This window comes from Pseudomonas sp. EMN2, from assembly GCF_009650555.1.
GTDB classification, from domain to species: domain Bacteria; phylum Pseudomonadota; class Gammaproteobacteria; order Pseudomonadales; family Pseudomonadaceae; genus Aquipseudomonas; species Aquipseudomonas sichuanensis.
The window spans coordinates 1-55,233 of sequence record NZ_VZZR01000057.1 but is presented as its reverse complement, the minus strand read 5'-3'; the positions used below and the strand labels follow the sequence as shown (position 1 = coordinate 55,233).

The window sequence follows — 55,233 nt, the reverse complement described above, 5'->3', positions numbered from 1 at the left end:
CACACGGTTGAACAGTGGCCGGTCGATCGAGTCGCGCAGCTCGGCATAGGCCTTGAAGCTGATGCCGGTGACGAACAGGTTGGGGTCGAAGCTCGGCTGGCTGACCATCGCCAGCACCTCGCCGGTGCGCGGGTCGAGCGCCACGATCGCGCCACGCCGCCCACCCAGCGCCTGCTCGGCCGCTTCCTGCAGCTTGATGTCGAGGCTCAGCACGATGTCCTTGCCCGGCTTGGGGTCGGTGCGCTTGAGCACCCGCAGCACCCGGCCGCGGGCATTGGTCTCGACTTCCTCGTAGCCCACCTGGCCGTGCAGGTCATCTTCGTAGAAACGCTCGATGCCGGTCTTGCCGATGTGGTGGGTGCCGCTGTAGTTCACCGGGTCGAGGGTCTTGAGCTCTTTCTCGTTGATCCGCCCCACATAACCCACCGAATGGGCAAAGTGCGCACCCTGCGGGTAGTGACGCACCAACTGCGCCGCCACCTCGACACCGGGCAGGCGGAACTGGTTGACCGCGATACGGGCGATCTGTTCTTCGTTGAGCTCGAACAGGATCGGCACCGGTTCGAATGGCCGGCGCCCCTGCTTCATGCGTTTCTCGAACAGGGCACGGTCATCCGGGGTGAGCTCCAGCACCTCGACGATCACATCCAGCACTTCCTGCCACTTGCCAGGGTTGCCGGAGCGTTCGCGGGTCATCACCAGGCTGAAGCTGGGCCGGTTGTCGGCGACGATCACCCCGTTGCGGTCGAAGATCAGCCCGCGGGTCGGCGGGATCGGCTGCACATGCACCCGGTTGTTCTCCGACAGCGTCGAGTGGTAGTCGAACTGGATGACCTGCAGGAAGTACAACCGGGCGATCAACACGCAGACGAGCAGCACCACCGCCACGGCGCCTACGACGACGCGGTTGCGCACCAGGCGGGCGTCTTTCTCGTGGTCCTTGAGGCGGATCTGCTGCGGCATCGGCGGGCTTACAGGTTCATTTGTGGTACGGATGCCCGGACAGCACGGTCCAGGCGCGATAGATCTGCTCGCCGATCAGTATCCTTACCAACGGGTGCGGCAACGTCAGCGGCGACAGCGACCAACGCTGCTCGCTGCGTGCGCAGACCTCCGGCGCCAGCCCTTCCGGGCCGCCCACCATCAGGTTGACCGTACGCGCATCCAGGCGCCAACGGTCCAGCTCGCCCGCCAACTGCTCGGTACTCCACGGCTTGCCATGGACCTCCAGCGTGACGATGCGTTCCCCGGGCTGCACCTTGCTCAGCATCGCCTCGCCCTCCTGACGGATCAGGCGGGCGACATCGGCGTTCTTGCCGCGGGTATTCAGCGGGATTTCCACCAGCTCGAGCGCAAGCTCCGGGGGCAGGCGCTTGGCATATTCATGCCAGCCTTCCTCGACCCACTTGGGCATGCGCGAGCCGACCGCGATCAGACGCAGACGCACGACGCTTCCTTATTCCCGGTCTTTGAGCTTGTCGGAATACTCGTGCGCGTGCTCCGGGCTGTGGTGCTTGCCATCGTTGGCACGGCTCTGCTCGGCGCCCAGCCACAGGCGCTCCAGGTCGTAGAACTGGCGCGCGGCGGCGGTCATCATGTGCACGATGACGTCGTTCAGGTCCAGCAGCACCCAGTCGCTGTCGCCCTTGCCTTCTTCGCCCAGTGGCTGAGCGCCCTTGGCCTTGACCGCTTCACGGACCTTTTCCAGCATCGCGTTGATCTGGCGATTGGAGGTACCGGTGGCGATGATCATGAAGTCGGTCAGGCTGTGCTTTTCACGCACGTCGATAACCTGGATGTCCTGGGCCTTGACGTCTTCCAGCGCGGCCTTGGTCAGCGCGACCAGCTCTTCGCCACTGATGCCATTGATTTTCTGCTTGGTCATATAAAACTCGTTCAACTCATTGAATGAGGCGCCCGTGGGCGCCGTCAGTTGGACGCACGATACAGATCGTGCGCCTCGATGTAGGCCAGTACTGCGTCCGGCACCAGGAACCGCGCCGACTTGCCGCTGGCCAGCAGCTGTCGGATCTGCGTGGCGGACACCGCGAGCGGCGTCTGCCAGACGAACGAAATGTGCCCCGCCGGGCCGGACATGGCGGTGGGGTCGTTCTGTGAGCGCGCCGCCAGCAGGTTGCGCAGCTCGTCAGGGGGTTCGACATCAGCATCCGGGCGTTGCAGCACCAGGATGTGACAGTGTTGCAACAACTCTTCCCAGCGGTGCCAGCTGGGCAGGCCGCAGAACGCGTCCCAGCCCATGATCAGGAACAACTGGTCGTGCTCGTTCAGCTCGGCACGCACCGATTCGAGGGTGTCGATGGTGTACGACGGTTTGTCACGCGCCAGCTCGCGGGCGTCCACGCTCAGGCAGCCGACACCCTGCACGGCGCTGCGCACCATGGCCAACCGGTCCTGCGCCGCCACTTGCGGCGTATCGCGGTGCGGCGGGCGGGCATTGGGCAGCAGGCGCAGCTCGTCCAGGTGCATGAACTCGGCCACTTCCAGCGCACTGCGCAGGTGACCGATATGCACCGGGTCGAAGGTACCGCCGAGCATGCCGACGCGCCGCACTGCCACCGCCTTGCTCAACTCAGCAGGACTCCTGGCCGCGCAGCTGGCCGTCGCCGATCACCACGTACTTCTCGCAGGTCAGGCCTTCCAGGCCGACCGGGCCGCGGGCATGCAGCTTGTCGGTGGAAATGCCGATCTCCGCGCCCAGGCCGTACTCGAAGCCGTCGGCGAAGCAGGTCGGGGTGTTGAGCATCACCGACGCCGAGTCGACCTCGGCGATGAAGCGCCGGGCCTGGCCCTGGTGTTCGGTGATGATCGAATCGGTGTGGTGCGAACCGTAGTGGTTGATGTGCTCGATGGCCTGGTCCAGGCCGTCGACCACACGGATCGACAGGATCGCGTCGAGGTATTCGGTGTGCCAGTCGTCTTCAGTGGCCGGCTGGCTGTCGATGATCGCCTGGGTACGCGGGCAACCGCGCAGCTCGACGCCTTTTTCCTGGAAGCGGCGGGCCATCTCCGGCAGGAAGCGCTCGGCCACGCGCTGGTCGACCAGCAGGGTTTCCATGGCGCCGCAGATGCCGTAGCGGTAGGTCTTGGCGTTGAAAGCAACGCGCCAGGCCTTGTCCAGGTCGGCGTGTTCGTCGACGAAGACATGGCAGATACCGTCCAGGTGCTTGATCACCGGCACCCGCGCGTCGCGGCTGATGCGTTCGATCAGGCCACGGCCGCCGCGCGGCACGATCACATCGACGAACTCGGGCATGCTGATCAGCGCGCCCACGGCGGCGCGGTCGGTGGTCTCGACCACTTGCACCACCGCTGGCGGCAGGCCGGCCTCGGCCATGCCACGCTGGATGCAGGTGGCAATGGCGCGGTTGGAATGGATGGCTTCGGAGCCGCCGCGCAGGATGGTGGCGTTGCCCGACTTGAGGCATAGGCTGGCGGCGTCGATGGTCACGTTGGGGCGCGATTCGTAGATGATCCCGATCACCCCCAGCGGCACGCGCATCTTGCCGACCTGGATGCCCGACGGGCGGTAGCTCATGTCGCGCATGGCGCCGACCGGGTCCGGCAGGCTGGCCACCTGGCGCAGGCCGGTGATCATGCCGTCGATACGCGCCGGAGTGAGTGCCAGGCGGTCGAGCAGTGCGGGCTCCAGGCCATTGGCACGGCCGTTGGCAAGGTCCTGTTCATTGGCTGCGGTGAGCGCGTCGCGGGCGGCGTCCAGCGCGTCGGCGGCGGCCTGCAGGGCGCGGTTCTTCTGCGCGGTGCTGGCACGGCCGATGACCCGCGAGGCCTCACGGGCGGCGTGACCCAGGCGGGTCATGTAGTCAAGAACGGACTCAGTCATGGGCTCGGTGTCTTGGCGAAAGGGGAAATCGGCTGATTATAACTGGCGCGCTTCGGTACGCCCAGCGGTGGGTGGCGGATGGTAGAAAATGGTGGGCGTCGAGGTGTAGGAAAGATGTAACCGCCCGTATCGGAATTTTCTCACATCCATCGCGGGGCAAGCCCGCTCCCACGCGTTCACCGGGTATCGGGCGTCTGCGTGGGAGCGGGCTTGCCCCGCGATGGGACCACACCGATTCAGCCTCGATTAAGCCATTCATTGCTATCATCCGCGCCTTTACCGCCACGAACCGTCCGCATGCCCGAACACGCCCCCTGCCCGGCCCGCGCCCTGCCCGACAGCTTTTTCAACCGCGATGCCCAGACCCTCGCCCGCGACCTGCTCGGCAAGGTGATCCGCCACCGTCACGGCAATCTCTGGCTGGCGGCGCGGATCATCGAGACCGAGGCCTACTACCTCACCGACAAAGGCAGCCACGCGTCCCTGGGCTATACCGAAAAGCGCAAGGCGCTGTTCCTCGATGGCGGGCACATCTACATGTACTACGCCCGCGGCGGCGATTCGTTGAACTTCAGCGCCCACGGCCCGGGCAACGCGGTGCTGATCAAGTCCGCCTACCCTTGGGTCGACGCGCTGTCCGACGAAAACAGCCTGGCGCAGATGCAACTGAACAACCCCGACGCCAGCGGCAACCTGCGCCCGCCTGAGCGCCTGTGCAACGGCCAGACCCTGCTGTGCCGGGCCATGGGCCTCAAGGTGCCGCACTGGGACGCCCAGCGCTTCGACCCCGAACGGCTGTACGTCGAGGACTGCGGTATCCGCGTGCCCCGGGTGCTGCAGGCCGCCCGACTGGGGATCCCCCAGGGCCGTGACGAGCACCTGCCCTATCGGTTCGTCGACGCCGAATACGCCCGCCACTGCACGCGCAACCCACTGCGCCGCGGCCAGGTCGAAGGCCAAGACTTCTTCATTCTCGAACAAGGAAACTGACCCATGGGCCAATGGCTCGACAGCCTGACCACCTGGCTTGGCGCCAACCCGCAATGGCTGGGCCTGGCGATCTTCGTGGTGGCCTGCGTGGAATGCCTGGCGATCGCCGGCATCATCGTGCCCGGCACCGTGCTGCTGTTCGCGGTCGCCGTGCTGGCCGGCAGCGGCGCTTTCAGCCTGGGCGAAACCCTGTTGCTGGGTTTCCTCGGCGGCCTGCTGGGTGATGCCATTTCCTATGCCGTGGGCAAGTATTTCCACCAGAACATCCGCCGCCTGCCGCTGCTGCGCAGCCACCCGGAATGGATCGGCAGCGCCGAGGCCTACTTCCAGCGCTACGGCATCGCCAGCCTGCTGGTGGGCCGCTTCATCGGCCCGCTGCGGCCGATGCTGCCGATGGTCGCGGGCATGTTCGACATGCCGCTGCCGCGCTTCATCGCCGTCAGCCTGGTGGCCGGTGCCGGCTGGTCGGTGGCCTACCTGCTGCCTGGCTGGGCCACCGGCGCCGCCATGCGCCTGCCGCTGCCCGAAGGGTTCTGGCTGGATGCCGGGATCATCGTCGGCACCCTGGCGGTGTTTATTGGCCTGAGCCTGAACTGCAGCATCCGCGACCAGCGCCACGCTACCCGCCTGGTCGCCGCGCTCAGCGGTGTGGCGGTGGCCGCCCTGTTCGTCGGCTGGCCGTACCTGAGCGAGTTCGACCAAGGGGTGATGACCCTGGTGCAGGAACACCGCAGCCAGGCACTCGACGGCGCAGTGGTGATGATCACCCGCCTGGGCGATTTCCGTACCCAGTTCTTCCTCGGCGGCCTGCTGACCGGGCTGTTGCTGCTGGCCCGGCAGTGGCGCCATGCACTGTTCGCCGGCTCGGTACTGATCGGCACGGCAATCGCCAATGGCACGCTGAAATGGCTGTTCGCCCGGGCCCGCCCGGAGGTGCTGAGCGACCCGCTGACCAGCTACAGCATGCCCAGCGGCCACAGTTCGGCGGCGTTCGCCTTCTTCCTGGTGCTGGCGGTACTGGCCGGGCGCGGGCAACCGCCGCGCATGCGCCTGACCTGGGTGATGCTGGGCTGCCTGCCGGCCCTGGCGATCGCCCTGTCGCGGGTGTACCTGGGTGCGCACTGGCCGACCGACATCCTGGCCGGGGCGCTGTTGGCGTGTTGCGTGTGTGCGCTGGGCCTGACGCTGGTGCAGTACCGCCAGCCGCTCACGGCTTTGTCGCAACGGGTGTGGTGGCTGGTGCTGCCGGCGTGCGCCGCGCTGCTGGCGTTCTTTGTGCTGCATGCATTGCCGAAGGCGTTGCTGCGTTATCAGTATTGAGGACCGCTGCACTGGCCTCTTCGCGGCTAAAGCCGCTCCCACAGGGTCTGCGCATAACCTGTGGGAGCGGCTTTAGCCGCGAAGGGGCCAATAAAGCATTCAGGCGAACAACTCGCCCTGGATCCGCTCCAGCAGCGCCTGGATCGCCTCCAGCCGTTGCTGCGGCGAATCGATCGCCAGCAAATCGAGCTTGTCCTCTTCCATGAAAGGCAACAGATAGGCGAGCTGGTTGCCCAGCGACTGCCGCCCATCCACGTCACGCGGCATATCCAGCGCCTCGACCATCGGGTGCTCGCCCAGCGCCAGCAGCAGCGCCAGCAGGTCATCGTCCTGCTCCACCAGCGGGCTGTCGGCCAGTTCCGGTAGCCAGTGGACTTCGCCGACCAGCAATTGGTCCTTCTGCACCTCGGTCTGCTCGACACTGAAGCGCCGTACACCTTCGACGCGAATCCCCAGCAGGCCGTTGTCCTGCTGCACGAAATCGCGGATCAGCGCCTCACAACCAATCGATGCCACCGCCGGCGGAGCCTTGCCCACCTGCTCGCCCTCGAGGATGCACACCACACCAAAGCCTGCGCCTTGCTTCATGCAGCGGCCGATCATGTCCAGGTAGCGCGCCTCGAAGATCTGCAGGTCGAGCAGGCAACCGGGGAACAGCACGGTATTGAGGGGAAACAGCGGTAAGGTCATCTCAAGTCCTCATGCCACCAGGCTGACCGCCAACGGCAGGAACACCGCCGTGGCCACCCCCATCAGGCTCATCGCCAGCGCGGCGAAGGCGCCGCATTCATCACTTTCCTGCAGGGCCACCGAGGTCCCCACCGCGTGGGCGGTTACGCCAAGGGCCATGCCCCGGGCCTCGGGGCTGAGCACACCGAAGCGGGTCAACAGCGCCGGGCCGAAGATCGCCCCGATAACCCCGGTGATCAGCACGAACACCGCCGCCAGCGCCGCCACGCCACCAATCTGTTCGGCCACCAGCATGGCAATCGGCGAGGTGACCGACTTGGGCGCCATGGTCATCAGGATCATGTGCTCGGCGCCGAACCACCAGCCCAGCGCCAGGCAGGCCAGCGTGGCGAACAAGCCTCCGATTACCAGCGTAGTAAATGTCGGCCAGAACAGTTGACGGATGCGTCGCAGGTTCAGGTAGAGCGGCACCGCCAGGGCCACGGTAGCCGGCCCCAGCAACGTCCCCATGATCTCGGTGCTCTTGCGGTACTCGGCGTAGTCGATCCCGCACACCAGCAGCACGCCGATCACCACCAGCATCGACACCAGTACCGGCTGCAGGAAGATCCAACGGGTCTTTTCATAGGCCGCCAGCACCAGTTGGTAGGCGGCCAGGGTGATACCGATGCCGAACAACGGATGATGGATCACCGCGTCGAGCGCGCCGTGCCAGTCGAGGATCATGGCAGCTCCTCGCGCTTGCCCTGGCGGTGGATCAGCTTCTGCATCAGCACGCCAACGAACACCAGGGTCACCAGGCAGGAGATCAGCAAGGCGCCGACGATGGCCCAGAAGTCGGCGGCGATGTCCTTGGCGTAGACCATCACCCCCACGGCCGGTGGCACCAAGAGCAACGGCAGGTAGCGCAGCAGGCTGCTGGCGGCCTCGTTGAGCGGCTTGCCCACTTCACCGCGCGCCATCAGGAAGGCCAGCAGCAGCAACAGGCCGATGATCGGCCCGGGCAGGATAGGCAGGCACAGATGATTGATCGCCGTCCCCAGCAGCTGGAACAGCACCAGCCAGGTCAACCCACGCAACAGCATAAAGACCTCCTGAAAGCAGGCGGCCATTATAAGCACGCCAAGCACGCGGCTATAAGGCGAAATTCGGCGAAAAAGGCATAACTTGACTGCAACGGCTGGCCGTGCTGATCTTGCACCTTCGTACCAAATGACAACCTGGAGAGTCGCGATGCCCTATGTACCGGTTACAGAGCTTTCGCAGTACGTTGGTAAGGAACTGGGACGTTCCGCCTGGCTGAAGATCGATCAGCAACGCATCAACCTGTTCGCCGAGGCCACCGGCGATTTCCAGTTCATCCATGTCGACCCGGTCAAGGCGGCGAAGACCCCGTTCGGCACCACCATCGCCCATGGTTTCCTCACCCTGTCGCTGATCCCCAAGCTGATGGAGGACCTGCTGGTGCTGCCCGAAGGCCTGAAGATGGTGATCAACTATGGCCTGGACAGCGTGCGCTTCATCCAGCCGGTCAAAGTCGACAGCAATGTGCGGTTGAAGGTGGACCTGACCGACGCCATCGAGAAGAAGCCCGGCCAGTGGCTGCTCAAGGCCACCGTCACCCTCGAGATCGAAGGTGAAGAGAAACCGGCCTACATTGCCGAGCCGCTGTCGCTCTGCTTCGTCTGAAGGGCTGACTGAACACCTGTGGGAGCGGCTTGACCCGCTCCCACAAGCGCCCCAATTCACCCTTTCACGTATTGTGCGGCATACTCCATGCATCGTTCGGCCCGGAACCCGCCATGCGCCCCCTGCTACCCCTGACCCTGATCCTGCTGCTCGCCGCCTGCGGCGATGGCGAACCCCTGTCGCCACCTGACGCCCGCCTGCCAGATGGCGGCCGCTACCGGGGCCAGGTGGTCAACGGCCTGTTGCAGGGCGAGGGGCGCATCGACTACCCCAATGGCAGTTGGTACGCCGGCACCTTCAAGGATGGCCAGTGGCATGGCCAGGGCGAATGGCACGGCAGCAACGGCGAGGTCTACCGTGGCCAGTTCGCCGCCGGGCTGTTCCAGGGCCTGGGCGACCTCACCACCCCGGGCAGCCACTACGCCGGCACCTTCAAGCACGGCCGCCGCGACGGCGAAGGCACCCTCAAGCAACATGACCAGACCTACCGCGGCCAGTTCAAGGACGACCAGTACGACGGTGCCGGCCAGCTCGACCTGGCCGACGGCAGCCGTTACCAAGGCCTGTTCGCCAAAGGCAAGCCCAATGGCGCCGGGGTGCGCAGCGATGCCAGCGGCAACCAGTACAGCGGCCATTTCATCGACGGCCAACTGCAGGGCGCCGGCACCTACGACAGCGCCGACGGTGAGCAGTACATCGGTGAATTCAAGGACAACCATCTCGAAGGCCGAGGGCGCTACGAGAATGTCGACGGCGATGTGTGGATCGGCGACTTCAAGGATGGCTCGCTGGTGGGCCAGGGCGAACTGCTGGGCAGCGACGGCAGCCGCTACAAAGGGGCATTTCGTGACTGGCGCTTCAACGGCAACGGCAGCCTGCAGCTGGCCGATGGCAGCCAGTACCTCGGCGGCTTCGCCGACGACGCCTACCAGGGCCACGGCCGCCTGACCCACCCCGACGGCCGGGTCGAGGCTGGCTACTGGAGCAACGGCGTGCGCGTGCGCGACGAGAACAGCAAGCTGCTGCCCGACCCGCTCGATCTTGCCCTGCTCAACCAGGGCAAGCTGCTGGACGATGCCCTGAGCAAGGTGCCGCGCTCGCTGCCACCCGTGCAGCTGTACAGCCTGGTGGTGGCCGGCGATGGTCAGCAAAGCGTGTTCATGCGCGAGGCCGACTACGTCAGCAACATGCTCAAGGTGCGCTTCGGCGCCCATGGCCAGGTTACCCTGGTCAACCACCGCGATCATATGGCCGACCGCCCCATGGCCACCCGCGAGAACCTCACCCGCGCAGCCCGGGTGATCGCCGAGCGCAGCGGCCCGGAAGACCTGGTGTTCGTCTACCTGACCAGCCACGGCAGCCATGATCACCAGCTGGTGCTCGACCAGCCGCGCCTGCAACTGGCCGACCTGACCGCCGACGAGCTGGCCAGCGCCCTCGCCCCCCTCAAGGACCGCGACAAGGTCATCGTCGTCTCCGCCTGCTACTCCGGTGGCTACATCGCCCCGCTCAAGGACGACCGGACCTTGATCATGACCGCCGCCCGCCCCGACCGGGTATCGTTCGGCTGCTCGGAAGAGGCCGACTTCACCTATTTCGGCGATGCCCTGTTCGCCCAGGCCCTGAACCAGACCGACGACCTGAAACAGGCCTTTGAACTGGCGCGCCAGAGTGTTGCCGAACGGGAGAGAAGGGAAGGTTTCGAAGCCTCCGAGCCGCAGCTCTGGGCGCCGCCGGCCGTGGTCACGCACTGGCAGCGCCTGCGCCGGCAACAGGCCGAACAAGCCTTGCGCAATGGCACACAGCCAGTACCTGGCGAACAGGCAAAAACACCTGGCACCCACTAAGCTGTGTGTAACAAGGGAGAGACATCATGTACTTGACGCCTCAGCATGTCCTGCTTGCCGGTGCCACGGGTCTGACGGGTGAACACCTGCTCGACCGCCTGCTCAACGAGCCCACCATAAGCCGCGTGCTGGCGCCGACTCGCCGGCCGCTGGCCGAGCACCCGCACCTGGAAAACCCGGTGGGTGACCCGGCCGTGTTTCTCCCGCAACTGGCCGGCCGTGTCGATATTGCCTTCTGCTGCCTGGGCACCACGCTCAAGCAGGCCGGCTCGGAAAACGCCTTCCGTGCGGTCGACCTGGACATGGTCGTGGCCTTCAGCAAGCGCGCCCGCGAGATGGGTGCACGCCACCTGCTGGTGATCAGCGCGCTGGGGGCCGACCCGAAGTCATCGATCTTCTACAACCGGGTCAAGGGCGAAATGGAAGAGGCGCTCAAGGGTCAGGACTGGCCGCAGCTGACCATCGTGCGGCCTTCGCTGTTGCTGGGTGAGCGCATGGAGCCAAGGCTTGGGGAAATGGTCGCGGCGCCGTTCTCCCGGCTGATCCCGGGCAAGTATCGTGGGATCGAGGCCTGTACGCTGGCCCGGGCGCTGTGGCGCCTGGCGCTGGAAGAAGAGGACGGGATTCGGGTGGTCGAGTCGGACGAACTGCGCAAGCTGGGCAAGAAGTGATCGCCCATCAGTAAGCAATCGCGGGGCAAGCCCGCTCCCACGGTGGTCCATTTCGTGGGAGCGGGCTTGCCCCGCGATGTTTCTAAAGCCCGCCCGTGGCGTTGAAGCCAACCCCCGCCGCCGTCAGCAACGACAACGGCAACAGCAAGGTATCGAGCAACGCGCTCCCCGGCAGGTCCAGCCCCGGATAAGCCGGCGCCAGCGCACCGAAGCGATCTTGCGGGCAACAGCCGCCATTCATCACATACAGGTCCAGCCGCGTCCCGGCATACACCACCGGGGCGCCCGGCTTGTTCGCGTCCAGCGTGCGCACCGTGGCGCAACCGCCAAGCTGGGCCAGCACCAGCAACCCGAGCAAAACCCGCCTCAATCGTCGACCCCGTGGTGATGCTCACCCCAGCGCGGCAGCATGTCCTGGGGAATGTTCAGCAGGTTGAGAATGCGCGCCACGACGAAATCGACCAGGTCGTCGATGGTCTGCGGCTGATGGTAGAAGCCCGGCGCCGCCGGCAGGATCACCGCGCCCATCTGCGAAAGCTTGAGCATGTTCTCCAGGTGGATGGTGGAGAACGGTGCTTCACGCGGCACCAGGATCAACTGGCGTCGCTCCTTGAGGGTGACGTCGGCAGCACGTTCGATCAGGTTGTTGCAGGCGCCGGTGGCAATCGCCGAGAGCGTGCCGGTGGAACAGGGCACCACCACCATCGCCGCCGGCGCGCCGGAGCCCGAAGCCACCGGTGACATCCAGTCTTCCTTGCCATACACCCGGATCTGCCCATCGGCGGCGCCGGTGTACTCGGTGAGGAAGGCCTGCATTGCCTGGGGCTTGGCCGGCAACAGCACATCGGTCTCGGTGGCCATCACCAGTTGCGCAGCCTTGGAGATGAGAAAGTGCACCTCGCGGTCCTCACGCACCAGGCAGTCGAGCAGGCGCAGGCCATACTGCGCCCCGGAGGCGCCGGTCATGGCCAGGGTGATGCGTTGCGGCCCGTTCACTTCAGCGCCTCGGCCAGCTTGCCATGCAGGCCGCCGAAACCGCCGTTGCTCATGATCACCACATGGGTGCCCGGGCGGGCCTGGCCCTTGACGCGTTCGATGATTGCCTCGAGGCTGTCGGCGACCACACTGGGCACCTTGCACAGGGCCGCCGTGGCGGCGAGGTCCCAACCCAGGTTGGCCGGGGCATACCAGATCACCTGGTCGGCATCGTTGACGCTTTCCGGCAAGCCATCGCGGTGCGCGCCGAGCTTCATGGAGTTGGAGCGCGGCTCGATCACCGCAATCACCGGCGCCTCGCCGACGCGCTTGCGCAGGCCGTCGAGGGTGGTGGCGATGGCGGTCGGGTGGTGGGCGAAGTCGTCGTAGATGGTCACGCCCTGCACTTCGGCGACCTTCTCCATGCGCCGCTTCACGCTCTTGAACGCACTGAGGCCGTCGATGGCCATGGCCGGCACCACACCGACATGGCGGGCGGCGGCCAGGGTGGCCAGGGCGTTGGCGACGTTGTGCTGGCCGGTCATTTCCCAGTCCACCACGCCTTGCACCTCACCGTCGAACAGCACTTCGAAGCGCGAGCCATCGGCGCTGAGCAGGCGTGCCTGCCATTGGCCACCTTCGCCGGTGGTCTGCACCGGGGTCCAGCAGCCCATGCCGATCACCCGCTCCAGGGCCTGCTCGGTGGTCGGGTGGATCACCAGGCCTTCGCTCGGGATGGTGCGCACCAAGTGGTGGAACTGCCGCTCGATGGACGCAAGGTCCGGGAAGATGTCTGCGTGATCGAACTCAAGGTTATTGAGGATCGCGGTGCGCGGGTGGTAGTGGACGAACTTCGAGCGCTTGTCGAAGAACGCGCTGTCGTATTCGTCGGCCTCGACCACGAAGAACGGCGTATCGCCCAGGCGGGCGGATACCGAGAAGTTCTGCGGCACGCCACCGATCAAAAAGCCCGGGCTCATGCCGGCGTGTTCGAGCACCCAGGCCAGCATGCTGCTGGTGGTGGTCTTGCCGTGGGTACCCGCCACTGCCAGCACCCAACGGCCCTGCAGCACATGGTCCGCCAGCCACTGCGGGCCGGACACATAAGGCAGGCCTTTGTTCAGCACGTACTCCACCGCCGGGTTGCCCCGCGACATGGCGTTGCCGATCACCACCAGGTCTGGGGCCGGCTCCAGTTGTGCAGGGTCATAGCCCTGGGTGAGCTCGATGCCCTGGGCTTCGAGCTGGGTGCTCATGGGCGGATAGACGTTGGCGTCCGAGCCGGTGACGCGATGGCCAAGTGCCTTGGCCAGCACCGCCAGCGAGCCCATGAAAGTGCCGCAAATACCGAGAATATGAATGTGCATGGTCGACCTCGCAAAACGTCGACGCAGGGTAGCCCAGGGCGCGGGAAATCGCACCCGCTGTTTCGCTCAACCAGCCCTGGCGATGCCGTGTTTGCGCAGTTTCCGATACAGGGTGTTGCGGCTGATCCCCAGGTGCTCGGCGACATGGGTCATGTGCCAGCGGTTGGCTTCCAGTACTGCCAGCAATGCATCGCGTTCGGCATTCTCAAGCCGGGCATGACCATCGTGGGAGCGGGCTTGCCCCGCGATGGCGTCCGACCGGGCAACATCGAAAGTCCTGCCGACACCATCGCGGGGCAAGCCCGCTCCCACGCGCACAACTGCGGGCAGATCCTGGTACTCGACCCGTCCCTCTTCGCACAACGCCACCAGCGTGCGCAGCACATTGCGCATCTGCCGCACGTTACCCGGCCAGGCGAAATCGAGCAGCGCCTGACGCGCCGCAGGCTCGATAGCCAGCGACTGCCCTTCGGCCTCCTGACGCAGCAAAAAATCCAGCAACTGGCCTTTGTCGCTGCGCTCACGCACCGCCGGCAAAGCCACCTCAAGTCCATTGAGGCGGTAATAGAGGTCTTCGCGGAATGTGCCTTGTTGCACCCGCTCCAGCAAATCACGGTGAGTGGCACTGACGATTCGCACATCCACCGCCTGCGGCTCACCACCAATCGGCACCACCTGACGCTCTTCCAGCACCCGCAGCAACCGGGTCTGCAACGCCAGCGGCATGTCGCCGATCTCGTCGAGCAACAGGGTGCCGCCATCGGCCTGCAACAGCTTGCCGCGCATGCCTTCCTTGCGCGCCCCGGTGAAACTGCCGCCGCGATAGCCGAACAGCTCGCTCTCGATCAGGCTCTCCGGGATCGACGCGCAGTTGATCGCCACAAAGGGCTTGTGCCGGCGGGCACTGGCCTGGTGCACGGCCTGGGCGAACGCCTCCTTGCCACAACCGGTCTCACCGCGCAGCAGCAGTGGCACATCCCGCTCGAAGACCCGCACCGCCCGGCGAAAGTCATGCTGCAACGCCGGGTCGAGCAGGCAGATGCCTGGCTCGACGGCCTGGCGTGCCTGGGGCAATGCCGCCGGCACCGACCACACAGGTTTACGCGCCTGGCCACGCAGGCTGGCGAACACCTGCCGGCCATCGCGGGTATGCAGTGGCCACGCCGTGCTGCCCTGCGCCGTGGCGCGGCTGAACAGTTCGTCATGGCTGCAGGCAAAGAACCGATCAACCGGCTTGCCCAGCACCCCACCGCGAATACTGCCCAGCAGGTTCAGCGCGCTCTGGTTGGCAGCGCAGATCAGCCCGTCGCCGTCGAACGCCAGCAAGCCCTCGCTGAACAAGCCGACCGACTCGGCCTGCAGATGGAAACGCAGCAGCCATTGCTGCTCGAAGTGGCGCAGGAAGTAGCAGCTCTCGATCATCTTCGCCGAAAGGTTGACCAGCGCCATGGTGTGGAACTGGCTCTGGCGCGATACGTCCGGCCGCGCTGACGACACGTCGAGCACCGCCAGCAATTCACCGTGGGGGTCGAACACCGGGCTGGCCGAGCAGGTCAGGCCGGTATGACGGCCACGAAAGTGCTCGCCCTGGTGGATGGTCAGGGCCTGGCGCTCGACCAGGCAGGTGCCGATGCCGTTGGTGCCCTCGCGCGCTTCGCTCCAGTCGGCACCGAGCCACAACCCGGCACGCTCGAAAATGCGCCGCTCGCTGGGTGCGGTCACGCAGTTGAGGATCACCCCACGAGCATCGGTGAGCAGCACTGCATGCCCGCTGCCCGACAGCTGCTGGTGCAGGCTGTTCATCTCGTTGTCGGCGATCTGCAGCACCTGCTGCAGGCGCTCGCGGCTTTCGAGCAGGCGGCCGTGTTCGAGCACCACCGGGGCCTGGGCGCGCGCGGGGTCGAGGTGGTAGTCCTCCAGGCAACGCAGCCAGGAGCGGGCGATGGAGGGGTCGCTGCCCGGCCCACTGGCCTGGCCATGGGCGACAGTCAGCACTTGCTGGGCGTGGCGGCTGAACGGGTTGCTCTGCATTTGTTGTTGTTCTCCGCAGATAGAGAGCGTTGCGCCAGCATCCTCCAGGCACGGACGCTTTGCAATGCTGGCTGACCACCGAGTCACCGCCTGTGCCATGAACGGTACAAAGTGTCACCCAGCCCGTGCCAGCCTTGGTACAGAGCCGTGCCGACCCGCGTGGAAAAATGACCCAAGTCTTTGATCTACAAGGGCCTGCCAGCACTGGCCCGACCTTTGCTCTACGCTTGGTAACTCCGCAACAATCACAAAGACCAGGAGACACACCATGCGTTACGCACATCCCGGTACCGAGGGCGCCAAGGTCAACTTCAAGACCCGCTATGGCAACTACATCGGTGGTGAGTTCGTTCCTCCGGTAAAGGGTGAGTACTTCACCAACACCTCGCCGGTGAACGGCCAGCCGATCGCCGAGTTTCCTCGTTCCACTGCCGAAGACATCGACAAGGCCCTCGACGCCGCCCACGCCGCCGCCGACGCCTGGGGCCGCACCTCAGTGCAGGACCGCTCCAACGTGCTGCTGAAGATCGCCGATCGCATCGAGCAGAACCTCGAACTGCTGGCCATCACCGAAACCTGGGACAACGGCAAGCCGATCCGCGAAACCCTCAACGCCGACATCCCGCTGGCCGTCGACCACTTCCGCTACTTCGCCGGCTGCATCCGCGCCCAGGAAGGCGGCGCCGCCGAGATCAACGAGAACACCGTGGCCTACCACATCCACGAGCCACTGGGCGTGGTCGGGCAGATCATCCCGTGGAACTTCCCGCTGCTGATGGCCGCCTGGAAGCTCGCCCCGGCCCTGGCCGCCGGCAACTGCGTGGTGCTCAAGCCCGCCGAACAGACCCCGCTGGGCATCACCGTGCTGCTGGAACTGATCGGCGACCTGCTGCCCAAAGGCGTGCTCAACGTGGTGCAAGGCTATGGCCGCGAGGCCGGTGAAGCGCTGGCCACCAGCAAGCGCATCGCCAAGATCGCCTTCACCGGCTCCACCCCGGTCGGCTCGCACATCATGAAGTGCGCGGCCGAGAACATCATCCCGTCCACCGTCGAGCTGGGTGGCAAGTCGCCGAACGTGTACTTCGAAGACATCATGCAGGCCGAGCCGAGCTTCATCGACAAGGCCGCCGAAGGCATGGTGCTGGCGTTCTTCAACCAGGGCGAAGTGTGCACCTGCCCGTCGCGCGCGCTGGTACAGGAGTCGATCTACCCGCAGTTCATGGAAGTGGTGATGAAGAAGGTGCTGCAGATCAAGCGCGGCGACCCGCTGGACACCGACACCATGGTCGGCGCCCAGGCCTCGCAGCAGCAGTTCGACAAGATCCAGTCCTACCTGAAGATCGCCCAGGAAGAAGGCGCCGAGCTGCTGACCGGCGGCAAGGTGGAGCAACTCGAAGGTTCGCTGGCCACCGGTTACTACATCCAGCCGACCCTGCTCAAGGGCAACAACAAGATGCGCGTGTTCCAGGAAGAAATCTTCGGCCCGGTGGTCAGCGTCACCACCTTCAAGGACGAAGCCGAAGCCCTGGCCATTGCCAACGACACCGAGTTCGGCCTCGGCGCCGGTGTGTGGACCCGCGACATCAACCGCGCCTACCGCATGGGCCGTGGCATCAAGGCCGGCCGTGTGTGGACCAACTGCTACCACCTGTACCCGGCGCATGCCGCGTTCGGTGGCTACAAGAAGTCCGGCGTCGGTCGTGAAACCCACAAGATGATGCTCGACCACTACCAGCAGACCAAGAACCTGCTGGTGAGCTACGACATCAACCCGCTGGGCTTCTTCTAAAACAGTGCATTGGGGCTGCTGCGCAGCCCATCGCGGGGCAAGCCCGCTCCCACGCCGACCTCACACGGCAGTCGTGGGAGCGGGCTTGCCCCGCGATGGCCCGCAAAACGGCCCCAACCGCTCTGGCTCGCTTCCTGCAACACAAATCACCAAGGCCCGGAACCCTTCCGGCCACCAAGAAAAACAACAGGTGAATCCATGCCAAGCGATCATTCCGCCGGCGCGCCGGCAAGCTCCTCCGTCGACTTCGAAAAGGTCAATTCCGAGTATTTCCAGCAACGTGAACTGAAAAAAGGCGCCGCAGGCTGGGTCCTGCTGGTGGGCCTGGGCGTGGCCTACGTGATTTCCGGCGACTACGCCGGCTGGAACTTCGGCCTGGCCCAGGGCGGCTGGGGCGGCATGTTCCTCGCCACCTTGCTGATGGCCACCATGTACCTGTGCATGTGCTTCTCGCTAGCCGAGCTGTCCTCGATGATCCCCACCGCCGGTGGCGGCTACGGCTTCGCCCGCAGCGCATTCGGGCCCTGGGGCGGCTTCCTTACCGGCACGGCGATCCTCATCGAGTACGCCATCGCCCCCGCGGCCATCGCCGTGTTCATCGGTGCCTACTGCCAGTCGTTGTTCGGCATCGGCGGCTGGATGATCTACCTGGCGTTCTACATCATCTTCATCGGCATCCACATCTTCGGGGTGGGCGAGGCGCTGAAACTGATGTTCATCATCACCGCCGTCGCCGCCATCGCCCTGGCGGTGTTCCTGATCGGCATGGTGCCCCATTTCGATGCAGCCAACCTGTTCGACATCGCCAAGACCGACGCTGTCGGTGCCAGCAGCTTCCTGCCGTTCGGCTATGTCGGCGTGTGGGCCGCGATCCCCTATGCGATCTGGTTCTTCCTCGCCGTCGAAGGCGTGCCCCTGGCCGCCGAAGAAACCAAGAACCCGAAACGCGACCTGCCGCGCGGCCTGATCGGCGCCATGCTGGTGCTGCTGGCCTTCGCCCTGCTGATCCTGGTGGTCGGCCCCGGCGGCGCAGGCGCCGACGCCCTCAAGGCCTCGGGCAACCCGCTGGTCGAGGCGCTGGCCAAAGCCTACGGCGGCTCCACCTGGATGGGCGGCTTCGTCAACCTGGTCGGCCTGGCTGGCCTGATCGCCAGCTTCTTCTCGATCATCTACGCCTATTCGCGGCAGATCTTCGCCCTGTCCCGCGCCGGCTACCTGCCGCGCAAACTGTCGCAGACCAACAAGAGCAAGGCCCCGGTACTGGCCCTGGTGATCCCCGGGATCATTGGCTTCGCCCTGTCGCTGACCGGCCAGGGCGACCTGCTGATCCTGGTGGCGGTATTCGGCGCTACGCTGTCCTATGTGCTGATGATGGCCGCGCACATCACCCTGCGTATCCGTCGCCCGAAAATGGAGCGCCCGTATCGCACCCCCGGTGGCATCTTCACTTCGGGCGTGGCCTTGGTGCTGGCCTGCATCGCCGTGGTCGCCGGCTTCCTGGTCGACCCACGGGTGGTGATTGGCGCCGCGGTGATCTATGCGGTGCTGATTGCCTACTTTGCGTTCTACAGCCGCCACCACCTGGTGGCCGGCACGCCGGAAGAGGAATTCGCCGCGATCCAGAAGGCCGAAGAGGCCTTGCACTGATCGTCGACCCGCGCCGCAGGCCAGCCCTGCGGCGCCCTGGAGATTCTGTATGGCAAGTTTCGTACACACGGTGGGCAACCAGCTCTACCGTTTCGACAGCCTCAAAGAGGTCATGGCCAAGGCCAGCCCGGCACGCTCGGGCGACTACCTGGCCGGGGTGGCCGCCAGCAACGATGGCGAACGGGTCGCCGCGCAGATGGCCCTGGCCAATATCCCGCTCAAGCACTTCCTCAGCGAAGCGCTGATCCCCTACGAAGACGATGAAATCACCCGGCTGATCATCGACAGCCATGACCCGCAGGCTTTCGCCCCGGTCAGCCACCTGACCGTCGGCGGCCTGCGCGACTGGCTGCTCGGCGAGCAGGCCGACGAACACAGCCTGCGCGCCCTGGCCCCAGGCCTGACGCCGGAAATGGCAGCGGCCGTGTCGAAGATCATGCGGGTGCAGGACCTGGTGCTGGTGGCGCAGAAGATCCGCGTGGTCACCGCCTTCCGCGGCACCATGGGCCTGCCTGGGCGGCTGTCCACGCGGCTGCAACCCAACCACCCCACCGACGAACCCGCCGGGATCGCCGCCAGCATCCTCGACGGCCTGCTGTACGGCAACGGCGATGCCATGATCGGCATCAACCCGGCCACCGACAGCATCGCCTCGATCTGCGACCTGCTGGTGATGCTCGACAACATCATCCAGCGCTACCAGATCCCCACCCAGTCCTGCGTGCTGACCCACGTCACCACCAGCATCGAGGCGATCAACCGTGGCGTGCCGCTGGACCTGGTGTTCCAGTCGATCGCCGGCACCGAAGCGGCGAATGCCGGCTTCGGCATCAACCTCAACGTGCTGCAGGAAGGCTACGAGGCCGGGCTGTCGCTCAAGCGCGGCACCCTCGGGCAAAACCTGATGTACTTCGAAACCGGCCAGGGCAGCGCCCTGTCGGCCAACGCCCACCACGGCGTCGACCAGCAAACCTGCGAAACCCGCGCCTATGCCGTGGCCCGGCATTTCAAGCCGTTCCTGGTCAACACCGTGGTCGGCTTCATCGGCCCGGAGTACCTCTACAACGGCAAGCAGATCATCCGCGCCGGCCTCGAGGACCACTTCTGCGGCAAGCTGCTGGGCGTGCCGATGGGCTGCGACATCTGCTACACCAACCATGCCGAAGCCGACCAGGACGACATGGACACCCTGCTCACCCTGCTGGGCGTGGCCGGGATCAACTTCATCATGGGCATCCCCGGCTCCGACGACATCATGCTCAACTACCAGACCACCTCGTTCCACGATGCGCTGTATGCACGGCAAACCCTCGGCCTCAAACCCGGGCCGGAATTCGAAGCGTGGCTCGAACGCACCGGCATCTTCACCCAGGCCGATGGCCGTGTGCGCTTCGGCGACAACCTGCCGCCGGCCTTCCGCCACGCGCTCGCGCAACTGGCCTAGGAGCGCCCATGGACCGACATACCCCTACCGAGCAAAACCCCTGGCTGGCCCTGCGCAACCTCACCCCGGCACGCATCGCCCTGGGCCGTACCGGCATCAGCCTACCGACCAGCGCGCAACTGGACTTCCAGTACGCCCACGCCCAGGCCCGCGATGCCGTGCACCTGCCCTTCGACCATGCCGGCCTGCGCCAGCAGCTCAGTGAGCGTGGCCGCGACAGCCTGCTGTTGCACAGCGCCGCCAGCGACCGCCACCAGTACCTGCAGCGCCCCGACCTTGGCCGGCGCCTGCACGCGGACTCTGCCCAGCAACTGCGTGATCACGCCCAGGCCAACCCGGCGGGCGTCGACCTGGCCATCGTCGTCGCCGACGGCCTGTCGGCCCTGGCCGTGCATCGCCATACCCTGCCCTTCCTCAGCCGCTTCGAGGAGCAGGCCGCCGCCGACGGCTGGACCAGCGCCCCGGTGGTGCTGGTGGAGCAGGGCCGGGTGGCGGTGGCCGATGAAGTGGGTGAGCTGCTCAAGGCCCGCATGACCGTGATGCTGATCGGCGAGCGCCCGGGGCTAAGCTCCCCCGACAGCCTCGGGCTGTACTTCACCTACGCGCCCAAGGTCGGTTTGACCGACGCCTACCGCAACTGCATTTCCAACGTGCGCCTGGAGGGCCTGAGCTATGGCATGGCCGCCCATCGCCTGCTCTACCTGATGCGCGAAGCCTGCAAGCGCCAGCTTTCAGGGGTGAATCTCAAGGACGAAGCCGAGGTCCACAGCATTGAAAGTGACCATTCGGGCAAAAAAAACGGAAACTTCCTGCTCGGGGAAGGGTAAAAAACATGTCACGGAAGGCGGATTGCACTTGTAGGCTGCTTTAGGCAGCATGCAGATGACTGCTGGCAATCCGCCGTATCCCCCAAAATGGACACTGAGGCCCGCACATGCGAATCATCAAGGCTACCCTGGAGCACCTCGACCTGCTCACGCCGTTGTTTGTGAAGTACCGTGAGTTCTATGGCCAGCTGCCTTATCCGGACAGTTCCCGCAGCTTCCTGGAAAAGCGCCTCAAGCGCGGCGAATCGATCATCTACCTCGCCCTGCCCGTTGACGACGACAGCAAACTGCTGGGGTTCTGCCAGCTCTATCCGAGCTTCTCGTCGCTGTCGCTCAAACGTGTGTGGATCCTCAACGACATCTACGTCGCCGAAGACTCGCGACGCATGCTGGTAGCCGACCACCTGATGCGCGAAGCCAAGAAGATGGCCAAGGAGTCGAACGCCGTGCGCATGCGCGTGTCCACCAGCAGCGACAACGAGGTGGCGCGCAAGACCTACGAGTCCATGGGTTTTCGCAAGGACACCGAGTTCGAGAACTACATCCTGCCGATCACCCAGGATTGATCGCAAGCGCTGCGCGAGGCTGCTCTCACGGATCTGCACAGATGTAGTTGGTGTGGCAGAGGCCTGTGGGAGCGGCTTCAGCCGCGAACACCGGCGCAGCCGGTGCCATGCATCGCGTCGCTAGCTTCGCGGCTAAAGCCGCTCCCACAGGTTATGCATGCTGTCGTAACGCTCCGCTACAAACTCTCCGGGCACAATCGGCGCTTCGCCGTATAATCCTCGTCCAGTCATGTGTGAAAAGTTACCTTTCCCCAGGTGAATCTGCCCACGCCCAAGACGCTGTCCGTCATCGCGCGCCCGTGGAAGCGGGTCTTGAACTCAGGTGCTGTACATGGATTTCAACCCGCTGGACCTCATCCTGCATCTCGATGCCTACCTCGATCTGCTGGTCACCAACTACGGCCCCTGGATCTACGCCATCCTGTTTGCCGTGATCTTCTGCGAAACCGGCCTGGTGGTGATGCCTTTCCTGCCGGGTGACTCGCTGTTGTTCATCGCCGGTGCCGTGGCCGCAGGCGGCGGCATGGACCCGGTGCTGCTGGCCGGCCTGCTGATGGCGGCGGCGATCCTCGGCGACAGCACCAACTATGTGATCGGGCGCACGGCTGGTGAACGGCTGTTCAGCAACCCCAGCTCGAAGATCTTCCGCCAGGACTACCTGCAGCGGACCCACGACTTCTATGCCCGCCATGGCGGCAAGACCGTCACCCTCGCCCGCTTCCTGCCGATCCTGCGTACCTTCGCGCCGTTCGTCGCCGGTATTGCCCACATGCACTACCCGCGCTTCCTGGCCTTCAGCATCACCGGCTCGCTGCTGTGGGTGGGCGGCCTGGTCACGCTGGGCTACTTCTTCGGCAATGTGCCGTTCATCAAGCAACACCTGTCGCTGATGGTGGTGGCCATCATCATCCTGTCGCTGGTGCCGATGCTCCTCGGTCTGCTGCGCGGCCGCCTGGGCCGCACCGCCAAGGCCCACTGACGCGAATGTGGTCATTCAGCGCCTGGCGGCGCCAGCGCACCCTGGCCCGCTACCCGGTCGATGAGCAACTGTGGCAGGCCATCCGCCAGCGCCTGCCAATGCTCGACGGCATCAGCGACGACGAAGACCGCTGGCTGCGCGAGGCTTGCGTGCTGTTCCTGCACGACAAGCACCTGACCGCCCTGCCCGGGGTCGAACTGGATGACCAGCAGCGTCTGTTCCTCGCCGCCCAGGCCCAGCTTCCACTGCTGCACCTGGGCGAGCTGAACTGGTACCAGGGGTTCCATGAGCTAATCCTCTACCCCGACGACTTCCTCAGCCCCCAGCGCCATCGCGACAGCAGCGGCGTGGAACACGTGTGGGACGCCGAGCACAGTGGCGAAGCCTGGCAGCAGGGCCCGGTGATCCTGGCCTGGCCGGGGGTGCTGGCCAGCGGCGGCTGGGAAGCCTACAACCTGGTGATCCACGAACTGGCGCACAAGCTCGACATGCTCAATGGCGACGCCAACGGCCTGCCACCGCTGCACAGCGGCATGCAGGTCGAAGACTGGGCCAACGCCATGCAGCATGCCTACGACGACCTGAACCGTCAGCTCGACGCCAACCCCGACGCCGAGACCGCCATCGACCCCTACGCGGCAGAGAATCCAGCGGAGTTCTTCGCCGTCAGCAGCGAGTACTTCTTCAGCGCCCCCGACCTGCTGCATGCCGCTTATCCAAAGGTCTACCTTCAGCTGTCGCTGTTCTACCGCCAGGACCCGCTGGCCCGTCTGGCACGCCTGCAGGCCGAGCATCCGGACTACCGCGAAAACCACGCCTGACAGCCCCGCACATCAGGCCGGGCGTGGCATGCCCAGTCGGAATGTGCCTATAATCGCGCCACTTTTTTTGATCAAACACGGGGGCATAGCCCAATGAGCTACAGCAAGATCCCGGCTGGCAAAGACCTGCCGAACGACATCTACGTCGCTATCGAGATCCCGGCCAACCACGCGCCGATCAAGTACGAAATCGACAAGGACAGCGACACCCTGTTCGTCGACCGCTTCATGGCCACCCCGATGTTCTACCCGGCCAACTACGGTTTCATCCCCAACACCCTGGCTGACGACGGTGATCCGCTGGACGTGCTGGTCGTCACCCCGTACCCGGTTGCTCCAGGCTCGGTCATCCGCGCCCGCCCGGTCGGCGTGCTGAACATGACCGACGACGGCGGCGGCGACGCCAAGGTCATCGCCGTCCCGCACGACAAGCTGTCCCAGCTGTACGTTGACGTGAAGGAATACACCGACCTGCCAGCCCTGCTGATCCAGCAGATCGAGCACTTCTTCGCCAACTACAAGGATCTGGAGAAGGGCAAGTGGGTCAAGATCGAAGGCTGGGAAGGCGCCGACGCCGCCCGCGCCGCGATCACCAAGTCGGTTGCTGCCTACAAAGGCTGAAGCTGACGCATGAAAAAGCCCTGCCTCGGCAGGGCTTTTTTGTGGGCGATGGAAAATTCCTACCTACTCCTAGGCAAATGCCTGCGAACCGTAATAATTCCCACAGATCGCCTCCACATCGAGTTCATTTCCACACAGTAATCAGGGCGATAGACTCGCCAACATGAACTCATCCGGTGATCGCCTCAAAGCCCTCCTGCTGGAGTGCAACCTGACCCCTTCCGACTTTGCTGCCCAGCGCAATGTCACGCCCCAACACATCAACAACTGGTTCAAGCGTGGCGTGCCGCAAGCCCGGCTCGACGAAATCGCCGACCTGTTCTGTGTGTACCCGCGCTGGCTACGTAGCGGCGAAGGCCCCAAACATCCCGACCCTCTCGCGCCTGCCCGCCCTGCCCTTGCCCCCACGCAAGCCCCTGCCCCGCTGCTGGCGCTGGGCGCGCAAAGCGTGCGACTACCCTTGCACCAGTTGCAGCAGGGTAGCCTGAGTGCCACACCCGAGCTGTTCCAGCCGATCCCCCGCCAAGCCCTCGACAGCGTGGGCGTTGCCGCGCACGACGCCTTCTGTATCGGCATGCCGGCCAGCAACATGGCGCCGCTATTGCCCCAGGGCACGCTCCTGGCCATCGACTCCAGCTTTACCCGGGTGATCGAAGGCGAATACTACGCACTGCTGCACAACGGCCGGTTGCGCGTGCACCGACTCACCCAAGGCAACAACGGCACCTTGTGCCTGCACAGCCACGACCGTCTCAACCACCCGGTGGAGCGCTTCACCGCCCAGCAGCGCAGAACGCAGAAGCTGGTAGTCCTCGGCTGGGTGTTCTGGTGGTCCTGCCTGCGCCCGGCGCGGCCATGCTGAAACACTTCGCACCATTTTTTGCTGGGCATCCCCGGTGAGCCCTAGTATGCTACGCGCCACATCACGCCCCCTGATGGTGCAAGCCGCATTGCAGAGGGCCTGGCGACGCCTCACACAGCCGTCCGCCATCTTTTTCAGGCCATGTTGCCAACCGTTTAAGGCGATTGCGGCTTATCAAAAATGAGCCAAGATCGTCCCCGAGAAGCCGGCCACAAGCCGGCTTTTTAATGCCTGCACATTCCCTGCACATCCCCACCGGGCATCGCCTGGGTTCTGTTGTGCGTCTTGCGCGCCCATCGGGCCACTGGGCAACGCTCAGGGGTGCAAATACTTGAGCACATACAAGGACAGTTCACGGAACACGTCGGCCGGGATCCGCTCACTCAACGCCTGGGCCTTGCCCAGCGTTGCGCAGCAGACCTTGAGCATGTTGGCGCGCACCTGATCATCGATCATGCCGGTATGCACCAGCTGGAAGAACTGCGGATAGGTACTGGGCACCTGATCCAGGGACCCGCGGCGAATCTCGAACAGCCCCTCAATGTGGGGTGGCTGGAAGTACGTTTCACCGGCCTCTGCCGCCTGCGGCACCAGCTGCAACGCCGGGGAGCAGACGCTGCGGCACAACAACCTGCTCTCCCGGTCGGTTTCCATGCCGCGTTGATACAAGCTGATCTGCGAGCCAGGGCTCACCAGGCAGGCGGTCTCGAAGGCATCGATGATCCTTGCGGCATTGGCTTGTGACGCCTCGATCTTGCTGAGGGAAACGAAGCGTTCGAGCTGGTCCTCAGCCACGCTCTTTACCCCGCGCTCCAGAGTGTTCCAGTGACCGAATTCCTTCTGGCAGGCGATCAGGTGCAGCTCCAACTGGTAGCCCGCCTGTTGCGCCAGGGCCGGCACATCGGCGAAGGCCACGTCGTCCAGCGCGGTCTCCATGATGATGTCGTAGTGGTTGGCCAGCGCATGCTTGAAGAGCTTGCCGCCCAACTGCCAGATGAACTGCTCGGTGTGAGCGTAGACATGCCGGCCACCGTCGGCCTTCATCTGCTCGTACTGTGGATGCAGTTTGCGATAAGCCGGGTCGTAGAGACTGACGTAGTCGTCATAGCGCTTGCTCGCCAGCAGCGAGTTGTTGAGCAGATAGGTCTTGCCCGAGCCTTCGGCGCCGGCGACGACCAGCATTCTCGGCGCCGGGTTGCCCTGGGCGTCGGTCCGTCGTTTGCGGCTGAACAGACTGGATTCGAGGGTTTCGAAAGCGGTTGCGACGTCTTCGGCGGTAAAGGTATGGAGCTGGGACATGCTGGTCATTCCTGTTGACTGCCCGGGAATGGGCGAGCCAACAAGGTAAAACCCGTTCAGGCGAAGCCTGCGGTAGATAACGCTGCCGTTATCGCATCCCCTGGTCGCAACTTCAGCCTTTCACACACACCACCTGGCGCAGGGTATGCACCACCTCGACCAGCTCGCGCTGGGCTTGCATGACCGCGTCGATATCCTTGTAGGCCATCGGGATCTCGTCGATCACATCCTTGTCCTTGCGGCACTCGACATGGGCCGTGGCGCGCCGCTGGTCATCGACGCTGAAGCGGCTCTTGGCCTTGGTGCGGCTCATCAATCGGCCTGCACCATGGCTGCACGAGCAGAACGACTCCTCGTTGCCCAGGCCGCGCACGATGAAGCTCTTGGCACCCATGGAACCCGGGATGATGCCCAGCTGCCCCTTCTGCGCCGACACCGCCCCTTTGCGCGTCACCAGCACTTCACGACCGAAGTGCTGTTCCTTCTGCACATAGTTGTGGTGGCAGTTGACCGCCTCGAGGCTGGCCTCGAACGGTTTGCCCAGCACCTTGCGGGTGGCCGCCACCACCGCCTGCATCATCAGCTCGCGGTTGTGCCGGGCGAAATCCTGGGCCCACTCCACCGCCTCCACGTAGTCGGCGAAATGCCGGCTGCCCTCCTCGAAATAGGCCAGGTCCTTGTCCGGCAGATTGGCCAGGTGCTGGCGCATGTCGGCCTGGGCCAACTCGATGAACAGGTTGCCGATGGCATTGCCGACGCCGCGCGAGCCACTGTGCAACATGAACCAGACCCGGTCAGCTTCGTCCAGGCAGACTTCGATGAAGTGGTTGCCACCGCCCAGGGTGCCCAGGTGCTGGCGGTTATTGGTCTTTTCCAGCCGAGGGTACTTGTCGGTGATGGCCTTGAAGCGCCCGGCCAGGCCTTGCCACTGCTGGTCGGCCTGCCTGGGCACGTCGTCCCAGGCGCCCTGGTCGCGGCGGCCAAAGGTCTTGCCGTGGGGCACGGCCTGCTCGATGGCCGTACGCAGGCCGTGCAGGTTGTCCGGCAGGTCACGGGCATGCAGCGAGGTCCGCGCGGCGATCATGCCGCAGCCGATGTCCACCCCCACCGCCGCCGGTATGATCGCACCCAGCGTGGGGATCACGCTGCCGATGGTCGAGCCCTTGCCCAGGTGCACGTCCGGCATCACCGCCAGGTGCTTGAAGATGAACGGCATCTGCGCCGTGTTGAGCAACTGTTTACGGGCCTCGTCTTCCACCGGCACGCCGTCGGTCCACAGTTTGATCGGCTTGCCGCCGGCGCCTTGCAAGGTGTCCATGTCGTCGATTCCGCAGAGCTTTTGCCGCCATGATACCGCCGAAGGTCGTAGACCGGCCGCTTGCCAGCAGGGTGGCACAGTGCTGTATGCTTGCCCGGTCTTCAGGGCGGGGTGAAAGTCCCCACCGGCGGTAAATCGAAAGATGAGCCCGCGAGCGCCCCGGCCATGCCGGGGGTCAGCAGATCTGGTGCGACTCCAGAGCCGACGGTCATAGTCCGGATGAAAGAAGGCGTCAGGCAGGGGCCATCCGGGCGCCCCTGCGCGCGCATTTTGTTCGCCCCGAGACGTTCATCGATCATTCACGAGGAGCGTTTCATGTCCACCTTGCTCAACAAGCAATTCCCCAACGTCACTGCCGCCGTCGCCGCCTTCCAGGCCGGGCGCCCGGTGCTGCTGCTCGACGACGACGACCGCGAGGACGAAGCCGATATCGTCGCCGCCGCCGAGAACCTTTCGCTGCAGACCATGGCCATGATGATCCGCGACTGCAGCGGCATCGTCTGCCTGTGCCTGGACGAAGCCACCGTCGACGCCTTGCAACTGGCACCGATGGTGCCGAACAACCAGGCCCGCCACGGTACCGGTTTCACCGTCACCATCGAGGCGGCCGAGGGCGTGAGCACCGGCGTTTCGGCCCAGGATCGCATCACCACCATCGAGGCGGCGTTGCGCTCCACCGCGCAGCAGCGGCATATCGTCAGCCCCGGCCACGTGTTCCCGCTGCGCGCCCGCGACGGCGGCGTGCTGACCCGCCGCGGCCACACCGAAGGCTCGGTGGATCTGGCGCGCTTGGCCGGCCTGCGCCCGGCGGCGGTGCTGTGTGAGCTGATGAACCCCGATGGCAGCATGGCCCGGGGTGAGCAAGTGGCGGTGTATGCCCGGCAGTACAACCTGCCGGTGCTGACCATCGAGGAATTGGCGCGCTATCGCGAAGCCATGCTGGCGCTCGAGGCCGAGCCGGCCTGATAGCCGCATCGCGGGGCAAGCCCGCTCCCACGATACCCTGTGGGAGCGGGCTTGCCCCGCGATGGGCCTGAAACTCAACGCAACCCCAACGGCCCCTTCAAGTACGCATACAACCCCGCCGCACTCTTGCGATAGCCGTCAGCCGTCAGGTGCACCAGGTCTGGCCGCGCCAGCCCATTGGCCTGCCAACCGGCAATCGAGCACGGCCCGCCCATGAACGCCTGCCAGTCCCAGAACAGCGCCTTGTGCCGCTGTGCCAACTGCTTCTGAATGCGGATCACCGCCGCCAGCGGCTGTGGTTGACGCGCCGCGCAACTCCCCGCCTTGCGCCGCTTGATCGAGTCCGGCGGACCGACCAGCAGGATCGCCGCTTGCGGCAGATCCTTGCGCAGGCTGCGCAGCGTGGTTTCCAGCTGCGACTGGTACAGCCCCAGGTCGAGGGTGTCGTCGAATGCCTCGTTGGTGCCATAGGCCAGGATCACCAGGTCCGGCCGCACGGCCTTGAGGCTGTCCAGCCAACCCGGCTGCCACTTGTCCACCACCTCCTGGCGGGCACCATTGATGCCGAGCGCCGAGTAGATCACCCCGGCATTCTTCTGCCCCTGCAGGTACCAGCCGCCCAACGCGATGCTGCTGCCGCCCTCGACGCTCAGTTGCACCGGCAGGCCGAGATTGGCGAAGACCGGGCTGAAGCGCCACTGGCCGTTGCTGATGGCAAGCGGGCGGCGCTGGCCGCCGTTGGCCAGCAGCGTGGCATTGCCGGTGGACTGGTACAACGCCGAGACCTTGTAGCGCTGGCGGTCTTCATCGCGCGCCTGCAACAGCACGCTGGAGCGGTTGGCCTGCGGCAGCGACAGGTAACCGCCAAGCGGGAACTGACTGCTCTGCTGGTTGCGTGCCGACACCAGTTGCCACTGGCGCGCCTCGCTCTTGATGATCACCCGGTCATTGCGGATGCCCGGCACCGACGAGGCCGGCACCAGGCCGATACCGCCATCGCCGTATTGCGCCTGCAACAGGCGGCGCAGCTCACCGCTAAACAGGTCGGCGGCGGTGTGCGAGTCGCCCAGCTGGACGATGCCAACCGGCGTGCGGCCGGCATTGCGCAACTTGCCGGCGAGCAGGCCGACATTGCCGTCCTGGCGCACCACGGGCGCGGCTGCCGGCCGTGCGGCGGGCTGGGTGGCCACGCTGTTGGCGCCGGTACTGCACGCGGGTACGGCGCTGATCAGCAGGGCCACGCCCAGCAAGTGATGCCATTGGCGCATCTTAGTGTCCTGTAACGGTCAGGCCCGGCAAGCTGATCAGCGACAGTACCTGTGCGGCGATCATCTTCTGGCCCGTGATGGTGAAATGAATGCCGTCATCGACCCGCACCTTGACCCGCTTGCCCTCGGGCGTCAGCACCGTCGCGGCAAACCCGTCGTCGGCATAGCCGAGGATCGGGTTGGCCGACACATAGTGCTGGCCGAACAGCGCAGTCTGCTGCTGGTACAGGCCGCTCAGGTAGCCCATGGCCGTGGACAGCCGCGGCTTCTCCATGTTCGGCGGCCCGACCCACAGCACCTGCACGTTGTGCACGCGGGCCTGGTCGAGGATCGAGTCGATACGTGCACGATAGGCCACTTCCCACTCCGGCGACTTGAAGCGCAGGAACGGCTTGCCCTTGCCCTGGGGCATGTCCCAGGGGTCGTTGGGGCCGAGGAACACCACCATCAGGCGGATGTTCGGCTCGTGGGCGAGGGTCTCGGCCACGGTTTTCGGCCAGTTGAAGAAGCCCGGGTAGGCCAGGCCGGTGCTCTGCTTGCTGAGGTTGACCGTGCGGATCTGGTAGCGCTTGCGCAGGCTGTTGGCCAGGTGCGGGGCCACGCCCTGCATCAGCGAGTCGCCCACCAGCAGTACGTCGTCGCCGGCGGCCAGGGAAACCACGGTTCCAGGTTGCAGCAAGTCCGGGGCCGCTGGCGCCGGTGGTGTTGCAACAGCCACCTGTGGCTGCGGGGCATGCTCCGGCGGGGCCACCGGCTTGGCCACTGGCGCCGCCGGCAAGGGTTGGGCCAGCGCCGCCGGTGTTTCCAGGTTGACCGTAACCACCGGTATCGGTGCGGGCAGCACCTCGGGCACTGGCCCTGCGACCTGCTGCTGCGCCGCTTGCAGTTGCTCGATGAGGCTGTCGCGGCCCTGCTCCAGCGCCGCCGTCAGCTGCGCCCCGAAGCGCCAGGCCGGCAGCGGGCCGAGCAACGGGATCTCGCAGCTCTGGTGGTATTTCTGCTGGCAGTACAGCCTGATCGAGTCCTGGTTCAGCCAGAACAACAAGGCGGTAGTGACCACGATCGCGTACAACGCACGGGCCGCACCCATCTGCACCTGAAACAGCTGTTTGCTATCAGAAGCTTGCATAGATGAACCCCGGCACACCCGATTGCGACGCGAAAATCACCAGCGACACGCCGATCCCCAAGGGCACCGGGTACAACTGCCAGGGCAGCCGCTGGCTGGCGGCAAAGCCCTTGCGCAGCACTGCCAGCCACTGTGGATAAGTGGCGATGTACAGCACGCAGGCCAGCAGCATCAGGCCGGTGGCGCTGTTGAGCCCGGCCAGGCTCAGCTGGGCGATGTCACCGAGCATCTCCACGGCGCCGTCCAGCGTCGGGCTGCGGAAGAAGATCCAGGCAAAGGCCACGTAGTGGAAGGTCATCAGGCGTGCCAGCAGGCCAGCGCCCGGCATCTGCGCGAAGCCCGGCAGCAGCTGGCTGAACAGCTTGGAGAGGGCCAGGCCAACCCCGTGCAGCGCACCCCACAGAATGAAGTTGATGCTGGCGCCATGCCACAGCCCGGACACCAGCATCGCCAGCAGCATGTTCAGGTTGCCGCGCCACACGCCCTTGCGGTTGCCGCCCAGAGGGATATAGACGTAGTCACGGATGAAGCGCGACAGGCTGATGTGCCAGCGCCCCCAGAATTCCTTGAGATTGTGCGCGGCATAAGGTGCGTTGAAGTTCTCCGGCAGGCGGAACCCCAACAGCAGGGCGATGCCGGTGACCAGGTTGGTGTAGCCGCTGAAGTTGAAGTAGATCAGCAGGCTGTAGCCGTACACGCTCAACAGCACCTGCTCGGGGGTGAAGCTGCCCGGGGTTTCGAACACCGGGTCGACCCACTCGCTGCCCAGCCAGGCGCTGAGGAAGAACAGCTTGACCACCGCCAGCGCGATCAGCCCCAGCGCCCGTTGCGGCTCCAGTACCTGGCGCAGGCCCTGCGGGCGGATCTGCGGCAGCATGTGTAGCGCACGGTTGACCGGGCCGGCCACCAGGCTTGGGAAGAACGCCAGGTACAGGGCCAGGTCCAGCGGTGTGGCCGGCGCCAGTTCGCGACGGTTGATCGATACCAGATAGCTGACCGAATGGAAGGTGTAGAACGACAGGCCGATAGGCACCAGCAATTCCAGCAACGGCAGCGACACGTCCAGCCCGGCCGCCGCCAACGCGGCTTGCACGCCTTCGACGAAGAAGACCTGGTACTTGAACAGGTAGAAGCAGCCCAGCACCAGGGTCAGCAGCAGCACGCCGCAGAACCGCCGCCCGGGGTAGCGCCCGGCCAGCAGCCCAAGCAGGTACACCAGTGCGCTGTAGCCCAGCAGGATGTAAAGCGAGTTCAGGCTGAAGCTCGCCACCAGGCCATAGCTTGCCGCCAGAAGCAGGAGGTTCTGTAGCCGTGCACTCCAGCACAGGCTCCAGTAGACAATGAAGAACAGCGTGAAGCAGAGGCCGAATTCGATCGAAAGGAAGCTCACAACGTAGTCCGTTACGTGACATCAAAGGGGGGCGCCAGCCCGCGGGCCAGAGGGCGCGGAGTATGGCAGAGGGCCAACCCCCTCACAATCTGAAAGCAACAGGATTTGCAAGCCATCTGCGCCCGTTCAAATGCAACAAGATAAGACCAAAGCCTTGCTGATTTGCTCCCCCTGCCCCGCTCTGCTAGTGTCGCGCCGTTCTGAATACCACCGAGACAGTCGCCATGGCCCGCAAAAAAGCCTCCATCGATTTCGAACAGTCCCTCGCCGACCTGCAAGCCCTGGTCGAGCGCCTGGAGAACGGCGAATTGTCGCTGGAAGAGTCGCTGGCCGCCTTCGAGCAAGGCATCGCCCTGACCCGTGACTGCCAGGGCGCCCTGGCCCAGGCCGAGCAAAAGGTGCAGATCCTGCTGGAGCGTGACGGCGAGCTGGCTGCCCAGCCGTTCGACGCGGAGCCAGAGGCATGATCGCCGGTTACCAGGCCAGCGCCCAGGTACGGGTCGACGCCGCACTCGAGACGCTGTTCAAGGCCCCCTCCAAGGAACTCGAGCGCCTGTACGCCGCCATGCGCTACAGCGTGATGAACGGTGGCAAGCGCGTGCGCCCGCTGCTCGCCTACGCCGCCTGCGAGGCCCTGGGCGTGCCGGCCGAACAGGCCAACGGCGCGGCCTGCGCGGTGGAACTGATCCACGCCTACTCGCTGGTGCATGACGACCTGCCGGCCATGGACGACGACGACCTGCGTCGCGGCCAGCCGACCACCCACAAAGCCTTCGACGAAGCCTGCGCCATCCTCGCCGGCGACGGCCTGCAAAGCCTGGCGTTCAGCGCCCTGCTCGACCCGGCGCTGAGCCCGCAGGCCGACAGCATCCGCCTGCAGATGGTCCAGGCCCTGGCCAAGGCCGCAGGCCCCGCCGGCATGGTCGGCGGCCAGGCCATCGACCTTGGCTCGGTGGGCGTCAAGCTCGACCAGCAGGCCCTGGAATACATGCACCGGCACAAGACCGGCGCGCTGATCGAAGCCAGCGTGCGCCTCGGCGCCCTGGCCAGCGCCCGCGCCGAACAGGCCCAGCTCGACGCCCTGCAGACTTATGCACAGGCCATCGGCCTGGCCTTCCAGGTGCAGGACGACATCCTCGATGTGGAGAGCGATACCGCCACCCTGGGCAAACGCCAGGGCGCCGACATCGCCCGCGACAAACCGACCTACCCGGCGCTGCTCGGGCTGGACGCGGCCAAGGCCTATGCCCTGGAGCTGCGCGACCAGGCGCTGGGCGCCCTCGCCGGCTTCGGCGACAGCGCCGAGCCGCTGCGGGCACTGGCCCGCTATATCGTCGAACGCCGCCATTAAACCTTGACGCCTATCCCTGTGGGAGCGGGTTTACCCGCGAATGCGGCGGTTGATGCAACATCGCATTCGCGGGTAAACCCGCTCCCACAGAGGGCGTAGGCCCCCGCTTGAATGGGCAGCTTTTCCCACAATGGGGTAAACTGCCGCGTCTTCAAACCTATAACGACTCGCCTGATGCCCACGACGTTTCAAGAGATCCCCCGCGAACGCCCGGTCACGCCGTTGCTCGACCGCGCCGACACGCCTGCCGGCCTGCGCCGGCTGGCCGAAGCCGACCTCGAGCCTTTGGCCGACGAGCTGCGCCAGGAACTGCTCTATACCGTGGGGCAGACCGGCGGGCATTTCGGTGCCGGCCTGGGCGTCATCGAGCTGACCATCGCCCTGCACTACGTCTTCGACACCCCGGATGACCGGCTGGTGTGGGACGTCGGTCACCAGGCCTACCCGCACAAGATCCTCACCGGCCGGCGCAACCGCATGTTGTCGCTGCGCCAGAAGGACGGCATCGCCGCCTTCCCGCGCCGTAGCGAGAGCGAGTACGACACCTTTGGCGTCGGTCACTCCAGCACCTCGATCAGCGCCGCGCTGGGCATGGCCATTGCCGCCCGCCTGCAGAACGATCCGCGCAAATCCATCGCGGTGATCGGCGACGGCGCACTGACCGCCGGCATGGCCTTCGAAGCGCTGAACCACGCGCAGGAAGTGAATGCCGACATGCTGGTCATTCTCAATGACAACGACATGTCGATCTCGCGCAACGTCGGCGGGCTGTCCAACTACCTGGCCAAGATTCTCTCCAGCCGCACCTACGCCAGCATGCGCGAAGGCAGCAAGAAAGTGCTGTCGCGCCTGCCCGGCGCCTGGGAAATCGCCCGCCGCACCGAGGAATACGCCAAGGGCATGCTGGTGCCCGGCACCCTGTTCGAAGAGCTGGGCTGGAACTACATCGGCCCGATCGACGGCCACGACCTGCCGACCATGATCGCCACCCTGCGCAACATGCGTGACCTCAAGGGCCCGCAGTTCCTGCATGTGGTGACCAAAAAGGGCAAGGGCTTCGCCCCGGCCGAGGTCGACCCGATCGGCTACCACGCCATCACCAAACTGGAGCCGGCCAACAAGCCGGTCGCGCCGAAGAAACCGAGCGGGCCGAAGTACTCCGCCGTGTTCGGCCAGTGGCTGTGCGACATGGCCGCCGCCGACAACCGCCTGGTGGGTATCACCCCGGCGATGAAGGAAGGCTCGGACCTGGTCGACTTCAGCGAACGCTACCCCGAGCGCTACTTCGACGTGGCGATTGCCGAACAGCACGCGGTCACCCTGGCCGCCGGCATGGCCTGCGAAGGCGCCAAGCCGGTGGTGGCGATCTACTCCACCTTCCTGCAGCGCGGCTATGACCAGCTGATCCACGACGTGGCGGTGCAGGACCTCGACGTGCTGTTCGCCATCGACCGCGCCGGCCTTGTCGGCGAGGACGGCCCGACCCACGCCGGGGCCTACGACCTGTCGTACCTGCGTTGCATCCCCGGCATGCTGGTGATGACCCCAAGCGACGAGAACGAGCTGCGCAAGATGCTCAGCACCGGCCACCACTACAAGGGCCCGGCGGCTGTGCGCTACCCGCGTGGCACCGGCCCGAACGCGCCGATCAGCGGCGACCTCGAGCCGCTGGAGATCGGCAAGGGCGTGGTTCGCCGCCGGGGCAGCAAGGTCGCCCTGCTGGTGTTCGGCGTGCAACTCACCGAGGCCCTGCAGGTGGCCGAGCAGATCGACGCCACCGTGGTCGACATGCGCTTCGTCAAACCGCTGGACGAGGCCCTGGTGCTGGAAATGGCCGCCGGCCATGAGCTGCTGGTGACCATCGAAGAGAACGCCATCATGGGCGGTGCCGGCGCCGCCGTGGGTGAGTTCCTCGCCCGCGAAGCGGTGGTCAAGCCGCTGCTGCACCTGGGCCTGCCGGACATCTATGTCGAGCACGCCAAGCCGGCGCAGATGCTCGCCGAGTGCGGGCTGGATGCCGCCGGGATCGAGGCTGCCGTCAAAGCCCGAATGGCCAAGCTCGGCTTGTAAGGACCTATCGCGGGGCAAGCCCGCTCCCACCAGTGATCGTGGGAGCGGGCTTGCCCCGCGATTGCAATTGAACTGCCCATGAAGATCTCTACCCTTTCCCTGCTCTGCCTCCCCGCCGCCGCCCTGGCCGCCGAACCCTCCCGCGACGACGCCCTCAAGCTCCCCGACGTACTGATCAGCGCCAGCCGCCAGGTCGAATCGCGCAGCGCCACCAGCGCCGCCAACACGGTGTTCACCCGCAGCGACATCGACCGCCTGCAACCCACCAGCGTCAGCGACCTGCTCGCTCGCGTGCCCGGTGTGCAAGTGGCACCAACCGGTGGCCGCGGCAGCCTGCCCGGCATCTTCATCCGTGGCACCAAGGCTGCGCAGACCTTGGTGCTGGTCGATGGCGTGCGCATCGCCAACGCCACCTCCGGCGACAGCGGCCTGCAGTTTCTCGACGTCGAGCAGATAGAACGGGTGGAAGTGCTGCGCGGCTCGCGTTCGGCGGTGTACGGCAGCGACGCCATCGGCGGGGTGATCCAGATCTTCACCCGCCGTGGCGACGGCCAGGGCCTGCAGCCGCGCCTGCGCCTGGCGGCCGGCAGCAACCAGGCCTGGCAGCGCAGCCTGGGCCTGTCCGGCGGCGATGGCGACACCCGTTTCAACCTGGGCGCCAGCCTGGACGAGACCGCCGGGATCGATTCGACCGGCCCGTCATTCGCCAGCGACGGCGACCATGACGCCTACCGCAACCGCTCGCTGAACCTGAGCCTGAGCCATGTGTTCAACGAACGCTTCGAAGCCGGGCTGAACCTGCTCGACAGCCGTGGGCGCAGCGAATACGACAACCCGTTCGGCCGCTTTGACCCGGTCACCTTCAAGAGCTTCGGCCAGAAGCCCTACACCGACTTCACCGTCAGCAGCCTCGGCACCTACCTGGACGCCCAGCTCAACGACGCCTGGCATTCGCGCCTCGAGCTGGGCCACAGCGAGAACCGCGACGACAAGCGCGACAAGCTCAGCGACGAGCGCCAGGTGTTCAACACCTACCGCGACCAGGTCACCTGGCAGAACGATTTCACCCTGGATGAGCGCAACAACCTGCTGCTCGGCGGCGACTGGTATGAGGACCGGGTGCATGCCAGCACCGACTTCGACGAGGACAGTCGCTGGAACCGCGCCATCTTTGCCCAGCACCGCTTCGCCGGTGAGTGGTACTCCACCGAACTGGGGCTGCGCCGCGACCAGAACCAGCAGTTCGGCGGCCAGACCACCTGGAGCGCAAGCCTCACCCTGCCGGTCAACGCCAGCAACGACCTGCTGCTGTCCTACAGCGAGGGGTTCCGTGCGCCGACCTTCAACGACCTGTACTACCCGCAGTACAGCAACCCGAACCTGGACCCCGAACGTTCGAAGAGCTACGAGCTGCAATGGCGTAGCCAGCTGACCGCCGACAGCCGCCTGGAAGCCTCGCTGTACCGCACCGACCTGCGCGACGCGATCATCTTCGGCGCCGACTCGATCCCGCGCAACGTGGCCTCGGCCCGCATCAACGGCTTCGAGCTGGGGCTGCAGCAGCAGTGGGGCGAGTGGCGCAGCCAGCTCGGCCTGGCCCTGATCGACCCGCGCGACCGTGACAGCGGCCACACCCTGGCCCGCCGCGCCCGGCGCACGCTAAGCCTGGACCTTGATCGGCAGTTCGAGCGTTTCAGCCTGGGCGGCAGCTGGCAGGCCGTCAGCAGCAGCTACGACGACGAGGCCAACCGCAATACCCTGGGTGGCTACGGCCTGCTCGGCCTGCGTGGCGGCTGGACGGCGACGGATGAGGTGAAGCTGGAACTCAAGCTCGACAACCTGCTGGACAAACAGTACAGCCGTGCCTTGTACAGCTTCGATGGCAGCCAGTACGGCTATCGCGAAGAGGGTCGCACTTGGCTGTTCAGCGTCACTTGGACACCGGCGCTGTAGCGTCCAGCAAGGCACACAAGCGCGCCGTGGCCTCGATCATCTGCCCGCTGGGCCGCTCCAGGCCCTTGTCCGGCACCACCAGCAAGCGGTCATCCTGTACGGCACTGAGCTTCGGCCAGCTACGCCAACTGGCCAGTTGCGCCTGGTCGCCGGCAAGGATCACCTGTGGGTCGCGCAACAGCACCGACTCCACACTGACCTGTGGCGCCGGTTGCGGCAGGTCATCGAACACATTGCGCGCCCCGCAGACCCGCAACGCATCGCTGACCACCTGCCGCCCGCCCAAGGTGTACAGGGGCTTGTCCCACACCTGGTAGAACACCCGCAACGGCGTCGCGCGCCGGTAGCGTTCGCGCAGGCCGTGCAGTCGCTCACGCAGGCTGGCCGCATACACGCGCCCCTGCTCGTCGCGCCCCAGTCGCTGGGCGATGGCTTCGATCTGGGTGATCAACTGGTCGAGGTCGCCGGGCTCGGCGCTGAAGGTGGCGATGCCCAGCCGCCGCAGCTGGTCGCGCTGCGCAGGCGCGACGCTGCCGGGCCAGAGCAGCAGCAGGTCGGGTTTGAGGCTGAGCAGCCGCTCCATGTCCAGTTGCCCGTGGCGCCCCACCGAAGGCAGGCCCTGCAGCGATGCCGGGCGTTCACCGCCATCGAGCAGGCCGACCAGCAGGTCCTGTGCCTGCAGCTCGACGACGATCTCGGTCATCGACGGCGCCAGGCTGACCACCCGCGGCGCGGCCTCGGCCAGGGCGCCGAAGCTCAACAGTGCAAGCAGGACGAGCAGCGCCCGCATCAGCCGAGCTGGCGCGGAATGCGGTAGAGGTACAACAGCACCACGGTGGAAATCGCCAGGAGGATCTGCGGCACCGCTTCCAGGCCGACCAGCACCGACAAGGCGGCGACCCAGGCTGGGAAACAGGCATACAGCATGGCCAGGCGCCGCACCCGCGCCAGCTCGATCCAGGCGGCCGGCTCCTCGGCACTGCCGAGCACCTTGTCGGTGGCGATCAGCGTGCGCTTGTAGGCGCCGAAGCGCGGCAGGCTGAGGAACATGGTGGCTGCACCGGCAATGAACAGCGGCATGGCCAGCACCGGGATCAGCGCCTCGCCGCCACCGAAAGCCCAGGCCATCACCGGCAGCGGCACCAGGCCGACCGCCAGGTACTGCCACCAGGCCAGCGCCAGGCGCCGTTTCACCTCGCCACGGGTCACGCCTGCGGCACCTCGCCCTGGTGCTTGTTGCCCATCATGTGGCCCAGCTTGTCGGCCTTGGTGGCCAGGTACAGGCGGTTGTGCGGGTTGTGGCCGGTGTGCAGCGGCACGCGCTCGGCGACCTTGATGTGCATGTCGGTCAGGGCTTTGACCTTGCGCGGGTTGTTGGTCATCAAACGCAGCGCACTGACGCCCAGGTGCTCGAGCATCGGCAGGCACATGGCATAGTCACGCTGGTCGGCGGCGAAGCCCAGGCGCTCGTTGGCCTCGACGGTGTCGGCGCCGCCGTCCTGCAGCTCGTAGGCGCGGATCTTGTTCAACAGGCCGATGCCACGGCCTTCCTGGCGCAGGTACAGCAGCACGCCACGGCCTTCGCGGGCGATGGCCTGCAGCGCGGCGTCCAGCTGTGAACCGCAGTCGCAACGCTGGCTGAACAGCGCATCGCCGGTCAGGCACTCGGAGTGCAGCCGCCCCAACACCGGCTCGCCGTCGGCGATGTCACCCAGGCTGAGCACCACATGCTCACGGCCGGTGGCTTCGTCGAGGAAACCATGCATGGTGAAAATCGCGTAGGGGGTCGGGAGTTTGCAAGCGGCGACAAAGACGACGGGCACGTTGTGCTCCTGGGAAGTAGGAAATTTCAGTTGGGCCGATTGTATCAGCAGCCCGGCGCAGGTGCGCAGGCTGAATCTCGCCGCTTAAGATCGAAAAGTTCGATGCTTATGGGGAGCGCGCGCGGCATACACCTGAGAACAACTGCCCTGCTGATTATCCGGACGCTGGTGAGAACCCTGTGGGAGCGGCTTTAGCCGCGAAGCAGGCAACGCAGTGGATGGCACCGGCTTCGCCGGTGTTCGCGGCTAAAGCCGCTCCCACAGAGTCCGTGCCACCAGCCGCCCTTAATGCGGCTGGCTGTCCGGGCTGAACGGACACGGCTGCTTCCAGCGCTCGAAGATCGGCTTCAACTCGCCGCTGCGCACCAGCTCGGCCATGCGCTTGTCGAACAGCGCACTCAGGGCCTTGCCCTGCTCGCTACGGGTAAAGGCCAGGTACAGCGGCAGCTCGGCGACGTGGGTGCTGCGAAAACGCTCGGGGTGTGGCGACTGCCCGAGCACGTAGTCGACTTCGGTCTGCGCATCGATATAGAAGTCCACCCGATCATGCTCGAGCATCGGCAGGATGCCCTCGCGGCGCTGGACCTCACGGAAGTTGTGGACGTTGGGCAGGTAGCTGGCGTAGTCATAGCCGCGCACCCAGGCCAGGCGATACTGGCCGACATTGTCGGGGGTGGGGACGGGTTTGCCGGCCAGGCCCAGGGCATAGATGTGGTCCATGTCGAAGTGCCAGCGCGGGTAGAGGTTGTCGTCGTTCTCTTCCTTGTACGAGCCGACCCAGGCATCGGCCTCGCCACGCCTGACCAGGCCTACCGCACGGCTGTACGGCGCGCTCTGGGTGACGACCTTGACCCCTGCCGGCTCGAACACCTTGCGCAGCACGTCCCAGGCCACCCCGCTGCCGTCGGCGTTGGTGTAGTCGAGCCATTCCTCGCTGACCAGGCGCACCTGTGCGGGCGTGTCGCGGGCCATGGCGGCCGGGGCGACGAGCAGCATCAATGCCAGTACAACAGTCCTAACGCCCATCACCACACTCCTGTGTTTCAGGCCACCGCCCACACCAGAACCTGCATGCCCAGCCAGGCAAATACACCGGCCAGGATATCGTCGAGCATGATCCCGAACCCGCCATGCACATGCCGGTCGACCCAGCGGATCGGCCACGGCTTGAGGATGTCGAAGAAGCGGAACATCAGGAACCCTGCAAGCAGCCACTGCCAGCCTTCCGGCACCAGCCACAGGGTGATCCACATGCCGACGATCTCGTCCCAGACAATGCCTTCATGATCGTGGACGCGCAAGTCATTGGCCACTTTGCCGCACAACCACACACCGAACAGCATGCTGATGCCCAGCAACAGCCAGTAGCCCCAGTCGGGCAGCATCTGCCACAGCGGAATGAACGGCAGCGCCACCAGCGAGCCCCAGGTCCCGGGGGCCTTGGGCAAGGTGCCGGAGCCGAAGCCAAAGGCGATGAAGTGCCACGGGTTGCGCCAGACCGAAGGCGGAACGAACTCCGCAGGCACCTGGTTGGGGTGGTCGGTCACGGTGTCTCCCTGAAATGTTGATAGCCCCGCTGCTGCGGGGTGATGTCCCGGCCCTGCGGGTCACGCAGGGTCACGCCCTGGCCTTGCAGCACATGGCCGATCACGTGCACGCCGCTGCCCAGGGCCGCGAGGGCCGCCTCAGGCACGGTGAACGCCAGCACGTAGTCGTCGCCACCGGTGAGCGCCGCGTGCAGCGCCCCCTCATGGCCGAGCAAAGCCTGCAAAGCGGGAGACACTGGCACCTGCGCCAGGTTCACCTGCAATGCCACGCCGGACGCCTTGGCGATGTGCCCGCAATCGGCCAGCAGGCCGTCGGAGATATCCAGCGCCGAGGTGGCCAGGCCACGCAAGCGCTCGCCCAGCTGCAGTTGCGGCAGCGGCGACCAATAGTGCTCAAGCAGCGGCCCGGCCACCGCGTCGCTGGCCTCGCGCTCGCCCAGCACCAACGGCAGCGCCCCGGCCGCATTGCCGAGCTCACCGCCGACACACAACAGGTCGCCCGGGCGCGCGCCGCTGCGGCGCAGCGCCTGGCCGGCCGGCACCCGGCCGAACACGGTCACGGTGATGCTCAACGGACCACGGGTGGTGTCGCCGCCGATCAGGCTGATACCGCAACGCCGGGCCATGCGCCCGAGGCCGTCGGCGAAGCCTTCGAGCCAGTCGGGGCCGACCTGGGGCAAGGTGAGCGCGAGGGTGAAGCCGATCGCCGTGGCGCCCATGGCCGCCAGGTCGCTGACCGCCACGGCCAGCGAACGCTGGCCGAGCAGCAAGGGGTCGCAGACTGCGGGGAAATGCACACCGGCCACGAGGGTGTCGGTGGAGATCGCCAGCTGCTCGCCGGCGGGAATGTCCAGCAAGGCGCAGTCGTCGCCGATGCCCAGGGCCACGCCTTCGCCGCCCTGCGCACAGGGCGCGGCGGCGAAGTAATGGCTGATCAGCTCGAACTCACCCATGGCCGGCAGGCGCGCACTCAGCGCTTGTTCGCCTTGACTTCCGCCTCACGCAGACGCGGAGCCAGCTTGTCCAGCACGCCGTTGACGAACTTGTGGCCGTCGGTGGCGCCGAACACTTTCGCCAGTTCCACACCTTCGTTGATCACCACGCGGTACGGTACGTCGGCGCGCATGATCAGCTCCCAGGTGGACAGGCGCAGCACCGCCAGTTCAACCGGGTCGAGCTCTTCGAGCGGGGTGTCCAGGCAAGGCTTGAGCGCTTCGTCGATTTCGCTCTTCTTCGCCGGGACCCCGTGCAGGATCTCGCGGAAGTAGGCGCCGTCGATGTCGGTGAAATCGTTGTCGACCCGGAACTGCGCTTCGACCTCGTTCAGCGAATGCTTGGCCATGTGCCACTGGTAGAGGGCCTGGGTGGCGAGCTTGCGGGCTTCGCGACGCTTGGCGCTCTTCGAGGGCTTGCCGGCATCCGCAGGTTTCGGATCGCGCGGGTTGAAACGATCGCTTTCGTCGCTAATCACTTGGCCTCCAACTGCGCCAGCAGGCTGACCATTTCCAGAGCGGACAGGGCAGCTTCAGCACCTTTGTTGCCGGCCTTGGTGCCGGAACGCTCGATGGCCTGCTCGATGGAGTCGACGGTCAGCACGCCGAAGGCCACCGGAACACCGAACTCCATGGACACCTGGGCCAGGCCCTTGGTGCATTCGCCCGCCACGTATTCGAAGTGCGGGGTGCCGCCACGGATCACGGCGCCCAGGGCGATGATCGCGTCGTAGTTGCCTTGCTGGGCGACTTTCTGTGCTACCAGCGGGATTTCAAACGCGCCTGGGGCACGGATGATGGTGATGTCGCTTTCGCTGACGCCGTGGCGTACCAGGGCATCGACTGCACCGCTTACCAGGCTTTCGACGACGAAGCTGTTGAAGCGGCCAACCACCAAAGCATAGCGACCTTTGGGGGCGATGAAGGTACCTTCGATGGTCTTCAGGGTCATTCTTGAGTTCTCATCTTCAAGAGCGAGGCCGCGCTGTGGCGGCCTCGGGAGGGTTTTGACTCGAGTTGCAAGGCGATCAAGCCGCCTCAAGTCACTCGGAGGGCACGTATTCTACAACTTCCAGATCGAATCCGGATATCGCATTGAACTTCATTGGCGAACTCATCAGGCGCATCTTGCGCACACCGAGGTCGCGCAGGATCTGCGAGCCGGCGCCAACCGTGCTGTAGGTGGTCGGTGCCTTGGGTTGCGCATCCCCCGCGCTTTCGCGGATGTGCGCCAGCAGCACGTCGCCATCCAGCGGGTGGCCCAGCAGCAGCACCACGCCGCTGCCGGCTTCGGCCACGGCGGACATGGCCGCGCGCAGGCTCCAGCGGCCCGGCTGCTTGACCATCAGCAGGTCGCGCAGTGGGTCCATGTTGTGCACCCGCACCAGGGTTGGCTCTTCGGCGCAGATCTTGCCCAGGGTGAGGGCCATGTGCACGTCGCCTTCCACCGCGTCACGGTAGGTGACCAGGTTGAACTCACCCAGCTCGCTCTCGATCGGCTGCTCGGAAACCCGCTGCACGGTGCGCTCGTGGATCATGCGGTAGTGGATCAGGTCGGCGATGGTGCCGATCTTCAGGCCGTGCTCGGCGGCGAACACTTCCAGCTCGGCGCGGCGCGACATGGTGCCGTCGTCGTTCATCACTTCGCAGATCACCCCGCTCGGCTCGAAACCGGCCATGCGCGCCAGGTCGCAGGCGGCTTCGGTGTGGCCGGCGCGGGCCAGGGTGCCACCGGGCTGGGCCATCAGCGGGAAGATGTGGCCAGGGCTGACGATGTCTTCGGCCTTGGCGTCCTTGGCCGCTGCGGCCTGCACGGTGCGCGCGCGGTCGGCGGCGGAGATGCCGGTGGTGACACCCTCGGCGGCCTCGATCGACACGGTGAACTTGGTGCCGAAACCGGAACCGTTGCGCGGCGCCATCAGCGGCAGCTTCAGGGTTTCGCAGCGCTCGCGGGTCATCGGCATGCAGATCAGGCCACGGGCGTGCTTGGCCATGAAGTTGATGTGCTCAGGCAGGCAGCATTCGGCTGCCATGATGATGTCGCCTTCGTTCTCGCGGTCTTCGTCATCCATGAGGATGACCATTTTGCCCTGGCGGATGTCTTCAACCAGTTCTTCGATGCTGTTGAGCGCCACGCGGCACCCCCTTCTCAATCAGGATTTCAAGAAGCCGTTGGCGGCCAGGAAGCTTTCGGTGATGCCACTGCCCTTGCTCGGCTCGGCGGCCTTGTCGCCCAGCAGCAGACGCTCCAGGTAACGGGCCAGCAGGTCGACCTCAAGGTTCACCCGACGCCCTGCGCGGTAGTCGGCCATGATGGTTTCGGACAGGGTGTGCGGGACGATGGTCAGCTCGAACTCGGCGCCATCGACTTCGTTGACCGTCAGGCTGGTGCCGTCGACGGTGATCGAGCCCTTGTGGGCGATGTACTTGGCCAGCTCTTTGGGTGCGCGCACGCGGAACTGGATGGCGCGGGCGTTATCGGCGCGCGAGACGATCTCGCCGACGCCGTCGACGTGGCCGCTGACCAGGTGGCCGCCCAGACGAGTGGTGGGCGTGAGGGCCTTTTCCAGGTTGACCCGGCTGCCGGTCTTCAAATCGACCATGGCGGTGCGCTTGAGGGTTTCGACGCTGACGTCGGCCCAGAAGCCGTCGCCGGGCAGTTCGACGGCGGTCAGGCACACACCGTTGACGGCGATGCTGTCGCCGAGCTTGACGTCGCCCAGGTCGAGCTTGCCGGTTTCTACATAAACGCGCACGTCACCACCCTTGGGGGTCATGCTGCGGATGGTGCCGATGGATTCGATGATGCCGGTGAACATGCTGTTCTCCTCAAAGACAGGCTGCGCGGGGCAAGCCCGGCATTATACGCCGGGGGCCGGCAGGGGGATGGCTGTGACTCGCCAGTCATCGCCGACTGCGCGCATTTCGGTGATCTTCAGCCGCGGCGCCTCGCTCATCTGCGCCAGCGGCCAGTCCAGCAGCGGGCGGGCAGTGGAGCCAAGGAAGGTGCCGGCGACGAACAGCTGGTACTCATCGACCAGACCCTGGCGGGCGAAGGCACCGACCAGGCCGGCACCGGCCTCCAGCAGGATTTCGTTGATGCCACGCCCGGCCAGGATGCGCAGCAGCGCCGGCAGGTCGACCTGGCCGTCGCTGCCGGGCAGGTTGAGCAGTTCGTGGCCAGCGGCGGCATAGCGCGGATCATCACCGGCGGCGGTAATCACCAACGCCGGGCCGGCCTGGAAGAATGGCGCGTCCAGTGGCAGGCGCAGGCGGCCGTCGATCAATACCCGCAGCGGCGGGCGCGACAAGGCCAGGGCCGTGAGTTCGGCGTCCAGGCCCAGCTGTTCAGCGCGTACGGTCATCCGCGCCTGGTCCTGCAGCACGCTGGCGGCGCTGGTCAGCACCACGCTTGAGCGAGCCCGCAGGCGCTGCACCGCCGAGCGGGCGGCGGGGCCGGTGATCCACTGGCTTTCGCCGCTGGCCATGGCGGTGCGGCCGTCCAGGCTCATCGCCAGCTTGGCGCGCACGAACGGCAGGCCGTGCTCCATGCGCTTGAGGAAACCGGGGTTGAGGGCACGGGCTTCGGCTTCGAGCACACCACTGGCCACTTCGATCCCGGCCTCCTGCAGGCGGCGCAGGCCATTGCCGGCCACTTGCGGGTTGGGGTCCTGCATGGCCGCCACCACCCGCGCCACACCAGCCTTGACCAGCGCCTCGGCGCACGGCGGCGTGCGGCCATGGTGGCTGCACGGCTCGAGGGTGACGTAGGCACAGGCACCTCGGGCGCGCTCGCCGGCCTGGCGCAGGGCGTGGACTTCAGCATGGGGCTCGCCGGCGCGCACGTGCCAGCCTTCGCCGACCACCTCGCCATCGCGCACGATCACGCAGCCTACGCGTGGGTTGGGGTGGGTGGTGTAGAGGCCCTTGCGGGCCAGTTCCACGGCCCGGGCCATGAAGTGGGCGTCGAGAATGGCGGCTTGGCTGGTCATGCTTACTCTTTGGCTGGCTCGCGGGCCAGGCGGTCAATTTCTTCGCGGAACTCGTCGAGGTCCTGGAAACGCCGGTAGACCGAGGCAAAACGGATGTAGGCGACTTCGTCGAGCTTGCGCAGCTCGGCCATCACCAGCTCACCAACCACCAATGACTTCACTTCACGCTCGCCGGTGGCGCGCAGGCGGCTCTTGATATGCGCCAGCGCCGCTTCCAGGCGCTCGACGCTGACCGGGCGCTTCTCCAGCGCACGCTGCATGCCGGCGCGCAGTTTGTCTTCATCGAAGGGCTGACGCGTGCCGTCCTGCTTGATCAGCCGTGGCAGGACCAGCTCGGCGGTTTCGAAGGTGGTGAAACGCTCGCCGCAGGCGACGCATTCGCGACGGCGACGCACCTGTTCGCCCTCGGCGACCAGGCGCGAGTCGATGACCTTGGTGTCGTTGGCACCGCAAAACGGACAGTGCATGGTGGCAGGCAACAAAAAAAGGGAGGGCCATGGTAGCGCATTGCACTGGCAAGACAAGCTACCATCCATGCAAATCTGCCCGCCAAGGATTACACCATGCCCTATCGAGCGCTCGTCGTGCTGTGCGCCGCCGCCCTGCTCGCCGCTTGCGGCAGCGACCGACCAAAGCCTGAGCAGGCACCAAAGCCCGTGCCGGCCAAGGTGGCGAAAAAAGCCCAGCCGCTCGGCCCGCTGCCGGCCTACCAGCGCGAGTTGAGCGGCACGCTGATGGAGATCCCCGCCGGCGCCGACGTCGAACTGGCACTGCTGGTCATCGACGACCGTGGCCGCCCGCAACAACTGCTGGCCAGCAGCACCCTGACCGGCACCGGCCAGGCCCTGCCCTACCAGTTGCGCTTCAACCCCGAAACCTTCCCCGCCGGCGCCCGCGTGGAGCTGCGTGGCCGTGCCAGCCAGTCCGGCCAGTTGATCATGCACCTGCCACCGGTGCGCATCGCCCAGGCCGAAACCCAGGCCACTGGCCCGCTGCGTTTCGAAAAGGCCCCGTAAATGGCACCGCACGCCCTGCAACAGGCCCTGAGCGGCCTGATCGGCGAAGCGCGCCTGGTGGTCAGCGAGCTGCCTGGATGCGCGCTGCAACTCTGGCTGATCGACGACCAGAACATGGACCGTGAATTCAGCAGCGAGGAAACCCGGCGCATCCTCGAAGAACCGCCCTACTGGAGCTTCTGCTGGGCCAGCGGCCTGGCCATGGCGCGCTACCTGGCCGAGCGCCCGGAGTGGGTGCGCGGCAAGCGCGTGCTGGACTTCGGCGCCGGCTCCGGCATTGCCGCTATCGCCGCGGTCCGGGCGGGCGCGCTCGAGGTGGTGGCCTGCGACCTCGACCCGCTGGCCCTCGACGCCTGCCGCGCCAACGCCGCGCTCAATGGCGTGACGCTGAACTACAGCAGCGACTTCTTCGCCGAGGCCGACCGCTTCGACCTGATCCTGGTCGCCGATGTGCTGTATGACCGCGCCAACCTGCCGTTGCTCGACCAGTTCCTCAGCCGTGGCCGCCAGGCGCTGGTGGCCGATTCGCGCGTGCGCGACTTCAGCCACCCGCTCTACCGCCCGCTGGGCGTACTCGACGCACTGACCTTGCCGGACCTGGCCGAGCCCCACGAATTCCGCCGGGTCAGCCTGTACCACGCGAGTCGCGAGCCTTTATAGTGGTGCCATCCACGGATTTGCGAGAGTCGCGATGAGCCAGGAAACACCTTTTATCTTCGATGCCACCGATGCCACCTTCCAGCAACTGGTCATCGAGAACTCCTTCCACAAACCTGTCCTGGTCGACTTCTGGGCCGAATGGTGCGCGCCGTGCAAGGCACTGATGCCGCTGCTGGCGAAGATCACCGAGGGCTACCAGGGCGAGCTGCTGCTGGCCAAGATCAACTGCGACGTCGAGCAGCAGGTGGTGGCCCAGTTCGGTATCCGCAGCCTGCCGACCGTGGTGCTGTTCAAGGACGGCCAGCCGGTCGACGGCTTTGCCGGCGCCCAACCCGAGTCGGCCATCCGCACCATGCTCGAGCCCCATGTGCAGATGCCCGCGCCGCCAACCGCCGCGCCACTGGAGCAGGCCAAGGCGCTGTTCGCCGAGAGCCGTTTCAGCGAGGCCGAAGCGCTGCTGCAGGTGCTGCTGGGTGAAGACAACAGCAACGCCGAGGCGCTGATCCTGTACGCCCGCTGCCTGGCCGAACGCGGTGAGTTGGGCGAGGCGCAGGTGGTGCTGGACGCGGTGAAAACCGATGAGCACAAAGCCGCCCTGGCAGGTGCCAAGGCCCAGTTGACCTTCCTGCGCCAGGCCGCCAGCCTGCCGGAAGCCGCCGAGCTGAAAAGCCGTCTGGCGCAGAACCCGCAGGATGACGAGGCCAGTTACCAGCTGTGCATCCAGCAACTGGCGCGCCAGCAGTACGAAGCGGCGCTGGACGGGCTGCTCAAGCTGTTCCAGCGCAACCGTGGCTACGAGAACGGCTTGCCACAGAAGGCGCTGCTGCAGGTGTTCGAGCTGCTGGGCAGCGATCATCCGCTGGTGGGGGTGTACCGCCGCAAGCTGTCGTCGGCGATGTTCTGATCCTCAAATGCAATCGCGGGGCAAGCCCGCTCCCACGTGTCCATGGCGTGGGAGCGGGCTTGCCTCGCGATGCATATGCTCACCCCCACCCTGAACCCGTGGGAGCGGGCTTGCCCCGCGATGCTTGCGCTCACCCCACCCAGTGATACACCGGCGCATCCACGCCGCTTTCCACCTTCACCTCACTGCTGTGCCGCAGGCGCACCAGCAGGCGCTTGCCCGCCGCCGTGCTGCCCGTGAGCCCTTCCAGGCGGTCGAGCAACTCGGGCCCGCTCATCTGCCCGGCCTGGCGCAACACATCACGCGCGGCCACCCACTGCCCATCATCCTGGCGCGGCACCGGGCTGGCACTCACCGGTGCGTTTTCAACCACTGCAGGCTGCTCCAGCCGACGCCCCAACTGCGCCCACTCTTCCGGCGCCAGCTCAATGGTCAAGTCCACCGGCCATTCACCGATCTGTCCACGAATTCTCACGCTGCCTTCCTCGTACCAGGGCTCAATGCCGTCATGCTCCCACGAACATGAAACCTGTGCCAGGCAGGCTGGCGAGGCGCAGAAAAATTGTTATAACATTACCAAATCATTCAAAGCCGCCCCTGGAGCCGTTCATGCGTCGTCTGCTGCTCGCCCTGCCCTTTGCCCTGCTGCCCCTGGCCGTGGCCCATGCCCACGACGAACATGACCACGACCACGGCACCCTCGCCGCCCACGAGCATGGTGTGGCCAAGCTCAACGTGGTGCTCGACGGCAACACTCTGGAGCTGGAACTGGACAGCCCGGCCATGAACCTGGTCGGCTTCGAGCACGCCGCCAACACCGATGCCGACAAAGCCAAGGTCGCCGCCGCGCGCCAGCAGCTGGAACAACCGTTGAAGCTGTTCGGCCTGGCCCAGGCGGCCGGCTGCACGGATGAAGCCCAAGAGCTGGAAAGCCCCCTGTTTGGCGACGCCGCCCATGCCGACGACGATGGCGACGCGCACGAACATGAGCACGGCCACCAGCACGCCGATGTGAACGCCCACTACCAGTTCACCTGCGCCACCCCGGCCAAGCTTGCCCAGCTCGACCTTGGCCCGCTGTTCAAGACCTTCCCGCAGACCCAGAAGGTCAACGTGCAACTGATCGGCCCCAACGGCCAGAAAGGCGTCGAGGCCACCGCGGCCAAGGCCGTGGTCGCGTTCTGAATGAGCCAGGCGCTGATCGAGCTGCATGACCTGGTGTTCGCCTGGCCCGGCCAGGCGCCGCTGCTGGACATCCGCGAATTCCGCCTGGAAGCCGGCGAGGCGCTGTTCCTCAAGGGCCCCAGCGGCAGCGGCAAGACCACCCTGCTCGGCCTGCTGGGCGGGGTGAACCGCCCGGGCCAGGGGCGCATCCAGTTGCTGGGCCAGGACTTGGCCAGCTTGAGCCAGGGCGCCCGCGACCGTTTTCGGGTCGATCACACCGGGTACATCTTCCAGCAGTTCAACCTGCTGCCGTTCCTGTCGGTGCGCGAGAACGTCGAGTTGCCCTGCCGCTTCTCCAAGTCCCGTGCCGAACGCGCCAGTCAGCGCCATGGCAGCGTCGACCAGGCCGCCGCGCACCTGCTGGCGCACCTGGGCCTCGACGCCCCCGAGCTGCTGACGCGCCGCGCCGGCAGCCTGTCGATCGGCCAGCAGCAGCGCGTCGCCGCCGCCCGGGCGCTGATTGGCCAGCCCGAACTGGTGATCGCCGACGAACCCACCTCGGCGCTCGATGCCGACACCCGTGAAGCCTTTATCCGCCTGCTGTTCGACGAATGCCGCGCGGCCGGCTCAAGCCTGCTGTTCGTCAGCCATGACCAGAGCCTGGCACCGCTGTTCGACCGCCACCTGTCCCTGGCCGAACTCAACCGCGCCGCCACGCCCCGGGAGGCCTGATGTACCTGCTCCGCCTTGCCCTGGCCAGCCTGGCCAACCGCCGTTTCACCGCCCTGCTCACCGCCTTCGCCATCGCCCTGTCGGTGTGCCTGCTGCTGGCCGTCGAGCGGGTGCGCACCGAAGCCCGCGCCAGCTTCGCCAGCACCATCAGCGGCACCGACCTGATCGTCGGCGCCCGTTCGGGCTCGGTGAACCTGCTGCTGTATTCGGTGTTCCGCATCGGCAACGCCACCAACAACATTCGCTGGGACAGCTACCAGCAGTACGCCAAGGACCCACGGGTCAAGTGGGCCATCCCCATTTCCCTGGGCGACTCGCATCGCGGCTACCGGGTGATGGGTACCACCGGCGACTACTTCGCGCACTATCAGTACGGCCGCCGCCAGCACCTCGAACTGAGCCAGGGCCGGCCCTTCGCCGACGACCCGTTCGAAGTGGTGCTGGGGGCCGAAGTGGCCGACGCGCTGCACTACAAGCTCGGCGACAGACTGGTGCTGGCCCATGGTGTGGCCGCCATCAGCCTGGTCAAGCACGACGACAAGCCATTTACCGTGGTCGGTGTGCTCAAGCGTACCGGTACCCCGGTGGACCGCACCCTGCACATCAGCCTGGCAGGCATGGAAGCGATCCATATCGACTGGCACAACGGCGTGCCGGCGCGCGGTGCCGGGCGTATCAGTGCCGAGCAGGCCCGCGGCATGGACCTGCAACCGGCGGCGATCACCGCGTTCATGCTCGGCTTGAACAACAAGATCGCCACCTTCAGCCTGCAGCGCGAGATCAACGAGTACCGCAACGAGCCGCTGCTGGCGATCCTGCCCGGCGTGGCGCTGCAAGAGCTGTGGAGCCTGATGGGCACGGCCGAGCAGGCGCTGTTCGTGGTGTCGCTGTTCGTGGTGCTGACCGGGCTGATCGGCATGCTCACGGCGATCCTCACCAGCCTCAACGAACGCCGCCGAGAGATGGCCATCCTGCGTTCGGTGGGGGCCCGGCCGTGGCATATCGCCGGGTTGCTGGTCCTGGAGGCACTGGCCCTGGCCCTCGCCGGGATTGTCGCCGGGCTGGGCTTGCTGTATGCCGGGATCGCCCTGGCCCAGGGCTATGTGCAGGCCAACTACGGGCTGTACCTGCCGCTGGATTGGCCGAGTGCGCATGAATGGACGCTGCTGGCTATCATCCTCGGCGCGGCGCTGCTGATGGGCAGCGTGCCGGCCTGGCGTGCCTACCGGCAGTCGCTGGCCGATGGGCTGTCGATTCATCTTTGAGAACCGGTAATGATCATGCACCCCAACGGCCTCTTCGCGGGTAAACCCGCTCCCACAGAGACCACGCAGATCCCTGTGGGAGCGGGTTTACCCGCGAAAAGGCCAGTAATGCAAACGCTGCTGATCCTGCTGTTGGCGGTTGCCATGCCGCTCTGGGCCAGCGAACCCCGCGAACTGGACTGGCCCGCACTGATCCCCGAGGGCGCGCCGGTCATCCCGCCGCAACTGGCCCCGCTGCACGACCTGTCGCAGATCGGCAGTGCGCTTTCCGAGTCGGCCCCTGCCGCGCGCCAGCAGGCGCCCGACGCGCCGGTGGTCAAGGCGCTCGATGGCCAACAGGTGAAGCTGCCGGGCTACATCGTGCCGCTGGAGGTCAGCGAAGAAGGCCGCACCACCGAGTTCCTGCTGGTGCCCTACTACGGCGCCTGCATCCATGTGCCGCCACCGCCGTCGAACCAGATCGTGCATATCTTCAGCGAGATGGGCGTGCGCGTAGAAGACCTCTACCAGCCGTACTGGATCGAGGGGACGATGCAGGTCAAGGCCAGCAGCAGCGAACTGGCCGATGCCGGTTACCAGATGGAAGCGCAGAAAATCTACGCCTATGAGCTGAAATGAGCACTGCCAGGGGCCTATGACACGGCTTCGTTGAGCTGGGTCAAACTTTCTGTTTAGTCAGCTTCGTACCATTGGACTACTCGATTACTCACGTCCTTTGGGAGCTTCCATGAACAAGTCCTTGCTCAGTGCCTCGCTCGTCGCGTTGGCGCTCGCGGCCCCTGTTGCCCACGCCCACCAGGCGGGTGATTTCATCATCCGTTCCGGCGCCATCACCACCGCGCCGAACGAGAACAGCGGCGACATCAAACTCGATGGCGCCAAGGTGTCGGGCACCAAGGCAACCCTGGACAGCGATACCCAACTGGGCCTGGCCTTCGCCTACATGCTCACCGACCACATCGGCCTGGAACTGCTGGCCGCCACCCCGTTCAAGCACACCGTCGGCGTGAAAGGCCTGGGTGCCGGCCTGGACGGCAAGCTGGCCGACATCAAGCAGCTGCCACCGACCCTGTCGCTGCAGTACTACCCGATGGACGCCAGCTCCAAGTTCCAGCCCTACGCCGGCGTGGGCCTGAACTACACCCTGTTCTTCGATGAAGACCTGAGCAGCAACCGCAAGGCGCAAGGCTTCAGCAACATGAAGATGAAGGACTCGGTCGGTCTCGCCGGCCAGCTGGGCATGGACTACATGCTCACCGAAAACCTGCTGTTCAACGCCGCGGTCTGGTACGTCGACATCGACACCAAGGCCACCATCGACGGCCCGAGCGCCCTGGGCGTGGGCAAGACCAAGGTCGACGTGGACGTCGACCCGTGGGTCTACATGGTGGGCCTGGGCTACAAGTTCTGACCCGGCATCGCCCGACAAGCCCGCTCGCCCGAGCGGGCTTTTTCATTCTGGCCCAGCCGCCACAGGTACCCCCAGTACCCCAGGGCCAGGCCACTGATGCCGGCCCCCAGCCCGCACACCGCGCCCCAGCCCCATTGCCCATAGATCCAGGTCGCGGCCACCGCACCCAGCCCGCTGCCCAGCGAGTAGCAGCACATGTAGGCGCCGATCAGCCGGCTGGCCATTTCGCCACGCCCGGCCAGCAGCAGGCTCTGGTTGGTCACGTGCACCGCCTGCACGGCGAAATCCAGCAGCAAGACGCCCACTACCAGCGCCAGCAACGAGTGCTCGAGCAGGGCAATCGGCAACCATGACAACACCAGCAACCCCAGCGCCAGGCCGGTAGTCCTCTGCCCTTGCCCACGGTCGGCCAGGCGCCCGGCCCGTGCGGCCGCCAGGGCACCGGCAACCCCCGCCAGGCCGAACAGGCCGACCTGGGTATGGTCCAGCGCCAGCGGCGCGGCGCTCAGGGGCAGCACCATGGCACTCCACAGCACACTGAAGGCGGCAAAGATCAGCAGGGCGAAGGTGCCCCGCTGGCGCAACAGCCGGTCATGGCGGTACAGCGCGAACAGCGACCCCAGCAGGGCCGGATACCCCTGTCGCATGCCGCGCACTGGCGCCTCGGGCAAACGCCAGCCGAGCAACAGCGCCATCAGCAAGGCAAGGCCCGCAGCCGCCAGATAAACCGTCCGCCAATCCGACAGATCGGCCACCAAGCCCGAGGCCAGGCGTGCCAACAGGATACCCAGCACCACACCGCTGGTGACCGTGCCCACCGCTTGCCCCTGCTGCGCGGGTGTGGCCAGTGTGGCGGCGTGGGCCACCATCACCTGCACCACCACCGCCATCAGCCCGACCATGCCCATGGCCGCCAGCAACATGGCCCAGTCAAGGCTCGACGCCACCGCCAGCAGGGCAACGGCCGCCAGCAGCAGTTGCATGAGGATCAGCCGCTTGCGCGCGAACAGGTCGCCCAGCGGTACGATCAGCAGCAACCCCGCGGCATACCCGGCCTGGGTCGCGCCGACCACCAGGCCGACCTGCGCCTGGGCAACCCCCAGGCTGCTGGCCATGGACTCCAGCAGCGGCTGGGACAGATACACGGTGGCCACCGCAAGGCCGCAGGCGACCGCCAGCAGCAGCGTCAGGCTGCGGGTCAATGGCGGCGGTACAGATGAGGCAGATGTCATTGCACAGTCCTCGGCAGATTCCGGTTTCGTTTTGAAACCACAACTGGATTTCTAGCAAATGTGGTTTTAATCTGCAACCAACCTTGATCAGGAATGGCCTCATGCTCGACGACAACAACCAGCAATGCCCCGTGGCCCGCGCCCTGGAAGTGCTCGGCGATCGCTGGGCGCTGATGATCCTGCGCGATGCCTTCGATGGCCTGCGCCGCTTCAGCGAATGGCAGAAGAACCTGGGGCTGGCGAAGAACATCCTCGCCACGCGCCTGAAGCTGCTGGTCGAGGCCGGCCTGCTGGCGCAACAACCGGCCTCCGATGGCAGTGCCTACAAGGAATACGTGCTGACCGAGCAGGGGCGTGCGGTGTTCCCGATCGTGATCGGCTTGCGTCAGTGGGGGGAGCGGTATCTGTTCACGGAAGGGGAGTCACGCTCGCAGCTGGTCGATGATCGCGGCCAAGAGCTGGAGACGCTGCAGGTGCGGGCTGAGGATGGGCGAGTGGTGGAGCCGGAGCGGTGCCAGCGGCGGTTGGTTCGGCATGGGTGATGGCCTGTGAGGCGATCCCCACGCAATGGACTTGAACGTCCGCTCTAGGAGCAACTGTCTTGTACTGCCTGCGTTTAACTCATCGCAGGCTGCACCCTCACAGTTACAACGCTTGCCGTCAAAGCGGCGCGTGTCCTGTGGGAGCGGGTTTACCCGCGAACACCGGCAGAGCCGGTGCCATCCACCGCGCCGCCTGCTTCGCGGGTAAACC

At 65.9% G+C, this 55,233-nt stretch carries 59 protein-coding genes and 1 riboswitch (1 of these 60 only partly in view); of the genes, 28 read left to right on the top strand and 31 right to left on the bottom strand.

The features are described from left to right. The 5 genes in view from mrdA to F6X61_RS17840 are tightly spaced (at most 44 nt apart) and all read right to left on the bottom strand, a layout consistent with a single transcriptional unit that may run on beyond the window. Positions 1–963, bottom strand: partial view of a penicillin-binding protein 2 gene (gene mrdA, locus F6X61_RS17860; RefSeq protein ID WP_110993392.1) — the 5' portion only. 936 nt of this gene lie to the left of the window's left edge; 963 of the gene's 1,899 nt are visible here — the first part of the coding sequence; it begins with the start codon at positions 961–963; its stop codon lies beyond the left edge, outside the window. A gap of 16 nt (positions 964–979) precedes the next feature. Next, the gene (gene rlmH / locus F6X61_RS17855; protein WP_023631106.1) at positions 980–1,447 is read right to left on the bottom strand and encodes a 23S rRNA (pseudouridine(1915)-N(3))-methyltransferase RlmH; all 468 of its coding nucleotides are present in this window, start codon (positions 1,445–1,447) and stop codon (positions 980–982) included. A gap of 9 nt (positions 1,448–1,456) precedes the next feature. Further along, positions 1,457–1,885, bottom strand: coding sequence for a ribosome silencing factor (rsfS, locus tag F6X61_RS17850; RefSeq protein WP_110993391.1), 429 nt, complete (start codon positions 1,883–1,885; stop codon positions 1,457–1,459). 44 nt (positions 1,886–1,929) lie between these two features. Beyond that, complete coding sequence (nadD, locus tag F6X61_RS17845) at positions 1,930–2,556, bottom strand: nicotinate-nucleotide adenylyltransferase (protein ID WP_178125844.1); 627 nt, start codon at positions 2,554–2,556, stop codon at positions 1,930–1,932. 34 nt (positions 2,557–2,590) lie between these two features. After that, positions 2,591–3,862 carry a glutamate-5-semialdehyde dehydrogenase gene (locus F6X61_RS17840; RefSeq protein WP_153787721.1) on the bottom strand — a complete coding sequence of 424 codons (1,272 nt, stop codon included), beginning with the start codon at positions 3,860–3,862 and terminating at the stop codon, positions 2,591–2,593. Positions 3,863–4,159: 297 nt separating this feature from the next. Here F6X61_RS17840 and F6X61_RS17835 point away from each other — a divergent pair, with 297 nt between their 5' ends. Both F6X61_RS17835 and F6X61_RS17830 read left to right on the top strand, forming a co-directional pair. Beyond that, complete coding sequence (locus F6X61_RS17835; protein WP_153787720.1) at positions 4,160–4,852, top strand: DNA-3-methyladenine glycosylase; 693 nt, start codon at positions 4,160–4,162, stop codon at positions 4,850–4,852. A 3-nt stretch (positions 4,853–4,855) separates the two neighbouring features. Continuing rightward, positions 4,856–6,172 carry a bifunctional DedA family/phosphatase PAP2 family protein gene (locus tag F6X61_RS17830; RefSeq protein WP_153787719.1) on the top strand — a complete coding sequence of 439 codons (1,317 nt, stop codon included), beginning with the start codon at positions 4,856–4,858 and terminating at the stop codon, positions 6,170–6,172. A gap of 99 nt (positions 6,173–6,271) precedes the next feature. Here F6X61_RS17830 and F6X61_RS17825 read toward each other — a convergent pair whose 3' ends face one another. The 3 genes from F6X61_RS17825 to F6X61_RS17815 are packed head-to-tail and all read right to left on the bottom strand — an operon-like array spanning position 6,272 to position 7,947. Then, on the bottom strand, positions 6,272–6,862 hold the full coding sequence (locus tag F6X61_RS17825; RefSeq protein WP_153787718.1) for an LON peptidase substrate-binding domain-containing protein: 591 nt from the start codon (positions 6,860–6,862) through the stop codon (positions 6,272–6,274). Positions 6,863–6,871: 9 nt separating this feature from the next. Further along, positions 6,872–7,588, bottom strand: a complete 717-nt coding sequence (locus tag F6X61_RS17820) for an LrgB family protein (RefSeq protein WP_153787717.1) — start codon at positions 7,586–7,588, stop codon at positions 6,872–6,874. Continuing rightward, complete coding sequence (locus F6X61_RS17815; protein ID WP_153787716.1) at positions 7,585–7,947, bottom strand: CidA/LrgA family protein; 363 nt, start codon at positions 7,945–7,947, stop codon at positions 7,585–7,587. The genes F6X61_RS17820 and F6X61_RS17815 overlap by 4 nt, the downstream gene beginning before the upstream one ends. Before the next feature lie 148 nt (positions 7,948–8,095). Here F6X61_RS17815 and F6X61_RS17810 point away from each other — a divergent pair, with 148 nt between their 5' ends. The 3 genes from F6X61_RS17810 (at position 8,096) to F6X61_RS17800 (ending at position 11,069) form a co-directional block, all read left to right on the top strand. Continuing rightward, positions 8,096–8,551, top strand: coding sequence for a MaoC family dehydratase (locus tag F6X61_RS17810; protein ID WP_110993383.1), 456 nt, complete (start codon positions 8,096–8,098; stop codon positions 8,549–8,551). Between the two features lie 113 nt (positions 8,552–8,664). Beyond that, positions 8,665–10,398, top strand: a complete 1,734-nt coding sequence (locus tag F6X61_RS17805; protein ID WP_153787715.1) for a C13 family peptidase — start codon at positions 8,665–8,667, stop codon at positions 10,396–10,398. Positions 10,399–10,424: 26 nt separating this feature from the next. Further along, complete coding sequence (locus tag F6X61_RS17800; protein ID WP_153787714.1) at positions 10,425–11,069, top strand: oxidoreductase; 645 nt, start codon at positions 10,425–10,427, stop codon at positions 11,067–11,069. Between the two features lie 82 nt (positions 11,070–11,151). Here the strand turns inward: F6X61_RS17800 and F6X61_RS17795 are convergent, their stop codons facing one another. From F6X61_RS17795 to F6X61_RS17780, 4 genes are all read right to left on the bottom strand, one after another. Continuing rightward, positions 11,152–11,439 carry a YceK/YidQ family lipoprotein gene (locus F6X61_RS17795; protein ID WP_153787713.1) on the bottom strand — a complete coding sequence of 96 codons (288 nt, stop codon included), beginning with the start codon at positions 11,437–11,439 and terminating at the stop codon, positions 11,152–11,154. Further along, a complete protein-coding gene (gene ubiX, locus F6X61_RS17790) occupies positions 11,436–12,065 on the bottom strand; it encodes a flavin prenyltransferase UbiX (protein ID WP_153787712.1) in 630 nt (209 codons plus the stop codon). The genes F6X61_RS17795 and ubiX overlap by 4 nt, the downstream gene beginning before the upstream one ends. Then, positions 12,062–13,411: a UDP-N-acetylmuramate:L-alanyl-gamma-D-glutamyl-meso-diaminopimelate ligase gene (mpl, locus tag F6X61_RS17785; RefSeq protein WP_153787711.1), complete on the bottom strand. Its 1,350-nt coding sequence runs from the start codon at positions 13,409–13,411 to the stop codon at positions 12,062–12,064. Before mpl ends, ubiX begins: the two co-directional genes overlap by 4 nt. 66 nt (positions 13,412–13,477) lie before the next feature. After that, on the bottom strand, positions 13,478–15,442 hold the full coding sequence (locus F6X61_RS17780) for a sigma-54-dependent Fis family transcriptional regulator (RefSeq protein WP_153787710.1): 1,965 nt from the start codon (positions 15,440–15,442) through the stop codon (positions 13,478–13,480). Positions 15,443–15,710: 268 nt separating this feature from the next. Here F6X61_RS17780 and F6X61_RS17775 point away from each other — a divergent pair, with 268 nt between their 5' ends. From F6X61_RS17775 to F6X61_RS17735, 9 genes are all read left to right on the top strand, one after another. After that, positions 15,711–17,231 carry an aldehyde dehydrogenase family protein gene (locus F6X61_RS17775; RefSeq protein WP_125462456.1) on the top strand — a complete coding sequence of 507 codons (1,521 nt, stop codon included), beginning with the start codon at positions 15,711–15,713 and terminating at the stop codon, positions 17,229–17,231. A gap of 198 nt (positions 17,232–17,429) precedes the next feature. After that, entirely contained in the window at positions 17,430–18,878 is a 1,449-nt protein-coding gene (gene eat / locus F6X61_RS17770; RefSeq protein WP_125857293.1) for an ethanolamine permease, read from the top strand. 49 nt (positions 18,879–18,927) lie between these two features. Next, positions 18,928–20,322: an ethanolamine ammonia-lyase subunit EutB gene (locus tag F6X61_RS17765; protein WP_153787709.1), complete on the top strand. Its 1,395-nt coding sequence runs from the start codon at positions 18,928–18,930 to the stop codon at positions 20,320–20,322. Positions 20,323–20,330: 8 nt separating this feature from the next. Further along, positions 20,331–21,149 carry an ethanolamine ammonia-lyase subunit EutC gene (eutC, locus tag F6X61_RS17760; RefSeq protein WP_153787708.1) on the top strand — a complete coding sequence of 273 codons (819 nt, stop codon included), beginning with the start codon at positions 20,331–20,333 and terminating at the stop codon, positions 21,147–21,149. A 107-nt stretch (positions 21,150–21,256) separates the two neighbouring features. Continuing rightward, positions 21,257–21,715 carry a GNAT family N-acetyltransferase gene (locus F6X61_RS17755; protein ID WP_153787707.1) on the top strand — a complete coding sequence of 153 codons (459 nt, stop codon included), beginning with the start codon at positions 21,257–21,259 and terminating at the stop codon, positions 21,713–21,715. 331 nt (positions 21,716–22,046) lie between these two features. Continuing rightward, entirely contained in the window at positions 22,047–22,694 is a 648-nt protein-coding gene (locus F6X61_RS17750; protein ID WP_153787706.1) for a DedA family protein, read from the top strand. A gap of 5 nt (positions 22,695–22,699) precedes the next feature. Next, positions 22,700–23,515, top strand: a complete 816-nt coding sequence (locus F6X61_RS17745) for a zinc-dependent peptidase (protein ID WP_153787705.1) — start codon at positions 22,700–22,702, stop codon at positions 23,513–23,515. Between the two features lie 93 nt (positions 23,516–23,608). After that, a complete protein-coding gene (gene ppa / locus F6X61_RS17740) occupies positions 23,609–24,136 on the top strand; it encodes an inorganic diphosphatase (RefSeq protein WP_003255365.1) in 528 nt (175 codons plus the stop codon). Between the two features lie 163 nt (positions 24,137–24,299). Then, a complete protein-coding gene (locus F6X61_RS17735) occupies positions 24,300–24,998 on the top strand; it encodes a LexA family transcriptional regulator (RefSeq protein WP_153787704.1) in 699 nt (232 codons plus the stop codon). A 315-nt stretch (positions 24,999–25,313) separates the two neighbouring features. On the opposite strand, the gene F6X61_RS17730 is transcribed toward F6X61_RS17735, so the two are convergent. Beyond that, positions 25,314–26,297 (bottom strand): zeta toxin family protein, encoded by a 984-nt coding sequence (locus F6X61_RS17730; RefSeq protein ID WP_153787703.1) that lies wholly within the window; start codon positions 26,295–26,297, stop codon positions 25,314–25,316. A gap of 112 nt (positions 26,298–26,409) precedes the next feature. Next, positions 26,410–27,624 (bottom strand): RtcB family protein, encoded by a 1,215-nt coding sequence (locus tag F6X61_RS17725; protein WP_153787765.1) that lies wholly within the window; start codon positions 27,622–27,624, stop codon positions 26,410–26,412. An 84-nt stretch (positions 27,625–27,708) separates the two neighbouring features. Then, positions 27,709–27,850, top strand: a riboswitch (FMN riboswitch). Positions 27,851–27,930: 80 nt separating this feature from the next. On the opposite strand from F6X61_RS17725, the gene ribB reads away from it, so the two are divergent. Then, a complete protein-coding gene (ribB, locus tag F6X61_RS17720) occupies positions 27,931–28,581 on the top strand; it encodes a 3,4-dihydroxy-2-butanone-4-phosphate synthase (protein WP_153787702.1) in 651 nt (216 codons plus the stop codon). A 74-nt stretch (positions 28,582–28,655) separates the two neighbouring features. Here ribB and F6X61_RS17715 read toward each other — a convergent pair whose 3' ends face one another. The 3 genes from F6X61_RS17715 to F6X61_RS17705 are packed head-to-tail and all read right to left on the bottom strand — an operon-like array spanning position 28,656 to position 32,368. Then, positions 28,656–29,849 carry an SGNH/GDSL hydrolase family protein gene (locus tag F6X61_RS17715; RefSeq protein ID WP_153787701.1) on the bottom strand — a complete coding sequence of 398 codons (1,194 nt, stop codon included), beginning with the start codon at positions 29,847–29,849 and terminating at the stop codon, positions 28,656–28,658. A 1-nt stretch (position 29,850) separates the two neighbouring features. Beyond that, on the bottom strand, positions 29,851–30,978 hold the full coding sequence (locus F6X61_RS17710; RefSeq protein WP_256671377.1) for an SGNH family hydrolase: 1,128 nt from the start codon (positions 30,976–30,978) through the stop codon (positions 29,851–29,853). Beyond that, positions 30,965–32,368, bottom strand: a complete 1,404-nt coding sequence (locus F6X61_RS17705; protein WP_153787700.1) for an MBOAT family protein — start codon at positions 32,366–32,368, stop codon at positions 30,965–30,967. Before F6X61_RS17705 ends, F6X61_RS17710 begins: the two co-directional genes overlap by 14 nt. A gap of 224 nt (positions 32,369–32,592) precedes the next feature. Here F6X61_RS17705 and F6X61_RS17700 point away from each other — a divergent pair, with 224 nt between their 5' ends. From F6X61_RS17700 to F6X61_RS17685, 4 genes are all read left to right on the top strand, one after another. Further along, positions 32,593–32,835, top strand: a complete 243-nt coding sequence (locus tag F6X61_RS17700) for an exodeoxyribonuclease VII small subunit (protein WP_011531978.1) — start codon at positions 32,593–32,595, stop codon at positions 32,833–32,835. Then, complete coding sequence (gene ispA, locus F6X61_RS17695; protein WP_110993361.1) at positions 32,832–33,719, top strand: (2E,6E)-farnesyl diphosphate synthase; 888 nt, start codon at positions 32,832–32,834, stop codon at positions 33,717–33,719. Before F6X61_RS17700 ends, ispA begins: the two co-directional genes overlap by 4 nt. Positions 33,720–33,893: 174 nt before the next feature. Then, a complete protein-coding gene (gene dxs / locus F6X61_RS17690; protein WP_153787699.1) occupies positions 33,894–35,789 on the top strand; it encodes a 1-deoxy-D-xylulose-5-phosphate synthase in 1,896 nt (631 codons plus the stop codon). Between the two features lie 78 nt (positions 35,790–35,867). Then, positions 35,868–37,742 carry a TonB-dependent receptor domain-containing protein gene (locus tag F6X61_RS17685; protein WP_153787698.1) on the top strand — a complete coding sequence of 625 codons (1,875 nt, stop codon included), beginning with the start codon at positions 35,868–35,870 and terminating at the stop codon, positions 37,740–37,742. Here the strand turns inward: F6X61_RS17685 and F6X61_RS17680 are convergent. The 12 genes from F6X61_RS17680 to nrdR all read right to left on the bottom strand — a co-directional run bounded on the left by F6X61_RS17680 (position 37,720) and on the right by nrdR (position 46,563). After that, on the bottom strand, positions 37,720–38,532 hold the full coding sequence (locus tag F6X61_RS17680; RefSeq protein ID WP_153787697.1) for a cobalamin-binding protein: 813 nt from the start codon (positions 38,530–38,532) through the stop codon (positions 37,720–37,722). The genes F6X61_RS17685 and F6X61_RS17680 overlap by 23 nt on opposite strands. Further along, positions 38,532–38,951 carry an MFS transporter gene (locus F6X61_RS17675; protein ID WP_153787696.1) on the bottom strand — a complete coding sequence of 140 codons (420 nt, stop codon included), beginning with the start codon at positions 38,949–38,951 and terminating at the stop codon, positions 38,532–38,534. Before F6X61_RS17675 ends, F6X61_RS17680 begins: the two co-directional genes overlap by 1 nt. Further along, positions 38,948–39,565 (bottom strand): GTP cyclohydrolase II, encoded by a 618-nt coding sequence (ribA, locus tag F6X61_RS17670; protein ID WP_125462436.1) that lies wholly within the window; start codon positions 39,563–39,565, stop codon positions 38,948–38,950. Before ribA ends, F6X61_RS17675 begins: the two co-directional genes overlap by 4 nt. A 285-nt stretch (positions 39,566–39,850) precedes the next feature. Next, positions 39,851–40,591 carry an ABC transporter substrate-binding protein gene (locus F6X61_RS17665; protein WP_153787695.1) on the bottom strand — a complete coding sequence of 247 codons (741 nt, stop codon included), beginning with the start codon at positions 40,589–40,591 and terminating at the stop codon, positions 39,851–39,853. A 17-nt stretch (positions 40,592–40,608) separates the two neighbouring features. Then, positions 40,609–41,112, bottom strand: coding sequence for a phosphatidylglycerophosphatase A (locus tag F6X61_RS17660; protein WP_023632630.1), 504 nt, complete (start codon positions 41,110–41,112; stop codon positions 40,609–40,611). After that, positions 41,109–42,065: a thiamine-phosphate kinase gene (gene thiL, locus F6X61_RS17655; RefSeq protein WP_153787694.1), complete on the bottom strand. Its 957-nt coding sequence runs from the start codon at positions 42,063–42,065 to the stop codon at positions 41,109–41,111. The genes F6X61_RS17660 and thiL overlap by 4 nt, the downstream gene beginning before the upstream one ends. A gap of 17 nt (positions 42,066–42,082) precedes the next feature. Further along, the gene (gene nusB / locus F6X61_RS17650; protein WP_110993353.1) at positions 42,083–42,583 is read right to left on the bottom strand and encodes a transcription antitermination factor NusB; all 501 of its coding nucleotides are present in this window, start codon (positions 42,581–42,583) and stop codon (positions 42,083–42,085) included. After that, the gene (ribE, locus tag F6X61_RS17645; protein WP_110993352.1) at positions 42,580–43,056 is read right to left on the bottom strand and encodes a 6,7-dimethyl-8-ribityllumazine synthase; all 477 of its coding nucleotides are present in this window, start codon (positions 43,054–43,056) and stop codon (positions 42,580–42,582) included. Before ribE ends, nusB begins: the two co-directional genes overlap by 4 nt. A gap of 91 nt (positions 43,057–43,147) precedes the next feature. After that, entirely contained in the window at positions 43,148–44,239 is a 1,092-nt protein-coding gene (gene ribBA / locus F6X61_RS17640; protein WP_153787693.1) for a bifunctional 3,4-dihydroxy-2-butanone-4-phosphate synthase/GTP cyclohydrolase II, read from the bottom strand. An 18-nt stretch (positions 44,240–44,257) separates the two neighbouring features. After that, positions 44,258–44,923 carry a riboflavin synthase gene (locus tag F6X61_RS17635; protein ID WP_110993350.1) on the bottom strand — a complete coding sequence of 222 codons (666 nt, stop codon included), beginning with the start codon at positions 44,921–44,923 and terminating at the stop codon, positions 44,258–44,260. A gap of 42 nt (positions 44,924–44,965) precedes the next feature. Further along, positions 44,966–46,096 (bottom strand): bifunctional diaminohydroxyphosphoribosylaminopyrimidine deaminase/5-amino-6-(5-phosphoribosylamino)uracil reductase RibD, encoded by a 1,131-nt coding sequence (gene ribD / locus F6X61_RS17630; RefSeq protein ID WP_153787692.1) that lies wholly within the window; start codon positions 46,094–46,096, stop codon positions 44,966–44,968. A gap of 2 nt (positions 46,097–46,098) precedes the next feature. Next, positions 46,099–46,563, bottom strand: coding sequence for a transcriptional regulator NrdR (gene nrdR / locus F6X61_RS17625; protein WP_016393425.1), 465 nt, complete (start codon positions 46,561–46,563; stop codon positions 46,099–46,101). 96 nt (positions 46,564–46,659) lie between these two features. Here nrdR and F6X61_RS17620 point away from each other — a divergent pair, with 96 nt between their 5' ends. Genes F6X61_RS17620 through trxA form a run of 3 tightly spaced genes read left to right on the top strand, consistent with a single transcriptional unit; the run spans position 46,660 to position 48,676 of the window. After that, positions 46,660–47,112, top strand: coding sequence for a YbaY family lipoprotein (locus F6X61_RS17620; protein WP_153787691.1), 453 nt, complete (start codon positions 46,660–46,662; stop codon positions 47,110–47,112). Next, positions 47,113–47,772: a methyltransferase gene (locus F6X61_RS17615; RefSeq protein WP_153787690.1), complete on the top strand. Its 660-nt coding sequence runs from the start codon at positions 47,113–47,115 to the stop codon at positions 47,770–47,772. It abuts the gene before it with no gap. 31 nt (positions 47,773–47,803) lie between these two features. Then, a complete protein-coding gene (gene trxA, locus F6X61_RS17610; protein ID WP_153787689.1) occupies positions 47,804–48,676 on the top strand; it encodes a thioredoxin in 873 nt (290 codons plus the stop codon). Positions 48,677–48,806: 130 nt separating this feature from the next. On the opposite strand, the gene F6X61_RS17605 is transcribed toward trxA, so the two are convergent. Then, positions 48,807–49,151, bottom strand: a complete 345-nt coding sequence (locus F6X61_RS17605) for a hypothetical protein (protein WP_153787688.1) — start codon at positions 49,149–49,151, stop codon at positions 48,807–48,809. Between the two features lie 134 nt (positions 49,152–49,285). Here F6X61_RS17605 and F6X61_RS17600 point away from each other — a divergent pair, with 134 nt between their 5' ends. The 5 genes from F6X61_RS17600 to F6X61_RS17580 all read left to right on the top strand — a co-directional run bounded on the left by F6X61_RS17600 (position 49,286) and on the right by F6X61_RS17580 (position 53,248). After that, positions 49,286–49,861 (top strand): DUF2796 domain-containing protein, encoded by a 576-nt coding sequence (locus F6X61_RS17600; RefSeq protein WP_153787687.1) that lies wholly within the window; start codon positions 49,286–49,288, stop codon positions 49,859–49,861. Further along, positions 49,862–50,572 carry an ABC transporter ATP-binding protein gene (locus tag F6X61_RS17595; RefSeq protein WP_153787686.1) on the top strand — a complete coding sequence of 237 codons (711 nt, stop codon included), beginning with the start codon at positions 49,862–49,864 and terminating at the stop codon, positions 50,570–50,572. Continuing rightward, on the top strand, positions 50,572–51,837 hold the full coding sequence (locus tag F6X61_RS17590) for an ABC transporter permease (RefSeq protein ID WP_153787685.1): 1,266 nt from the start codon (positions 50,572–50,574) through the stop codon (positions 51,835–51,837). The genes F6X61_RS17595 and F6X61_RS17590 overlap by 1 nt, the downstream gene beginning before the upstream one ends. Positions 51,838–51,945: 108 nt before the next feature. Next, positions 51,946–52,455 (top strand): DUF3299 domain-containing protein, encoded by a 510-nt coding sequence (locus F6X61_RS17585; protein WP_153787684.1) that lies wholly within the window; start codon positions 51,946–51,948, stop codon positions 52,453–52,455. 109 nt (positions 52,456–52,564) lie between these two features. Next, positions 52,565–53,248 carry an OmpW family protein gene (locus tag F6X61_RS17580; protein ID WP_153787683.1) on the top strand — a complete coding sequence of 228 codons (684 nt, stop codon included), beginning with the start codon at positions 52,565–52,567 and terminating at the stop codon, positions 53,246–53,248. Here F6X61_RS17580 and F6X61_RS17575 read toward each other — a convergent pair. Next, the gene (locus F6X61_RS17575; RefSeq protein ID WP_153787682.1) at positions 53,236–54,480 is read right to left on the bottom strand and encodes an MFS transporter; all 1,245 of its coding nucleotides are present in this window, start codon (positions 54,478–54,480) and stop codon (positions 53,236–53,238) included. The two genes, F6X61_RS17580 and F6X61_RS17575, sit on opposite strands and share 13 nt — an antisense overlap. A gap of 101 nt (positions 54,481–54,581) precedes the next feature. Here F6X61_RS17575 and F6X61_RS17570 point away from each other — a divergent pair, with 101 nt between their 5' ends. Further along, positions 54,582–55,022 (top strand): helix-turn-helix domain-containing protein, encoded by a 441-nt coding sequence (locus F6X61_RS17570; RefSeq protein WP_153787681.1) that lies wholly within the window; start codon positions 54,582–54,584, stop codon positions 55,020–55,022. The last annotated feature ends 211 nt before the right edge of the window (positions 55,023–55,233 follow it).

Bases quoted from the DNA above. Each gene is read 5' to 3' on its own strand.
- rsfS (WP_110993391.1), bottom strand. From the start codon at position 1,885: ATGACCAAGCAGAAAATCAATGGCATCAGTGGCGAAGAGCTGGTCGCG.
- F6X61_RS17750 (WP_153787706.1), top strand. From the start codon at position 22,047: ATGGATTTCAACCCGCTGGACCTCATCCTGCATCTCGATGCCTACCTC.
- F6X61_RS17710 (WP_256671377.1), bottom strand. From the start codon at position 30,978: ATGCAAGCTTCTGATAGCAAACAGCTGTTTCAGGTGCAGATGGGTGCG.
- F6X61_RS17685 (WP_153787698.1), top strand. From the start codon at position 35,868: ATGAAGATCTCTACCCTTTCCCTGCTCTGCCTCCCCGCCGCCGCCCTG.
- F6X61_RS17620 (WP_153787691.1), top strand. From the start codon at position 46,660: ATGCCCTATCGAGCGCTCGTCGTGCTGTGCGCCGCCGCCCTGCTCGCC.
- F6X61_RS17815 (WP_153787716.1), bottom strand. From the start codon at position 7,947: ATGCTGTTGCGTGGGTTGACCTGGCTGGTGCTGTTCCAGCTGCTGGGG.
- F6X61_RS17820 (WP_153787717.1), bottom strand. From the start codon at position 7,588: ATGATCCTCGACTGGCACGGCGCGCTCGACGCGGTGATCCATCATCCG.
- F6X61_RS17575 (WP_153787682.1), bottom strand. From the start codon at position 54,480: ATGACATCTGCCTCATCTGTACCGCCGCCATTGACCCGCAGCCTGACG.
- nadD (WP_178125844.1), bottom strand. From the start codon at position 2,556: ATGCTCGGCGGTACCTTCGACCCGGTGCATATCGGTCACCTGCGCAGT.
- trxA (WP_153787689.1), top strand. From the start codon at position 47,804: ATGAGCCAGGAAACACCTTTTATCTTCGATGCCACCGATGCCACCTTC.
- eutC (WP_153787708.1), top strand. From the start codon at position 20,331: ATGGACCGACATACCCCTACCGAGCAAAACCCCTGGCTGGCCCTGCGC.
- F6X61_RS17700 (WP_011531978.1), top strand. From the start codon at position 32,593: ATGGCCCGCAAAAAAGCCTCCATCGATTTCGAACAGTCCCTCGCCGAC.
- F6X61_RS17830 (WP_153787719.1), top strand. From the start codon at position 4,856: ATGGGCCAATGGCTCGACAGCCTGACCACCTGGCTTGGCGCCAACCCG.
- F6X61_RS17665 (WP_153787695.1), bottom strand. From the start codon at position 40,591: ATGGGCGTTAGGACTGTTGTACTGGCATTGATGCTGCTCGTCGCCCCG.
- F6X61_RS17775 (WP_125462456.1), top strand. From the start codon at position 15,711: ATGCGTTACGCACATCCCGGTACCGAGGGCGCCAAGGTCAACTTCAAG.
- ribB (WP_153787702.1), top strand. From the start codon at position 27,931: ATGTCCACCTTGCTCAACAAGCAATTCCCCAACGTCACTGCCGCCGTC.
- F6X61_RS17765 (WP_153787709.1), top strand. From the start codon at position 18,928: ATGGCAAGTTTCGTACACACGGTGGGCAACCAGCTCTACCGTTTCGAC.
- thiL (WP_153787694.1), bottom strand. From the start codon at position 42,065: ATGGGTGAGTTCGAGCTGATCAGCCATTACTTCGCCGCCGCGCCCTGT.
- F6X61_RS17825 (WP_153787718.1), bottom strand. From the start codon at position 6,862: ATGACCTTACCGCTGTTTCCCCTCAATACCGTGCTGTTCCCCGGTTGC.
- F6X61_RS17805 (WP_153787715.1), top strand. From the start codon at position 8,665: ATGCGCCCCCTGCTACCCCTGACCCTGATCCTGCTGCTCGCCGCCTGC.
- F6X61_RS17810 (WP_110993383.1), top strand. From the start codon at position 8,096: ATGCCCTATGTACCGGTTACAGAGCTTTCGCAGTACGTTGGTAAGGAA.
- F6X61_RS17755 (WP_153787707.1), top strand. From the start codon at position 21,257: ATGCGAATCATCAAGGCTACCCTGGAGCACCTCGACCTGCTCACGCCG.
- F6X61_RS17745 (WP_153787705.1), top strand. From the start codon at position 22,700: ATGTGGTCATTCAGCGCCTGGCGGCGCCAGCGCACCCTGGCCCGCTAC.
- ppa (WP_003255365.1), top strand. From the start codon at position 23,609: ATGAGCTACAGCAAGATCCCGGCTGGCAAAGACCTGCCGAACGACATC.
- F6X61_RS17800 (WP_153787714.1), top strand. From the start codon at position 10,425: ATGTACTTGACGCCTCAGCATGTCCTGCTTGCCGGTGCCACGGGTCTG.
- F6X61_RS17600 (WP_153787687.1), top strand. From the start codon at position 49,286: ATGCGTCGTCTGCTGCTCGCCCTGCCCTTTGCCCTGCTGCCCCTGGCC.
- eat (WP_125857293.1), top strand. From the start codon at position 17,430: ATGCCAAGCGATCATTCCGCCGGCGCGCCGGCAAGCTCCTCCGTCGAC.
- ribD (WP_153787692.1), bottom strand. From the start codon at position 46,096: ATGACCAGCCAAGCCGCCATTCTCGACGCCCACTTCATGGCCCGGGCC.
- F6X61_RS17580 (WP_153787683.1), top strand. From the start codon at position 52,565: ATGAACAAGTCCTTGCTCAGTGCCTCGCTCGTCGCGTTGGCGCTCGCG.
- F6X61_RS17680 (WP_153787697.1), bottom strand. From the start codon at position 38,532: ATGCGGGCGCTGCTCGTCCTGCTTGCACTGTTGAGCTTCGGCGCCCTG.
- F6X61_RS17590 (WP_153787685.1), top strand. From the start codon at position 50,572: ATGTACCTGCTCCGCCTTGCCCTGGCCAGCCTGGCCAACCGCCGTTTC.
- ribE (WP_110993352.1), bottom strand. From the start codon at position 43,056: ATGACCCTGAAGACCATCGAAGGTACCTTCATCGCCCCCAAAGGTCGC.
- F6X61_RS17835 (WP_153787720.1), top strand. From the start codon at position 4,160: ATGCCCGAACACGCCCCCTGCCCGGCCCGCGCCCTGCCCGACAGCTTT.
- F6X61_RS17730 (WP_153787703.1), bottom strand. From the start codon at position 26,297: ATGTCCCAGCTCCATACCTTTACCGCCGAAGACGTCGCAACCGCTTTC.
- ispA (WP_110993361.1), top strand. From the start codon at position 32,832: ATGATCGCCGGTTACCAGGCCAGCGCCCAGGTACGGGTCGACGCCGCA.
- F6X61_RS17715 (WP_153787701.1), bottom strand. From the start codon at position 29,849: ATGCGCCAATGGCATCACTTGCTGGGCGTGGCCCTGCTGATCAGCGCC.
- nrdR (WP_016393425.1), bottom strand. From the start codon at position 46,563: ATGCACTGTCCGTTTTGCGGTGCCAACGACACCAAGGTCATCGACTCG.
- mpl (WP_153787711.1), bottom strand. From the start codon at position 13,411: ATGCACATTCATATTCTCGGTATTTGCGGCACTTTCATGGGCTCGCTG.
- F6X61_RS17635 (WP_110993350.1), bottom strand. From the start codon at position 44,923: ATGTTCACCGGCATCATCGAATCCATCGGCACCATCCGCAGCATGACC.
- F6X61_RS17840 (WP_153787721.1), bottom strand. From the start codon at position 3,862: ATGACTGAGTCCGTTCTTGACTACATGACCCGCCTGGGTCACGCCGCC.
- F6X61_RS17615 (WP_153787690.1), top strand. From the start codon at position 47,113: ATGGCACCGCACGCCCTGCAACAGGCCCTGAGCGGCCTGATCGGCGAA.
- F6X61_RS17780 (WP_153787710.1), bottom strand. From the start codon at position 15,442: ATGCAGAGCAACCCGTTCAGCCGCCACGCCCAGCAAGTGCTGACTGTC.
- F6X61_RS17570 (WP_153787681.1), top strand. From the start codon at position 54,582: ATGCTCGACGACAACAACCAGCAATGCCCCGTGGCCCGCGCCCTGGAA.
- F6X61_RS17585 (WP_153787684.1), top strand. From the start codon at position 51,946: ATGCAAACGCTGCTGATCCTGCTGTTGGCGGTTGCCATGCCGCTCTGG.
- dxs (WP_153787699.1), top strand. From the start codon at position 33,894: ATGCCCACGACGTTTCAAGAGATCCCCCGCGAACGCCCGGTCACGCCG.
- F6X61_RS17735 (WP_153787704.1), top strand. From the start codon at position 24,300: ATGAACTCATCCGGTGATCGCCTCAAAGCCCTCCTGCTGGAGTGCAAC.
- F6X61_RS17595 (WP_153787686.1), top strand. From the start codon at position 49,862: ATGAGCCAGGCGCTGATCGAGCTGCATGACCTGGTGTTCGCCTGGCCC.